The sequence below is a fragment of the Labedella endophytica genome, assembly GCF_003990045.1.
Lineage (GTDB): Bacteria > Actinomycetota > Actinomycetes > Actinomycetales > Microbacteriaceae > Labedella > Labedella endophytica.
In genome coordinates, this window is the sequence record NZ_RZGZ01000002.1 from 1,137,019 (window position 1) to 1,194,386 (window position 57,368).

The 57,368-nt window shown below is 70.6% G+C and carries 50 protein-coding genes (2 of these 50 only partly in view); 37 read left to right on the forward strand and 13 right to left on the reverse strand.

Translation table 11 applies throughout. The features are described 5' to 3' along the window. Together ELQ94_RS08850 and ELQ94_RS08855 are read right to left on the reverse strand one after the other, a co-directional pair. Positions 1 to 723, reverse strand: the 5' portion of a protein-coding gene (locus ELQ94_RS08850; RefSeq protein WP_127049260.1) for a hypothetical protein. It extends 36 nt beyond the left edge of the window; 723 of the gene's 759 nt are visible here — the first part of the coding sequence; it begins with the start codon at positions 721 to 723; its stop codon lies beyond the left edge, outside the window. Continuing rightward, on the reverse strand, positions 716 to 1,642 hold the full coding sequence (locus ELQ94_RS08855; RefSeq protein ID WP_127049262.1) for a hypothetical protein: 927 nt from the start codon (positions 1,640 to 1,642) through the stop codon (positions 716 to 718). The genes ELQ94_RS08850 and ELQ94_RS08855 overlap by 8 nt, the downstream gene beginning before the upstream one ends. Before the next feature lie 128 nt (positions 1,643 to 1,770). Here ELQ94_RS08855 and ELQ94_RS08860 point away from each other — a divergent pair, with 128 nt between their 5' ends. The 7 genes from ELQ94_RS08860 to ELQ94_RS08885 all read left to right on the forward strand — a co-directional run bounded on the left by ELQ94_RS08860 (position 1,771) and on the right by ELQ94_RS08885 (position 13,708). Further along, entirely contained in the window at positions 1,771 to 2,916 is a 1,146-nt protein-coding gene (locus ELQ94_RS08860; protein ID WP_127049264.1) for a hypothetical protein, read from the forward strand. 55 nt (positions 2,917 to 2,971) lie between these two features. Further along, positions 2,972 to 7,306 carry an FtsK/SpoIIIE domain-containing protein gene (locus ELQ94_RS08865; protein ID WP_127049266.1) on the forward strand — a complete coding sequence of 1,445 codons (4,335 nt, stop codon included), beginning with the start codon at positions 2,972 to 2,974 and terminating at the stop codon, positions 7,304 to 7,306. A gap of 97 nt (positions 7,307 to 7,403) precedes the next feature. Continuing rightward, positions 7,404 to 10,169 (forward strand): helix-turn-helix transcriptional regulator, encoded by a 2,766-nt coding sequence (locus ELQ94_RS08870; RefSeq protein ID WP_208007595.1) that lies wholly within the window; start codon positions 7,404 to 7,406, stop codon positions 10,167 to 10,169. A gap of 98 nt (positions 10,170 to 10,267) precedes the next feature. Next, positions 10,268 to 11,092 (forward strand): alpha/beta fold hydrolase, encoded by an 825-nt coding sequence (locus tag ELQ94_RS08875; protein ID WP_127049268.1) that lies wholly within the window; start codon positions 10,268 to 10,270, stop codon positions 11,090 to 11,092. 85 nt (positions 11,093 to 11,177) lie between these two features. Further along, entirely contained in the window at positions 11,178 to 11,654 is a 477-nt protein-coding gene (locus ELQ94_RS17560; protein WP_243696929.1) for an alpha/beta hydrolase, read from the forward strand. 165 nt (positions 11,655 to 11,819) lie between these two features. Then, complete coding sequence (locus tag ELQ94_RS17565; protein ID WP_243696930.1) at positions 11,820 to 12,005, forward strand: hypothetical protein; 186 nt, start codon at positions 11,820 to 11,822, stop codon at positions 12,003 to 12,005. 212 nt (positions 12,006 to 12,217) lie between these two features. Next, positions 12,218 to 13,708, forward strand: coding sequence for an MFS transporter (locus tag ELQ94_RS08885; protein WP_243696931.1), 1,491 nt, complete (start codon positions 12,218 to 12,220; stop codon positions 13,706 to 13,708). An 81-nt stretch (positions 13,709 to 13,789) separates the two neighbouring features. On the opposite strand, the gene ELQ94_RS08890 is transcribed toward ELQ94_RS08885, so the two are convergent. Continuing rightward, positions 13,790 to 15,031, reverse strand: coding sequence for an MFS transporter (locus ELQ94_RS08890; protein WP_127049270.1), 1,242 nt, complete (start codon positions 15,029 to 15,031; stop codon positions 13,790 to 13,792). A gap of 126 nt (positions 15,032 to 15,157) precedes the next feature. On the opposite strand from ELQ94_RS08890, the gene ELQ94_RS17275 reads away from it, so the two are divergent. The 7 genes from ELQ94_RS17275 to ELQ94_RS08930 all read left to right on the forward strand — a co-directional run bounded on the left by ELQ94_RS17275 (position 15,158) and on the right by ELQ94_RS08930 (position 22,156). Further along, positions 15,158 to 15,907, forward strand: coding sequence for an FHA domain-containing protein (locus ELQ94_RS17275; RefSeq protein WP_166404700.1), 750 nt, complete (start codon positions 15,158 to 15,160; stop codon positions 15,905 to 15,907). A gap of 172 nt (positions 15,908 to 16,079) precedes the next feature. Continuing rightward, positions 16,080 to 16,373: a WXG100 family type VII secretion target gene (locus ELQ94_RS08905; RefSeq protein ID WP_127049274.1), complete on the forward strand. Its 294-nt coding sequence runs from the start codon at positions 16,080 to 16,082 to the stop codon at positions 16,371 to 16,373. Between the two features lie 69 nt (positions 16,374 to 16,442). Further along, the gene (locus ELQ94_RS08910) at positions 16,443 to 16,985 is read left to right on the forward strand and encodes a WXG100 family type VII secretion target (RefSeq protein WP_127049276.1); all 543 of its coding nucleotides are present in this window, start codon (positions 16,443 to 16,445) and stop codon (positions 16,983 to 16,985) included. After that, the gene (locus ELQ94_RS08915) at positions 16,978 to 17,286 is read left to right on the forward strand and encodes a hypothetical protein (RefSeq protein WP_127049278.1); all 309 of its coding nucleotides are present in this window, start codon (positions 16,978 to 16,980) and stop codon (positions 17,284 to 17,286) included. Before ELQ94_RS08910 ends, ELQ94_RS08915 begins: the two co-directional genes overlap by 8 nt. 8 nt (positions 17,287 to 17,294) lie before the next feature. Further along, positions 17,295 to 21,062 (forward strand): toxin glutamine deamidase domain-containing protein, encoded by a 3,768-nt coding sequence (locus tag ELQ94_RS08920; RefSeq protein WP_127049280.1) that lies wholly within the window; start codon positions 17,295 to 17,297, stop codon positions 21,060 to 21,062. Positions 21,063 to 21,082: 20 nt separating this feature from the next. Further along, complete coding sequence (locus ELQ94_RS08925) at positions 21,083 to 21,856, forward strand: hypothetical protein (protein WP_127049282.1); 774 nt, start codon at positions 21,083 to 21,085, stop codon at positions 21,854 to 21,856. Positions 21,857 to 21,886: 30 nt separating this feature from the next. Beyond that, positions 21,887 to 22,156: a hypothetical protein gene (locus tag ELQ94_RS08930; protein WP_127049284.1), complete on the forward strand. Its 270-nt coding sequence runs from the start codon at positions 21,887 to 21,889 to the stop codon at positions 22,154 to 22,156. 75 nt (positions 22,157 to 22,231) lie between these two features. Here ELQ94_RS08930 and ELQ94_RS08935 read toward each other — a convergent pair whose 3' ends face one another. Both ELQ94_RS08935 and ELQ94_RS08940 read right to left on the reverse strand, forming a co-directional pair. Continuing rightward, on the reverse strand, positions 22,232 to 23,008 hold the full coding sequence (locus ELQ94_RS08935; RefSeq protein ID WP_127049286.1) for a hypothetical protein: 777 nt from the start codon (positions 23,006 to 23,008) through the stop codon (positions 22,232 to 22,234). After that, positions 23,005 to 23,661: a hypothetical protein gene (locus ELQ94_RS08940; protein ID WP_127049288.1), complete on the reverse strand. Its 657-nt coding sequence runs from the start codon at positions 23,659 to 23,661 to the stop codon at positions 23,005 to 23,007. Before ELQ94_RS08940 ends, ELQ94_RS08935 begins: the two co-directional genes overlap by 4 nt. A gap of 114 nt (positions 23,662 to 23,775) precedes the next feature. Here ELQ94_RS08940 and ELQ94_RS08945 point away from each other — a divergent pair, with 114 nt between their 5' ends. Further along, on the forward strand, positions 23,776 to 24,105 hold the full coding sequence (locus ELQ94_RS08945; protein WP_127049290.1) for a hypothetical protein: 330 nt from the start codon (positions 23,776 to 23,778) through the stop codon (positions 24,103 to 24,105). An 82-nt stretch (positions 24,106 to 24,187) separates the two neighbouring features. Beyond that, a complete protein-coding gene (locus ELQ94_RS08950; protein WP_127049292.1) occupies positions 24,188 to 24,988 on the forward strand; it encodes an HAD-IIA family hydrolase in 801 nt (266 codons plus the stop codon). Positions 24,989 to 25,072: 84 nt separating this feature from the next. Here ELQ94_RS08950 and ELQ94_RS08955 read toward each other — a convergent pair whose 3' ends face one another. Both ELQ94_RS08955 and pyrE read right to left on the reverse strand, forming a co-directional pair. After that, positions 25,073 to 27,484 carry a hypothetical protein gene (locus ELQ94_RS08955; RefSeq protein WP_166404701.1) on the reverse strand — a complete coding sequence of 804 codons (2,412 nt, stop codon included), beginning with the start codon at positions 27,482 to 27,484 and terminating at the stop codon, positions 25,073 to 25,075. Continuing rightward, positions 27,484 to 28,032, reverse strand: coding sequence for an orotate phosphoribosyltransferase (gene pyrE, locus ELQ94_RS08960; protein ID WP_127049296.1), 549 nt, complete (start codon positions 28,030 to 28,032; stop codon positions 27,484 to 27,486). Before pyrE ends, ELQ94_RS08955 begins: the two co-directional genes overlap by 1 nt. 391 nt (positions 28,033 to 28,423) lie before the next feature. On the opposite strand from pyrE, the gene ELQ94_RS08965 reads away from it, so the two are divergent. The 4 genes from ELQ94_RS08965 (at position 28,424) to ELQ94_RS08980 (ending at position 30,936) form a co-directional block, all read left to right on the forward strand. Beyond that, positions 28,424 to 29,374: a LysR family transcriptional regulator gene (locus ELQ94_RS08965; RefSeq protein ID WP_127049298.1), complete on the forward strand. Its 951-nt coding sequence runs from the start codon at positions 28,424 to 28,426 to the stop codon at positions 29,372 to 29,374. Between the two features lie 76 nt (positions 29,375 to 29,450). After that, a complete protein-coding gene (locus ELQ94_RS08970) occupies positions 29,451 to 30,326 on the forward strand; it encodes an exodeoxyribonuclease III (protein WP_127049300.1) in 876 nt (291 codons plus the stop codon). Between the two features lie 39 nt (positions 30,327 to 30,365). Next, positions 30,366 to 30,593, forward strand: coding sequence for a hypothetical protein (locus tag ELQ94_RS08975; protein WP_127049302.1), 228 nt, complete (start codon positions 30,366 to 30,368; stop codon positions 30,591 to 30,593). Between the two features lie 88 nt (positions 30,594 to 30,681). Next, a complete protein-coding gene (locus ELQ94_RS08980) occupies positions 30,682 to 30,936 on the forward strand; it encodes a zinc ribbon domain-containing protein (RefSeq protein WP_166404702.1) in 255 nt (84 codons plus the stop codon). 16 nt (positions 30,937 to 30,952) lie between these two features. Here the strand turns inward: ELQ94_RS08980 and ELQ94_RS08985 are convergent, their stop codons facing one another. Then, positions 30,953 to 32,143 (reverse strand): glycosyltransferase, encoded by a 1,191-nt coding sequence (locus ELQ94_RS08985; protein ID WP_243696932.1) that lies wholly within the window; start codon positions 32,141 to 32,143, stop codon positions 30,953 to 30,955. Positions 32,144 to 32,209: 66 nt separating this feature from the next. Continuing rightward, positions 32,210 to 33,130: an AEC family transporter gene (locus ELQ94_RS08990; RefSeq protein ID WP_127049306.1), complete on the reverse strand. Its 921-nt coding sequence runs from the start codon at positions 33,128 to 33,130 to the stop codon at positions 32,210 to 32,212. A gap of 139 nt (positions 33,131 to 33,269) precedes the next feature. On the opposite strand from ELQ94_RS08990, the gene ELQ94_RS08995 reads away from it, so the two are divergent. The 8 genes from ELQ94_RS08995 to ELQ94_RS09030 all read left to right on the forward strand — a co-directional run bounded on the left by ELQ94_RS08995 (position 33,270) and on the right by ELQ94_RS09030 (position 42,521). Then, positions 33,270 to 34,397 (forward strand): Glu/Leu/Phe/Val dehydrogenase family protein, encoded by a 1,128-nt coding sequence (locus ELQ94_RS08995; protein ID WP_127049308.1) that lies wholly within the window; start codon positions 33,270 to 33,272, stop codon positions 34,395 to 34,397. A gap of 194 nt (positions 34,398 to 34,591) precedes the next feature. After that, the gene (locus tag ELQ94_RS09000; RefSeq protein WP_208007596.1) at positions 34,592 to 35,464 is read left to right on the forward strand and encodes an ABC transporter ATP-binding protein; all 873 of its coding nucleotides are present in this window, start codon (positions 34,592 to 34,594) and stop codon (positions 35,462 to 35,464) included. A gap of 49 nt (positions 35,465 to 35,513) precedes the next feature. Further along, positions 35,514 to 36,560: an aliphatic sulfonate ABC transporter substrate-binding protein gene (locus tag ELQ94_RS09005; RefSeq protein WP_127049310.1), complete on the forward strand. Its 1,047-nt coding sequence runs from the start codon at positions 35,514 to 35,516 to the stop codon at positions 36,558 to 36,560. A gap of 92 nt (positions 36,561 to 36,652) precedes the next feature. Next, positions 36,653 to 37,525, forward strand: a complete 873-nt coding sequence (locus ELQ94_RS09010) for an ABC transporter permease (RefSeq protein ID WP_243696933.1) — start codon at positions 36,653 to 36,655, stop codon at positions 37,523 to 37,525. 227 nt (positions 37,526 to 37,752) lie between these two features. After that, positions 37,753 to 39,183 carry a DUF6421 family protein gene (locus ELQ94_RS09015; protein WP_127049312.1) on the forward strand — a complete coding sequence of 477 codons (1,431 nt, stop codon included), beginning with the start codon at positions 37,753 to 37,755 and terminating at the stop codon, positions 39,181 to 39,183. A gap of 98 nt (positions 39,184 to 39,281) precedes the next feature. Then, a complete protein-coding gene (locus tag ELQ94_RS09020) occupies positions 39,282 to 40,328 on the forward strand; it encodes a Gfo/Idh/MocA family protein (protein WP_341807727.1) in 1,047 nt (348 codons plus the stop codon). A gap of 112 nt (positions 40,329 to 40,440) precedes the next feature. Then, positions 40,441 to 41,847, forward strand: coding sequence for a sensor histidine kinase (locus ELQ94_RS09025; protein WP_127049314.1), 1,407 nt, complete (start codon positions 40,441 to 40,443; stop codon positions 41,845 to 41,847). Further along, entirely contained in the window at positions 41,844 to 42,521 is a 678-nt protein-coding gene (locus ELQ94_RS09030; protein ID WP_127049316.1) for a response regulator, read from the forward strand. Before ELQ94_RS09025 ends, ELQ94_RS09030 begins: the two co-directional genes overlap by 4 nt. 103 nt (positions 42,522 to 42,624) lie before the next feature. Here the strand turns inward: ELQ94_RS09030 and ELQ94_RS09035 are convergent, their stop codons facing one another. Continuing rightward, on the reverse strand, positions 42,625 to 42,966 hold the full coding sequence (locus tag ELQ94_RS09035; RefSeq protein ID WP_243696934.1) for a hypothetical protein: 342 nt from the start codon (positions 42,964 to 42,966) through the stop codon (positions 42,625 to 42,627). A gap of 161 nt (positions 42,967 to 43,127) precedes the next feature. Between ELQ94_RS09035 and ELQ94_RS09040 the strand changes: the two genes are divergently transcribed. From ELQ94_RS09040 to ELQ94_RS09050, 3 genes are all read left to right on the forward strand, one after another. Beyond that, entirely contained in the window at positions 43,128 to 44,012 is an 885-nt protein-coding gene (locus ELQ94_RS09040) for an ABC transporter ATP-binding protein (RefSeq protein WP_127049318.1), read from the forward strand. Next, complete coding sequence (locus ELQ94_RS09045; RefSeq protein WP_127049320.1) at positions 44,009 to 45,154, forward strand: ABC transporter permease; 1,146 nt, start codon at positions 44,009 to 44,011, stop codon at positions 45,152 to 45,154. Before ELQ94_RS09040 ends, ELQ94_RS09045 begins: the two co-directional genes overlap by 4 nt. 83 nt (positions 45,155 to 45,237) lie before the next feature. Further along, positions 45,238 to 46,323: a threonine aldolase family protein gene (locus tag ELQ94_RS09050; protein ID WP_127049322.1), complete on the forward strand. Its 1,086-nt coding sequence runs from the start codon at positions 45,238 to 45,240 to the stop codon at positions 46,321 to 46,323. Here the strand turns inward: ELQ94_RS09050 and ELQ94_RS09055 are convergent. From ELQ94_RS09055 to ELQ94_RS09065, 3 genes are all read right to left on the reverse strand, one after another. Further along, entirely contained in the window at positions 46,307 to 46,909 is a 603-nt protein-coding gene (locus tag ELQ94_RS09055) for a hypothetical protein (protein WP_127049324.1), read from the reverse strand. The genes ELQ94_RS09050 and ELQ94_RS09055 overlap by 17 nt on opposite strands. A 362-nt stretch (positions 46,910 to 47,271) precedes the next feature. Then, positions 47,272 to 49,881, reverse strand: a complete 2,610-nt coding sequence (locus ELQ94_RS09060) for a helix-turn-helix transcriptional regulator (protein ID WP_127049326.1) — start codon at positions 49,879 to 49,881, stop codon at positions 47,272 to 47,274. 77 nt (positions 49,882 to 49,958) lie between these two features. Then, entirely contained in the window at positions 49,959 to 51,008 is a 1,050-nt protein-coding gene (locus ELQ94_RS09065; RefSeq protein ID WP_127049328.1) for a zinc-dependent alcohol dehydrogenase family protein, read from the reverse strand. Positions 51,009 to 51,152: 144 nt separating this feature from the next. On the opposite strand from ELQ94_RS09065, the gene ELQ94_RS09070 reads away from it, so the two are divergent. The 6 genes from ELQ94_RS09070 to ELQ94_RS09095 form a co-directional block, all read left to right on the forward strand. Beyond that, positions 51,153 to 51,404 carry a hypothetical protein gene (locus ELQ94_RS09070; RefSeq protein WP_127049330.1) on the forward strand — a complete coding sequence of 84 codons (252 nt, stop codon included), beginning with the start codon at positions 51,153 to 51,155 and terminating at the stop codon, positions 51,402 to 51,404. Between the two features lie 102 nt (positions 51,405 to 51,506). Next, positions 51,507 to 51,953: a hypothetical protein gene (locus ELQ94_RS09075; RefSeq protein WP_127049332.1), complete on the forward strand. Its 447-nt coding sequence runs from the start codon at positions 51,507 to 51,509 to the stop codon at positions 51,951 to 51,953. A gap of 114 nt (positions 51,954 to 52,067) precedes the next feature. Further along, positions 52,068 to 54,107 carry an acetate--CoA ligase gene (gene acs, locus ELQ94_RS09080; RefSeq protein ID WP_127049334.1) on the forward strand — a complete coding sequence of 680 codons (2,040 nt, stop codon included), beginning with the start codon at positions 52,068 to 52,070 and terminating at the stop codon, positions 54,105 to 54,107. A 77-nt stretch (positions 54,108 to 54,184) separates the two neighbouring features. Next, positions 54,185 to 54,778, forward strand: coding sequence for a nitroreductase family protein (locus ELQ94_RS09085; protein ID WP_127049336.1), 594 nt, complete (start codon positions 54,185 to 54,187; stop codon positions 54,776 to 54,778). A gap of 269 nt (positions 54,779 to 55,047) precedes the next feature. Then, the gene (locus ELQ94_RS09090; RefSeq protein ID WP_127049338.1) at positions 55,048 to 56,529 is read left to right on the forward strand and encodes an MDR family MFS transporter; all 1,482 of its coding nucleotides are present in this window, start codon (positions 55,048 to 55,050) and stop codon (positions 56,527 to 56,529) included. Between the two features lie 111 nt (positions 56,530 to 56,640). Next, positions 56,641 to 57,368, forward strand: the 5' portion of a protein-coding gene (locus tag ELQ94_RS09095) for a hypothetical protein (RefSeq protein WP_127049341.1). 91 nt of this gene lie beyond the right edge of the window; the window shows 728 of its 819 coding nt (coding positions 1-728); it begins with the start codon at positions 56,641 to 56,643; the stop codon falls past the right edge of the window.

Below are 57,368 nucleotides of genomic sequence, written 5' to 3' on the forward strand. Positions count from 1 at the left end.
GATCTGCGGTTCGACGTCCCACGCGAAGGACACGTCGACGTCGCCACGGGGATCCGCCGCGACGAGGCGGAGCGGCACGGCCGGGCCGGTCGTCGCGACCTCGAGGGAGCCGATGGGCGAGCCCCCAGAGCCGATCACGAACTCCATCGACGCGGTTTCGAGGTCGGCACCCGCGGCCGCGTCGAGCGAGACCCCGTCGGAGGGCCGGAGGATCGACGCGACGAGCGCGGACGGGGAGAACGCCGGGGCCCACGCGACGATGCGGCGGTCGTCGGAGGCGAGGCACACGGTGCCGCCGTCGGCCTCGGGAACGCCGAGCAGCGCGGCGAAGCCCGCGTCGCCCGTGACGTAGGCGCGACCATCGACGACGATCGCCTGGGCCGTCACACCCGCCGCCGTGACCTCGGCCCGGAAGCGTGTTTCCGTGCCCTCGAAGGTGATCTCGAGGCGCCGCGTGGGACCGCCACCGTCCTCGTCCGCGCGCTCCTGGAACGTGCCCGACATCGTGACGGGGCCGGCGTCGTCCATCGCGGCGAGGACCGCGTCGATCGCGCTCTCGCCGGACAGGTACTCGATGCCGTTGCGCTCGACGTCGGTGACGTCGACCTGCGAGAGGTCGACGTTCGACGGCGTCTCCGTAGGGACCGGTTCGGCCGCGGTCGTGCAGCCCGACAGGGCGAGCGCCGCGACGAGCGCCGCCCCGGCGACGAGGCGGCTACGCACCGTCGTCCGCGTCGGCCACACACGTGCTCGCGGCCCCCTGCTCCTCGAGCGCGTCGGCCGAAAGCGACACGTCGCCCGTGACACTCTCGGCCCGCACCACGAAGCACGAGTCGTCGTCGAAGTACGCGAACGTGCGCGGGATCCACGCGTCCCTCCCGCGGACGATCTGCGAGATGTCGGTGATCGTTCCGTCGCTGCCGACGACGTAGAGGTCGTAGGCCGTGTTCGGACCGCTCCACGCGAGCGCGACGCCGCCGCTCCCCTCCGTGATATCGAGGCCCGTGACGCGCGGCGGCCCCCCGGAGACGGCAGCGAGGACGAGGAGGGTGACGGCGACGCCGAGCGCGAGGACCGTCGTGATCGAGGACACGATGAACGCGGGATGCTTCCAGAGCTTCCGCGGCGCGGGAGGGGCTTCTGTGATCTCGGGGAGCACCGTCGCGCCGGAGACGAGCCCGCGCTTCACGGGAGCGACCGCCGGGGCCTCACCGGAGTAGAGGGCGGGCTGCCCGACATCCCAACCGAGGCGGACGCTCTCGCCGCCGCGGGACGGATCCGCCGGCGGGAGCGGGGCGGCGGCCGGAGCCGGTGCGGGCGCTGCGGCCTGCCCCGGGGCAGCGGCGGGAGTGAACGGGACATCCGGGGCACCTGACGGCGGCACCGACGCGGGGATGACCGCGGCGGACGGGGCGGCTGGCTGCTGCGCATCGGACGCGGGTGCCCACGTGGCCGCGGCGGCTGTGGGGATCGCGGACGCGGACACGACGACCTCGCGCTCGGGATCCCAGCCGATCGTCTCGCCGCTCACCGCTGCGGAGGAGGCGTCGGCCGCGGCGTCGCGCGCCTGCTGATTCTGCGCGCTCTCGGCGTTCTGGGCGTTCCGGCGATCCCGGCGGAACTGCGAAGCGGCGCTGTCCATGCATCCCCTCGGCCCACCGGGCGGAAACCGATGTGGTCACCCCTGACTGTCCCGGCCGGACGGCACGACCTAGCATAGTGGCGACGGACCACACTCCCCCGGGGAGGTCCGGAGGGGACGATCGACGCATGAGCGACCACGCGAGGACGCTGTCGCGGCTGCGCCGTGCGCTCGCCGCCCGCCCGGTCGCCCTCGGCGCGATCGTCGCCGCCGTCCTCCTCGGAGCCGCCGCGATCGCCGGACCTGCCGCGGCGACGGTCTGGGACGCATCGACCGAGGACGCGGCGGTCGAACCCACCTCGATCACGGTCGTCGACGTGCCGTACCGCTCCGAGATCGGCGTCTCGCCCGCCGAGGGCTGGACGATCGCCGATTGCGCAGGCGTCGTCGCCCCCGCCGGCATCGGTGTCACGTGCGAACCGACCACGCTCACTTTCTCGGCACCCGACTTCGATCCCGAGCTCGAGCGGCAGGACGTGCCGGTGACGCTCACGACAGGGGCCACGACGCTCACCGTCGTGTACCGCGTCGGCCTCGCGCCGCCAGAATCTCCCGTGATCGAGTCGCGGACGGCCCCGACACCGTTCGCGCAGGGCTCGCGCGTGCTGATCCCGCTCTCCGACCTCGAGGTCCTCTGCACGCTGTGCGGCGCGGAGGGTGGTCCCCGGATCCTGGCGGGAAGCGTCTCACCGGCGAGCGCGGGCACCCTCGGCGTCACGTCGACCCACGTCGTCTTCGCCGCAGCCCCCGACTTCACCGGCGACGTCGAACTCTCCGTGCGCGCGGTCGACGACCTCGGCCAGGAGTCGCAGGACGCGGCGCTCACCGTCTCGCTCTACCCGACCGGACCGTCGACACTCACAGCGCTCCACACCGTCGTGACTTCCGAGAGGGACGGCACGACGGAGATCGACCTCGCGGCCCTCGCCGCCTCGAGCGGCGAGGACGCCCCCGTGATCGCCGGCTGCGGCACCGCGGTGCTCGGAACCGTCGTGTGCCGCGCGGACGGCACGGCCGAGTTCCGGTCCACCGACGCACCGGTCGACCAGTTCTCCTTCTCCGTCGTCACGGCGGACGGCGAGCAGACCTCCGGCAGCGTCACCCTCGTGAGCGGAGCCCTCGCGACCGCGCCGCTCCCGGGCCCCGTCGCGTCCCGCGGACTCCCGGAGGCGCAGACGGTCGTGCCCACTCGCGTGCCCGTGGAAGACACGCCGGACACCGACGCGAGCGTCTTCGACGGGCTCATCGGCCTCCTCGATCGGGCCTCCGGATGATCCGCGACCCCTCTTCCTCTCCCCTCACCGCCCCCTTGGATGGAGCACTCTCCCGATGACTTTGCGACTGAGCGTCCAGAACCCGCACTCGGGCACCGACGGTTCCTGGCTCCTGAAGGTGGACGAGTCCACGACGGTCGCCGAGATCGCGGAGTCGTTGAAGGTCGCGCCCGGCGAGCTCGTGCCGGCCGCCCCGGACACGGCGATCGCTCAGTCGGGCGTCCTCAATGGCGCCCTTCTCACGGGGGCGGCGCTGCCCCGCACCGATGCCGCGGACCTGCCCGCCGGTTGGCCGCGCCTCGAGGTCGTCGGGGGGCCGTTCTCGGGTGAGACGATCGCGCTGCGGCCGGGCGGGACGCTCTCCCTCGGCAGCGGCTCGACGGCGGACATCCGCATCGCCGACCCGTGGCTCGCCGATCAGCACGCCACGATCACCCTCGACGCCGGGGACGGCGAGCGCCGAGGCGCCCTCACGGCCTCCCTCTCGGCCGCGAACCCCGTCTGGATCAACGGCGAGGAGCGTTCGGGTGCCATCACCCTCGTTCCCGCCGACCTCGTCCAGATCGGTAGCGGACTGTTCCGCATCGGAGTCGCCCCCGCCTCGGACGCCGACATCGCCCCCGACGGGCGCGGCATGCGCGCATTCAACCGGCCGTCGCGCATCCAGCCGCAGCGACCTCAGCCCGCCGTGCAGCTGCCCGGCGACAAGCCCGAGGAATCCGACGCGTCTCCCCTGCCGTGGTTGTCCGCCGTGATCCCCGTGATCCTCGGCGTCACGATGGCGTTCCTGTTCCAGCGCCCGGTCATGCTCCTCATGGCCGCCGCGTCGCCCGTCATGGTCATCGGCTCGTTCCTCACCAACAAGCGGCTGCAGAAGCGCAAGGGCGAACGCACCGAGGCCCAGTGGGTGCAGGACGTGAAGGACACGAAGGCGCGCATCGACCTGCTCGTGAAGGAGCAGCGGCTCGACTCCTGGTACCGCCGTCCAGATCCCGTGATCGTGCGGGACATCGCCAACCGCCCGCTCTCGCGGCTCTGGGAGCGACGGATCGGCGATCCGGATGCGCTCGAGGTGCGGCTGGGGGTCACCGAGGTGGACCTCGACGTGCGATTCGAGGGCGGGTCACAGAAGGACAAGATGACCGAACGCCGGGTCGGGGTCTCCCCCGCGCCCGTGTCCGCGGACCTCAAAGCCGGCGTCGTCGGCATCGCCGGACCGGAGGACGTCACACGCAGCACGCTTCGCGCGATGCTCACGTCGCTCGCCACGCTCCGCTCGCCGCGCGACCTCCAGCTCGTGGTGCTGTGCGACACCGACGGGTCCTCCGATTGGGGCTGGGCGCAGTGGCTCCCGCACCTCCAGCTCGGCGAGAGCGTCGTCTCGCTCATCGGCAACACGGACGACACCCGCCGGGAGCGCCTGCGCGAGGTGACCGCGATGCTCGACGCGCGCATGCGCGCCGGCACGCGCACGGCGTTCGAGTCGCACGTCGTCGTCGTGATCGACGGCGCGCGGCGCTACCGCATGCTGCCCGGGATGGTGCAGCTGCTCGCCTCGGGGGCCACCTACGGCATCCATGTGATCGCGATCGACTCCGACCGCTCCCGCCTCCCCGAGGAGTGCGCCACGGTGGTCGCCGTCGACCCGAGCGACCACAGCCTCGCCCGCTTCGAGACGGACGACAACTACTACCCGAGCGTGCTCCTCGACGGCGTCTCGCTCGGTTCGGCGGAGACGATCGCGCGCAACCTGTGCTCGATCGTGCACGTGAGCGGAGCGGGCGACGAGGGCCTCCTCCCTACGAGCGTGCGCTACGCCGAGCTACTCGGCGTCGACCTCGACGACCCGAGCGTGCTCGTGAACCGATGGACCGTCGCTCCCCGGCAGACGTACGTCGTCGTGGGCGCGGGAGCCGAGGGCGAGTTCGCCCTCGACATCGTGACAGACGGACCCCACGCCCTCGTCGCCGGCACGACCGGCTCCGGAAAGTCGGAGTTCCTGCAGGCGCTCGTCGTGTCGCTCGCGATGGCGAACCGCCCCGACGCGCTCAACTTCGTGCTCGTCGACTACAAGGGCGGATCGGCGTTCGCGGACTGCGAGCGCCTGCCGCACACCGTCGGCATGGTGACGAACCTCGACGCCCGCGAGACCGAACGCGCGCTCGCGTCCCTCGACGCCGAGCTCAAGCGCCGCGAGCGCGTGCTCCGGGACCTCGGCGCGAAGGACATCGACTCCGCGTGGTCGAAGGACGCCGACGCTGCCGCCCGCAACGGCCTCGCCCGACTCATGATCGTGATCGACGAGTTCGCCGAGCTCAAGACGGAGCTGCCGGACTTCATCAACGGCCTCGTGCGCATCGCGCGCGTCGGCCGTTCCCTCGGCGTGAACCTCGTTCTCGCGACCCAGCGCCCCTCCGGTGTGATCACGCCGGAGATGCAGTCGAACATCAACCTCCGCGTCGCCCTCCGGGTGACGGACCGCGGCGACTCGAGCGACGTGCTCGGCAGCGGTGAGGCTGCGCTCATCAGCGCCTCCACGCCCGGCCGCGGCTTCGTGCGCACGGGCGCCGGCACCGTTCCCATGCCGTTCCAGACGGCCCGGGTCGCCGGCATCCGGCCGGGCGTGCAGCGCAGCCGCAAGGTGCTCCCGCCGCATGCCCCCCTCGACTGGTCGACCCTCGGCTTCCCGCCGCGCTTCGCCTCAGGTGAAGCCTCCGCTCCCCAGGCGATCCTCGACCAGGACGACACGGACCTGCGCGCGCTCGTCAACCTCATCGGCGAGGCGAGCGCCCGGATGGGTGTCAAGAAGAATCCGTCCCCGTGGCTCGTCCCGCTGCCCACACTGCTCACGCTCGACCGGTTCGCGTCCGACGCGCGAGCCGAGGGCGACATCGTGCTCGGCACGGAGGACGTTCCCGCGCAGCAGACCCAGCGCACGCTCACGTGGAACGTGGCGACGGATTCGCACCTGTTGTTCTTCGGCGGCGCACTGTCCGGCCGCACGAGCGCGCTGCGCACACTGCTCGCGCAAGCGATCCAGAACTTCACCCCCGCCGACCTCCACCTGTACGTCGCCGACTACGGCAACGGCGCACTCCTGCCCTTCACCGAGGCACCCCACACCGGTGCCGTCGTCACGGCGCTCGAGCAGGGCCGGCTGCCGCGCCTCATGGCGCGACTCGTCGAGGAGCTCGGCATCCGCCAGAACACGCTGTCCCGGGCGGGCGTCGGCAACATCGTCGAGCAGCGTCGCATCGTGGACCCGGCCGAGGCACTGCCCTTCGCCCTCGTCGTCGTGGACGGCTGGGAGAGGCTGTCGTCGACCCTCTCCGCCGACGAGATCATCTCGTTCCGCGAGCAGTTCATGCGGGTCCTCCGCGAGGGGCCGGCCGTCGGCATCCGTGTGATCGTCTCGGCCGACCGCAGCGTCACGGGAGACAAGATCTCGAGCTTCATCGACACGCAGTACGTGCTGCCGATGCGCGATGTGAACGACTACCGCTCCGCGGGCATCATGATCCGCGAGGTGCCGCCGAACATGCCACCGGGGCGTGCGCTCTACGGTCCCGCCGGCACGGAGGCGCAGCTCGCGCTCCTCAGCCGCGACTCCACCGGCGAGGGCCAGACCGCGACGCTCCGTGCGATCGTTGCGCACGTGACCGAGCACTTCGCGTCGTTCCCCGAGCTCGCCGAGCTGCCGCAGCCGTTCCACGTCGACCCGCTCCCGTCGTACGTGGCCCTCTCGGCGGCGTATGCGCTGCCGCGTTCGGCGAACAGCCGTGCGGAGCTGCCCGTCGTGGGTGTCGGCGGCGACACCCTCTCGCGCTTCACGCTCGACTGGCCGGAGGAGGGCGGCTTCGTCGTGGTCGGCGACCGTGGTACCGGACGCTCCTCGGCGCTCGCCGCGATCGTGCATCAGTTGGCGTGGTCGAGCGCGCCCGTGGCCGTCGTGGCGACGAAGGCCTCGACGCTCACCGAGGTCGCGGCGGGCCACTCCGTCGCGGTGATCTCCGACACGTCGACCGGTCCGGAGGCGATCGCCGAGCTCGTCGAGTCGGTGAGCGGGCGTCCGCTCACGATCGTCGTCGACGACGTCGAGACGCTGCGGGACTCCCCCCTCGAGCACGCGCTCATCGGAGCGAAGCGCGACCTCGTCTTCATCGTCGCCCTCACGACGGAGGCCGTGTCGAGCATCTTCGGAGGGCCCTACGTGGAGGCGAAGAAGGCGCGACGCGGCATCGTCCTGTCGCCGGCGAACTCGATGACGGGCACGCAGGCGTTCGCGTCGCAGATCCCGAAGTTCATGCTCGGCAAGACCCCGGCCGGCGGCGGCGTGCTCTTCCGCGACGGCGAGTACACCCCGATCCAGGTGCCCGACATCCGCGCCTGACTCCTCCCCGCCCCGTCGAAGAACTCATTCGGTGATCGATCTCTCAACGACACAGAGGAACGTCAGCGGGGAGAAGAACGAGTGACAGGACGGCGGTGTGCGCTGTAGCCTGTGGCGCATCGGAGACGCACAGGTTCCACTCGTCGGCCGCGCCGAGGAACGTCGGGTCCTCGCCGCGCTCGTGTCAGCCGCCCGCGACGGCTCGGGAGGCAGTCTCGTCGTGCGCGGCGATCCCGGGATCGGGAAGACGAGCCTCGTCCGAGCCGCGACGGCTCAGCTGACGGACGTCCTCCTCCTCTCCGTCGACGGCTTCGAAGCCGAGTCGACCCTCCCCTTCGCGGGTGTGCAACGCATCGGCATGCCCCTCGCAGACCACATCGACGCCCTCCCTCCCCGTTTCGCGACGGCGCTGCGGGTCGCCACCGGGTACGCGGCCGGTCCGCCTCCCGAGCCGTTCCTCGTCGGACTCGCGCTCCTCGCCCTCATCGCCGAGAGCACGACGGGCGGACCCGTGGTCGTGGTCGTCGACGACGCCCACCTGCTCGATCCCGAGTCGCTCGGAGCGCTCGCATTCGTCGCGCGACGACTCGACGCGGAGTCGATCCTCCTGCTCATCGCCCTCCGCGACGGCGCCCCGGCGGACGCCCTGCTCGCCGGACTCCCGGAGCTGCGACTCACCGGACTCGACGTACCTGCAGCGGTCGCCCTCGTCAGCCGGTCCTCCGAGCAGCCGATCGACCCGGTCGTCGCCGTCCGGGTCGCGGAGGAGACGGGCGGGAACCCGCTCGCTCTCGTCGACCTCGCGCGTGACCTCACGCCGGGACGCCTGTCCGAGTTGAGCCTCTCGGAGGGCCCCGTCCCGATCGGGCATCGCCTCGAGGGACACTATCTCGCCACGGTTCGGGCGCACGACCCCGACGTGCAGTCCTGGCTGCTCGTCGCGGCCGCGGCGTCCGGCGGCGACCCGCTCCTCATCGAGAGGGCCGTCGACCGGTTGGGGATCCCGGCCCGCGCCGCCACCGCCGCCGAGGCTGCCGGGCTCGTCTCGGTCGGCACGACGATCCGCTTCCGGCACCCGCTCGTCCGCTCGGCCGTCTACGGCGGAGCCGCGGCGCAGGATCGACGTCACGCTCACACGGCCCTCGGGGCGGAGGCGCTCGCCCGCGGTCTCGTCGAACTCGCCGCCTGGCACCGCGCCGAGGCAGCGTTCGGTGTCGACGACGACGCAGCCGATCGGCTGCAGGAGGTCGCCGACCGCGCCGGGCGACGCGGCGGGTTCGCCTCGCGCGCCCGACTCCTCGCCCGCGCCGCTGACCTCACCTCCATGGGCCCCCGGCGAGCCGCCCGCCTGCTCGACGCCGCTGAGGCCGCCGGCCTGGCGGGAGCGGCGCGGCTCGCCCTGGATCTCGTCGACCGCATCCCCGGCGAGCAGCTCGACGACGTGCAGCGGGGGCGGACCATCGCCGTCCGCGCGTCACTCGCGGCCTTCCTCGCCGATCCCGTCCACGTGGCTCGAGCGTCGGCGGAGATGCTCGACGCGGCTGACGCCTTCGCACCGACGGCGCCGGAGCGTGAGCGACGTGCGCTCCTCTTCGCATTCCAGTACGCGCTACCCGCCGAACGGAGCCTCGCCGGAACGACGGTGGACGCGATCGGTCGGCGCATCCGGTCGGCGGTCGGCGAGCGCGCCGACGACCCCCTCGGCATCATCCTCTCGGCGCTCGCCTCCCTCATCCTCGATGCGCCCGCCGAGGCGGCGCCGCGACTCCGAACCGCCGTCGCCACCCTGCACGCACGTCCCGACGACGACATCCTCGACTACGGCGCCCTCGGTGCGGTGCTCTGCACGGCGCTCTGGGACGGGGAGACGGGTGACGACCTCTTGAACCGGCTCGTCCGAGTGGCGCGCGAACGCGGGTCGCTCCGCATCCTCGACGCCGCTCTCTGGACGCAGAGCCTCCTCCGCCTCGGCCGCGGCGACCCCGCCGCGGCCGGTCGGTCGCTCGAGCACGTCCGCGAGGTTCGTCGGGCGATGGGCTTCCCGGCCGAACACGTCGTGAACGCGGCGCAGCTCGCCTGGAGCGGGGCGCCTCCGGCGACCGTGCTCGGTATCGCGGAGGCCGTCCTCGCCCTCGGGTTCGGGGGCGTGCACTCGTCCGGTGTGCGGGCCGTGGCGATCCAGGACATCGCGGCCGGGCACTATCGCGACGCCTTCGAGCGGTTGAAACCCTTCGTCGAGGAACCGTTCCTCCACATCACCCCGCACGAGCTCACCGATTTCGTCGAGGCCGCGGAGCGCAGCGGCAACGGCACGGCGGCTCTCGCGGCGATGGAGCGCCTCGAGCCTGTCTCCGCCGCGATCGACTCGCCGTGGCTCACCGGGGTCGTCACACGCTGCCGGGCCCTCCTGCTCGGCGATGCACTCGAGGCGGAACCTCTGCATCGGGGCGCCGTCGACCTGCTCTCGGAAGCGGGGACGCCCGCCGACCTCGGTCGGGCACATCTCCTCTACGGCGAGTGGTTGCGTCGGCAGCGCCGTCGACGGGACGCGCGCACGGAACTACGACTCGCGCTCGACGTCTTCGAACGCGTCGAGGCCCCGGTCTTCGCGGCGCGTGCCCGCGCGGAGCTCGAGAAGACGGGAGACCGTCAGGCCGAGGTCCGAGCGGACCCGTCGAGTCTCACGCCGCAGGAGTCCGCCGTCGCGCGGCTGGCCGCTCGCGGGCGGACGAACGCGGAGATCGCGTCGGCCCTCTTCATCAGCACCAGTACCGTCGACTACCACCTCCGGAAGGTCTTCCAGAAGCTCGGCATCTCCTCCCGTCGACTCCTCGCCGAACGGCTCGGCCTCCTCGACCCCTGACGGCTCGTGAGCCGTGGGTGAGGACTACGCACCACACGTGGTCCGCTTCGCGCCGCTTCCGGTCATCCTCGAAGCACGACGAGACGAAGGAGGCCACGATGCCTGTCATCACGGCACCGGACGGTGCGGAGATCTTCTACAAAGACTGGGGCGGTGACGGTTCGCCCGTCCTCCTCAGTCACGGCTGGCCGCTCAACGCCGACGCGTGGGACGCGGCTGCGCTCTTCCTCGCCACGAACGGCCACCGCGTCATCGCGCACGACCGCCGCGGTCACGGGCGCTCGAGCCAGACGTGGGACGGCAACGAGATGGACACGTATGCCGACGACCTCGCCGCGCTCCTCGACGAGCTCGACCTCACGGGTGTCACCCTCGTCGGTCACTCGACGGGCGGCGGGGAGATCGTCCATTACGTCGGACGCCACGGAAGCGCCCGGGTGGCGCGCCTGGTGCTCATCTCCGCCGTTCCGCCGCTCATGCTCCGCGGCGAGGACAATCCCGACGGGCTCCCGATCGAGGTCTTCGACGGGATCCGGGCGGGCGAACTCGCCGACCGCTCGCAGCTCTACCGCGACCTCGCCGACGGTCCATTCTTCGGCCACAACCGCAACGCCGACGTGTCCGCCGGCGTCCGCGACGCCTTCTGGCTGCAGTCGATGGCGAGCGGGCACCGCGGCGCCTTCGAGTGCATCGCGGCCTTCTCGGCCACGGACTTCCGGCCGGATCTCGCCGCGGTCGACGTCCCCACCCTCATCATCCACGGCGACGACGACCAGATCGTCCCGTTCGAGGTGGGTGGGAAGCGCAGCGCCGCCGCCATCGATGGCGCACAGCTCCTCGTATACGAGGGCGGTGCGCACGGACTACCGGACACGGAGCGCGACCGCCTGCACGCCGACCTGCTCGCGTTCATCGATTCCTGATCGCACGTTCCCCGAGCCTGTCGAAGGGCTCGGCCGCTCCGCACCGCCCACACCCCGCCCCATCCGACACGAAAGCGAGACCACCATGACCGCCGCCACCACCGATACCGTCGTGCTCGTCCACGGCCTCTGGATGACTCCCCGCAGCTGGGAGCACTGGGTCCCGTACTACGAGGCGAAGGGGTATCACGTCGTCACCCCCGCGTATCCCGGCTTCGAGATCGAGGTCGAGGAGCTGCGGAAGAACCCCGACATCATCGCGAACCTCTCCGTTCCCGCCGTGGTCGAACACCTCGCCGCAATCATCGCGGGTCTCGATACTCCGCCGATCATCATGGGTCACTCGTTCGGCGGCACTCTCACGCAACTGTTGCTCGCGCGCGGGCTGGGTTCGGCCGGCGTCGTGATCGATTCGGCGCCGACGGAGGGCGTGCGGATGACGCCCCTGTCGCAAGCGCGATCGCTCTTCCCCGCCCTCAAGAACCCGGCGAACATCCACAAGGCGGTCGCCTTCACGCAGGAGGAGTTCCACTACGCGTTCACCAACACACTGTCGCGCTAGGATTCCGACTCCGCCTGGGAGCGCTACGCGATCGCCGCGCCCGGCAACTGGATCTGGGCGTACGGTCTGCTCGCGAACTTCACGCCGGGCAAGCAGGAGACCTGGGTCGACTACGACGCCGACAGGGCCCCTCTCCTGTTCATCGGCGGGGAGAAGGACCACATCATGCCGCCGAGCGTGAACCGCTCGAACGCGAAGCACTACAAGAAGTCGCCGGCGCTCACCGAGTACGAGGAGTTCGAGGGTCGCGACCACTGGACGTGCGCCGCACCCGGGTGGGAAGCGGTCGCCGACCGCGCGCTCGAATGGGCCGAGGTCAACGCGACCACTCGACACCTGGCGAACGCGTGACGCGTACCCCCCACTGAATCCCTGTGGTGTTCGAGAACGCCGGCACCACAGGGATTCTCAGCGGGGGAGTGAGAGCGCCTTACGCGTGCGTCAGGGGGTCGGGTAGAATCGACGACGCCCGACCACGAGTCGGGGTGGTCGAGCCGGCGAAAACGCGGCGATCCGGGCTGGAAACCCCTCATCCCCCTCCAGTCCCGTCGAAAGGTTCCCTCGTGTCCGTCGCGCCCCCTCAACCCGCCCAGCCCGCCACCGGTTCGTCGCCCACCGTCGCGTCCGGCGCCGCCCGCCCCGTGCACCGCTGGTGGATCCTCGTCATCCTCTCCCTCACGCAGCTCATCGTCGTGCTCGACGGCACGATCGTGAACATCGCCCTCCCGCAGGCGCAGGTGAGCCTCGGCCTGAGCGACACCGAGCGCCAGTGGGTCATCACGGCCTACGCGCTCGCGTTCGGTGCGCTGCTCCTGCTCGGTGGCCGCATCGCCGACTACTGGGGACGCAAGCGCACGTACCTCGTCGGGATGGTGGGCTTCGGCCTCGCCTCCGTGTGGGGCGGATTCGCTCAGAGCGGCACCGACCTCATCGCTGCGCGCGGCGTGCAGGGCCTCTTCGCCGCACTCATGGCCCCCGCCGCCCTCGCCCTCCTCACCGTCACGTTCCCGAACGGCCGCGACCGCAACACGGCCTTCGCGGTGTTCGGATCGGTCGCCGGTGCCGGCGCGGCCGTCGGCCTCGTACTCGGTGGTCTCCTCACCGAGTTCGCCGATTGGCGCTGGTGCCTGTGGGTCAACGTTCCCGTCGTGATCGTCGGCCTCATCGCCGGCATCGCGCTGCTGCGCGAGAGCCGCGCGGAGGGCGACAACCGCTACGACGTGCTCGGCGCGATCACCGTCGTCGCCGGTCTCGGCAGCCTCGTCTACGGCTTCACGCTCGCCGAGAACGGCTGGGCGCGTGCCGACACGATCGGTTTCATCGCCGCGGGCGTCGGGCTCCTCGTGCTGTTCGTGTGGATCGAGTCCCGCGTGGCGCAGCCGCTCCTGCCCCTCCGCGTCGTCACGCATCGTGTGCGCGGCGGAGCGTTCCTCCTCCAGGCGATCGCCGGCAGCGTCATGATCGGCGCGCTGCTGTACCTCACGTTCCACCTGCAGATCGTGCTCGGTTTCGCGCCGCTGCTCGCCGGTGTCGCGACGCTGCCCCTCACCGTCGCGATCGCGATCGTCGCCCCGATCGCGACGCGACTCCTGTCCCGGTTCGGCCCGCGTCCGCTCATGATCGGCGGCCCGATCGTCGGCGCTGTCGGCCTGGCCCTGCTCAGCCGGATCACCCCGGGCGGGTCCTACCTCCTCGAAGTGCTTCCGGGGCTGGTCGTGCTCGGCATCGGCATGGGCATGCTGTTCGTCCCGCTGCAGAACGTGGCGCTCTCGGGTGTCGCCCCGCACGACCCGGGTGCGGCGAGCGCCACGGCGAACGCGTCGATGCAGATCGGCGGATCGGTGGGGCTGTCGATCTTCACGACCGTGTACGCGAGCGCATCCGGCCACGCGGCGGCGGCGTCACCCGCCGCTCTCGTGGACGGCTACTCCGCGGCGTTCGTCGCGGCCGCGATCGGGATGGCCCTCGCCGCCGTGATCGCGTTCGCCCTCATCCGAGGCCCGAAGGAAGACCTCCTCCCGACCGGCGACCGCGCTCCCATCCACGCCGCCTGACCCCACCTCTCCCCACTGAAAACTTCCTATGTGCTCGAAAATTCGAGCACATAGGAAGTTTTTAGGAGGGTAAGAGGGGGGTCAGGGGCGGCGGGACCAGTCGTCCTCGAGGTAGCGCGGGCGGGACACGACCGCGCCGGTGAGGGCGATCGTGCAGACCGTCACGACGAGGAAGACGAGCGGTACCGTCCAACCGTCCGTCGCCTCGTGGAGCAGACCGAAGACGAGCGGACCCACCGCCCCCACGATGTACCCGACACCCTGCGTGAAGCCGCTGAGGGCCACTGCCCCGCCGGCCGTCCGCGTCCGCAGGTTGATGAGCACGAGGGTCAGCGGGAACAGGAGCGGGCCGGCCCCGGCGAGCGCCACCCACAGCCACGTGCCGGTCGCCGGAGACAGGATGAGCCCCGCATATCCGGCCAGGTAGAAGCCGAGTCCCGCGGCGATGAGCGGCCCCACGCTCCGCAGTTTCACCGCGAGGATCGGAATGACGATGGACGCGGGGAAGCCCATCGCCGCATAGAGCGCGAGCAGCGTTCCCGCCTCGGCCGTCGACACGCCGGCATCCTCGACGAGCAGCTGCGGGAGCCAGGCGAAGAGCGCGTACACGTTGAGCGACGTCGTCCCGAACATCACGGCCATGCCCCACGCGAGCGGCGACCGCGAGGTGCGGCCCGCAGCGGCCGAGGGCACCGTGGCGATGGCCGCGGTGTCGTCGGTCGGCGCCTCGGCTGCGCGGCCGGCGCGCTCGCGCAGCAGCAACCCGATCCACGGAATGACGGCGGCGATCGCGAAGACGCCCCAGAATCCGAGCGACACGCGCCAGCCCGCGGCGTCCGCCACGGGCACCGCTACGAGTGGCGGCACGAGGGTCATGAGCGACATCATCGTGGCGTACACGCTCGTCATGAGCCCGATGCGATCGGGGAAGTACTTCTTGACGATCGGCGGGAGTGCGACGTTCGCGACGCCCATGCCGGCGAAGGCGAGCGCGCTGCCGATCGCGAGCAGCGGGTACGACGGGGCGACGGCCCGTATCAGATGCCCGAGCAGGATCGCGATGAGCGGCACCACGAGGAGCACCTCGAGCCGCACCCGCCGCTGCAGCGCGGGCGCGAGGAGCCCGAACACCGCGAAGCACAGGGGCGGAAGGGTGCCGAGGAGGCCGAGTCCCACCGAGTCGATCGGGATGTCATCGCTCACCTCGCCGACGATGGGCGAGAGGGCCGCGACCGCGGTGCGCAGGTTCGCCGCGGCGATGACGATGCCGAGGAGCGCGAGCGTCCGACCGGCCCAGAGCGGGGCGGGAGTGGTCGACGTCACCCGTCGATTCTACGAGTGCCCGTGCGGCCATGTCGCCGTCCCCCCGCGAGCCGTCCGGGCGGGCGCAGGCGTCTAGACTCGGATTCGCCGAGCCTGCTCGCACACCGACCGGGGGTACTTCCAGACATGTCCGCGCGCTGCCAGTTCTGCGACGAGGAGTTGCGTCCCAACAGCATGTTCTGCGCGAACTGCGGGCAACTCGTCGCTTCCGTCCCGCCCCCCTTCGGCGCTCCCGCTGCCGCCCCGCACGCTCCTACCGATGCGCCGCCGGCCGCGGCCGCCCCCGCGAAGAAGAAGCGCCGGATCGGTCGCGTCCCCCTGCCCGGCGCCTTCGGGGCCCGCTCCGATGACGCAGCCGACGCCACGGCGGGGCAGAGCCCGGCCGCCCCGCCCGCTCCCCGCGCGACGCCCTCCCCGGCCCCCGGCCCGCAGCCGACACCGCCGAGCCCACAGTCGGCCGCTCCCCCGGCCACAGCGCCGCAAGCCGCCCGCGAGCCGGCCGCCCCGCCGCCCGCCACCGCGCCACCGGTCGCCGCGAACGCGCCGACGACCGTGCACGTGAAGCTCAGCACGGGGCGCACCCTCGCGATCGGCGCTCCCGCGATCGTGGGGCGCAACCCCGGAACGGCCGCTGCGGACGCCCGCATCGCCGCCGTGCAGATCGACGACCCGTCGCGTTCGGTCTCCCGCGCGCACGTGCGGATCGAACAGGCCGCGACGACGCTCGCCGTCGTCGACCTCGGCTCCGCGAACGGCACCGAGGTGGAGCGCGGCGACCGCACGACCCCGCTCGTCACCGGCCGCGCCGTGCCGCTCGCGGTGGGCGATCGCGTGTGGATGGGCGCGGACTTCTACTTCGACGTCATCGGGTTCTGACCGCCGGCACCCCCAGTGAGAGGCCTATGGGTACCTCTCCACCTTGTTGGCCTCGTGGGGTCACCATAGGCTCGACCCAGTTGGAGAAGCCGGATCGACGGCGAGGGGCCCGACCTCTCGCATTTCGTCGCCTTTGGCGCTCCGTCATCATTCGAAAACGTGGAGGATCGCCATGGCCGACATCAAGGTCACATCAGAATCGCTCGCCGGCGTCGCGGGCCAGCTGTCGTCCGGCTCGCAGTCGATCGAGTCGCAGCTGCAGAACCTCAAGGGACTCGTCGACGGCCTCGTCGGCGGCGACTGGTCGGGTACGGCGTCGCAGAGCTTCAACGAGCTGTACAGCCAGTGGGACCAGTCGGCCCTGCAGCTGAAGGAGTCCCTCCAGGGCATCAGCGACCTGCTCAACCAGGCCTCGCTCACCTACGAGGACTCCGAGACCTCGATCTCCGGCCTCTTCCGGGCCTGATCCCGTGGGGTGCGGGCCGATCGGTCCGCACCCCTCTTCCTTCCCGTCACCTGAGTTGAGGACTGAGCCATGGTGCAGTACCGCGTCCGAGCGAATTCGCTCGGCGAAGTGTCCACGCTGCTGGACACCGTCGTCGCCACGTTCGACAGCAACCTCGCGGAAGCGAGCGCGACCGTCTCGAGTGTCGCGGGAAGCACGTGGCAGGGCGCGGATGCCGACAAGTTCGTCGAGCTCTGGGGCCAGTACGAGGAAGGCGCACTCCTCGTGCGCGCCGCACTGACGGGCCTCGCCGGTCAGTTGCGCATGGCGGAGTCCGGCTATGTCACTGCCGAGGTCGGCTTGTCCGGCGGCTTCGCCAACCGGCGCCAGTCCACCTCGGCCACCGCCGCGGGCCCGTCGATCTCCGCATCGCGCACCGCGTCGAACACGGTGTCGTCCGATCCGCGTGTCGAGGCCGAGGCCGACGGCGAATTGCAGTCCGAGGGCTACGGCGCCTTCGTCACCGGCGGTTCGGTCGCGGCCAAGGGCAGCAGCGCGAAGGGCCAGCAGAACGAGCAGGGTGAGCAGGCGACGACCGTCGCCGACGACAGCGGGGAGTCGAGCAATGCCTGAACAGCAGGTCGATCTGGCCTCCCTCGAACAGCTCGTCACCCAGATGGAGACGCTCGTCACCTATTGCGACGCCCTGCGCCAGGGCGCGGGTGGCTTCGCGTACATGCTCCCCGCCGACTGGCAGGGTCCCGCCATGATGTCGTTCCTCGGAAGCTTCGAGGCCTGGTCGGTGGGCGCCCAGGGCCTCAGTGACAGCGCACAAGGCCTGCACGAGCTCGCCAAAGCCGTCCACACCGCGTACTCGACCACGGTCGAGAACCTCGACACCGCGTGGTCCGAGACCGCCGCAAGCCTGGCCTAGGAGTCACCGTGTCCGTGTTCGTCCGCGTCACCCCGTCGCGCCTCGCCCTCGACGGCGACGACCTCTACCGGGTCGCTACCTCGCTCGACTCCGCCGCGCGCTCCGCGCAGTCCGCTCTCTCGAACACCGGCGGAATGGCCGGGAACGAGGACTCCGCTCAGGAGTTCATCGACGCCTACGGCGAGGGCGCCGTCAACACGCTCGACGCCGCCGGGTCGTATGCACAGGCCCTGCGCGCCCTCGATACCCTCCTCGGCGACACCGCCAACGCCTACACGGACGCCGGCACGGTCGGCACCCTCGAGACCGTGGCCACACGCTCTCCCTCGAGCACACCCGGTTCGGCCGCAACGTTCTCCGTGCCGAGCGCGAAGGCACCGGGTGCGGTGGGTCCGCTCGGCGAGTTCCAGGAATTCGTCATGGACGCCCTCGCGCAGCTCGGCGTGGTCCTGCCCGACGCCGACAGTGGGAAGCTCGGCGAAGCCGCCTCGGCCTGGTCGGCTTTCAGCACCGCGATCTCGGACGCCGCGAGCGAACTCGACGGCACGCTCACGAACCTCGCCTCGATGGACATCCCGCAGGCGACCGACATCCGAGCCGCCCGCGACTCCATCTCCGAGAAGCTCGGCGAGATCGCCACGGGCGCGACCGGTCTCAGCGATCTCTGCGCTGAGCAGAAGAAGAACGTCGACGCGATGTGGGAGGAGATCGGCTGGTTCCTCGGCCAGATGGCGGCCGAGATCGCCCTCGATCTGGGTCTCGGCGCCCTCCTCACGGTGGCCACGGCTGGAGCAGGCGCTCCGCTCGTCGCCGGCAAGATCGCCCTCACCGTCCTGAACTGGGCGCGCAAGATCGCCAACCTGGTGCAGAAGCTCGTCGCCCTCACTCGGATGAACGCCCTCGCCGCGAAGGTGCTCCTCAAGGCTCTCCGCGAGGGGACGCAGAGCGCGATCGCCACCGTGACCGTGCAGGCCGCTGTGAACGTCGTCGCTCCGGATCGCGCTCAGAACCTCCTCACCGTGGGTCTCGGCTCCTTCGCGGGCGGCGCCATCGGTGGCCGTGTGGGGGACGGTGGGTCCCACGTCCTCCGTATCGGTTCGCGCTCCGGCGCCACGCGCGTGGCGATGAACACGGCGGTCGGTGCCGGAGAAGGCGCCGTCGACGGTCTCACGGATGGTCTCGTCCAGTCGGGCGTCGGCGGGGTCCCGTTCGACCCGATCTCCTCGGCCGGCCTCGGCGCCCTCATCGGCGGCGGTGCCCGGACGATCGGTGGAGGAACGCGCCCCAACGCCCCCTCGACGGGCGGCGGCAGCGGAAGCAGCTCCCCGAGTCCCGATGGTGTCGACGTACCGTCGTCGAGCACCCCCGACTCCCCCCTCGGCCCGACAGGCGTCGACGCACCGAGCGCCCCGAACACGAACACTCCCGCGGCACCGCAGGGCAGCGGCGGAGCACCGTCGAGCTCCGCCCCCGCGGCGGCCGGCGGCCCGAACCCCGATGCTCCCGACGCCCCCATCGTGGACGGCGCTGGAGACGCGACGACACCCGTCGACTCGTCCGGCTCCGTCGACATCCCCTCGGGCGACGCCCCGACGGGAGCCGGAGGGGACACGTCGACCTCCACCAATGGCCCCGGCGTGCCCGACGTCTCGGCCCCGTCGAGCGACGGCGGAACGCCGTCACTGCCCGACTCGTCGCCGTCGACGCCGGACTCGTCGTCACCCTCGATGCCGGACTCGAACACTCCGTCGACCCCGGACGCCCCCACTCCGTCGACCCCGGATTCGAGTGCGCCGTCTACCCCGGACACGACCCCGTCGACGCCGGACTCCTCGGCACCGTCCACCCCGGACGCGAGCACTCCGTCGACCCCGGATGCGACTCCGTCGACGCCGGATTCGTCCGCACCGTCCACCCCGGACTCGAACGCTCCGTCGACCCCCGACTCGAGCACCCCGTCGACCCCCGACTCGAACGCTCCGTCGACCCCCGACTCGAGCACCCCGTCGACCCCCGACTCGAGCACCCCGTCGACCCCCGACTCGAGCACACCGAGCACCCCGGACACGACGCCGTCGACCCCGGATCCGACGGCACCCTCCACGCCGGACAGCAACGCTCCATCCACTCCGGACACGACGCCGTCGACCCCGGATGCCACACCGGCCAACGGATCCCCGTCGACCGCCCCGGTCGCCGGAGCCAGCGCCTCACCGTCCTCACCGTCGACGAGCACCCCGGACGCGAACACGTCCGTCGACTCGAGCTCCTTCGAAGCAGCCGTCGCAGCTGACGCGGCCGACGCGTCGACACCCGACGGAACGACGCCGGACGGCACGGCGCCGGATGGCACGACGCCCGACGGGACCACTCCTGAGTCCGACACCACCGGACCCGACGACACCGTCGACCCCAACGCACTCGACGCGGGTGACGCCGCCGCCGCGGGAGCCGTCACGGCCGGAGCAGCGGGAGTCGTCGGTCTGCACGCTGGAGCGAGCGGAGGCAAGGCCCCGAGCACGCCGGCCTCGCCGGCGAGCCCCGCCGCGCCGTCATCCCCGTCGTCGAACGCGCCCACGTCCAACGCGCCGTCGTCCCCGACCCCCGACGCGAACACGCCGGCCGCTCCCGGGACGCCCGACGCCGGTACCCCCGACGCGAACACGCCGGAGACACCGGAGGGCAGCAACTCGACGGAGCGGACCGCGGCGGATATCGATGAGGCCCTCCCCGAGATCAACCCGAACTTCGACCCTCACGACCCGGCCAACGGGTACGCGACCAACTGCGGCAACACCTCGGCGCTCCTCAACGACTTCCTCAACGGGAGCCCGGCACGGGAGGCTCCGACAGGCACCCTCACCACGCCGGAAATAGAGGCGCGCACGGGCAACCCCCAGACGCCCATGACACCCGACCAGATCGCGGACACCCTGCGGGCCATGGGGCCAGGATCTCACTGCGTGGTCGGCATCGATCGCTCCACGGGCTTCGGGCACTGGTTCAATGCCTACTACGACGGCACAACCGTCTGGTCGATCGACGCCCAGAACGCGACTCGCTCCCCCTGGCCTCCGCACGAACCTCACGCCACCACCTGGGACGCCTCCATCCGTCCGGAAGACGTCGTGACTCCGGAGACCACTGCGGAACCCGATGCATCAGCGGAAGGCCCCGGCGCAGCAGAACACGGTCCGGCATCGAGCGAGGCCGACGGTTCGCGTACCGGATCGAGCGAAACGCCTGAGGCGAAGCCCGCGGCTCCCGAGGATGTGACGCCGGACCATCGAGCCGACGTCGCCAGGCCCGCGGACCAGCAACCGGTCATTGGCGATACGGACGGCGGCCCGGGAACGTGGACCGAAATGAACCGCGGTGATCGTGGCCTCGAAGATCAGGAGTGGGGCACCGGTGTCGATCGTCTTCCCAATGGGCACCCGGTCGAGTATGTCGTGTCATCCGACAGCGGGGTCATCGAGTTCGATGGCCACCAGTTCCGAGGCGACCCGCCCGCCGAGGTCTTCCAGGAGGTGAAGGGCAACTACGACCACATCTACAAGCCCTTCCCGCCCGGGAGCACCGTTTCGGATAAGACCAGGACTCTCATCGAGAAGTGGGTCCGGCAGGCCGCGAGACAGAATACGGCGGTCGACAGCGCCGGCGGGCAGCTCGAATGGATCCTCACCCGGAATCCCGAGCTCGTCTCTCAGCTCGAAGACGCGTTCATCGAGGCTGGCCTCGACATCGATGTCCGCTACGTACCGAGGGTGTCGTAGACATGTGGAATGGTGGAATCATGACGGATCTCCTGGGCCTCTCGCCGATTGATTGGCACCGCGACAAGCCCGTGATCTCAGCGCACTGGGGTGCCCGGTCGGAGGCAGCAGACACGGTGGCGGCGAGACTCGAGGGAACGCTGGGCTTCATCGAGGCGTCGGGTGGGCCCGTCCGCGATCACTGGTGGTTCGCTGAGGACGTCATGGAACCTCGTCAACCGCTCCCGACGGCCGAGAACGACCTCGAGAACGTCATCCGGAGCTTCGCCGTCACAGACGATGCCGGTCAGCCGTCCGGGCCGAGCGGATACGGCGTTCTCGTCGATTCGAGGGCACCCGATGAGGACTCAGCCACGATCATCAGTGGGCACGTCGGAAACAGCTTGAAGGACATGAGCCGGCTGACGAATCAGATTCAGATCCGGTGGAGCACGAGCGACGACACGGTGACCGAAGCGGTCGGCCCCCTCGTCGCGGACGTCACCGCGAGTGTCCTGCACCTGGCCCTCGGGTGGGACGCCGTCAATAGTGCGATCAGCAGTACGGCGATCGCGAAGGCCACCCGTAAGCTCGTCCCGTTCTCCTGGCCGCGGCTTGGTGCGGTCACCTGGATCCGCGACGGCACCCACTCCATCCCCGACGAGGTGACAGGCGCCTCGATCGAGCGAGTGAACGGCGGTACTCTCATCACGGTCCACGGATCCCACGGTCCCTCGCTCCGCGTCGAGGACGTGTTGGCGGTGTACGAGACGCTGCTCAACGGCGATCACATCGGCCCGCTGACCGGCGGCTGAGCGACGATAGACGACGAAGGGGAACACAGCATGGACAAGGAAGACGAAGCACGGTTGACAGCGGTGGGCTACCGCTACTTCGAGCAGCTCTCGCCCGGGGCCGACCTGCAAACGGTCGTCCTCGACGACGGTGCCGGCGTCTGCGTCATGCATGCTATCCGCGGCGGCGGGAAGATCTACGTCGCGCCCGACGAGAGTGCGCTCTTCGTCGCCTCGGTGATGGACTTCGAAACCGGTCTGGCAGCGTTCCTTGCCGGCACACGCACGCCGCCGGAGAAATTCGTCCTTCCCAGGAGATGACACCGCCTGTGTCGCGCCACCGCGTGGGAGACCGAGTGGTGCTGAGCGATGCACAGACGGTCACGCCATGCCCGGCTACGCCGCTGGGAACTTCGGGTCGACGAGACGACCGAGCGTCTGGATGTAGTCGGCGGCCGACCGCGGGTGGTGCACGGGAACACCGTTCATGAGCCCTCCTACGACGATGGCCTCGAGGAGCTGACGGACACCGGCATCGTCGAGGAACGAATCGAGGATGATCGCGATGTCACCGGGGCGGGCCGGCGACGACTTCGGCCCCCACAGCCGAACGAAACCGCGCTCGTTCTCGTCTCGGATTCGCGCCTGCACGGCCGAACCGTCGCGGAGCGCGATGGTGAGACCGCGCGAGCCGTTACCCGCCTTCTGCGAGAATCGCGCACCCCAGCCGATGATCGGAATTCGCGCGCTGGCCTGCGCGCGAGCAGTGGAGTCGTACTCGATGACCCCCGCCACCTCGCTCCAGGCGATCGGACCCACGAGGCCGAAGGACACACCCTCGCCCGACACGCGCGCGAGCGTGCCGTTGCCGACGGCCAACCGGCGCATCCCCCGCCCCACGTTCAGGATCGTCGGCAGTGTCGCGAACATCACGACGAGCCCGAAGACGCCGAGGACGATGAGGAGCCGGGTGAACGCACCTCCGAAGATCACGAGAACGAGACAGAGGAGGAGGCTGACTCCTCCGACGGCTGCGAGCACGATGACCATGGTGCGGTTGCGCGCCAGGACGGCGTCGGCCGCGGCCCGGTCGTAGACCGCGTCGTAGTGGTTACCGCCCTCGAAAGCCCGAGCCCAGTGCTGGAGCTCCGCGGGGACAGCTGCGGCGTTCACGACGCGGGAGGCGTCGACGGAACGGAAGCGCCCGGGACGGCGGGCGGGGCGGCACGCTCGTCGAGGCCCTTTGCGAGCGCCGCCTTCAGCGCATCGTACGACGCCCCTTCGAAGGGGATCGGCTCCGAGTAGGTGAGTTCCTTGCCGTTCTTCCCCTCGTGAAGAACGAGCGTGGCGAAGCCCACCCGGTCGGCGTCCGCCGTCCAGAACTCGATGTCGACGTCCGCGTGCGACGGCGGCTTGGGGAGGGGCGTGAAGGCCGACGGGTCGCCCGTGCGGAACCGCGCGTCGAGATCGGTGAAGAGCTGACGTCCGCCGGAGAGACCGCGCCAGTGACGCTTCCGCAGAGGTGTCCCCGTGGGGGCGAGGCTCCACACCTTCCCCCAGCGGACCGCGGCGAGCACGCACGCCGCAGCGACGAGCACCAGGAGGATCGGCGAGACGAGCAGCCCGATGCGCTGGCCCGCGACGAAGCGGACGGAGCCGGTCGCGTCGGCGGCCTGATCCTGCAGCTCGCCGAAGTTCAGTGCCCGGTAGACGAGGGCGACGAGTGCAGCCACCGCGAGCAGAAGGAAGATGATCGTGCGCGGCCACGAGCGTCCGCGCTGGAATCGTTCCGGGTGACGGGCGAACCCCTTGTCGAATGCGGCCATGACCCTGTTCCCCTCAGCGACGATGCGGGACCGGCGTCCCGACGGTCGATTCTACGGGAGGAGCGGGAATGGGCCGATAGGCTCTGAGCACGCCGACAGATCCGTGGAGGGGCCATGACCGACGTACTCGCCGACCGATGCGAACAGCTGCGCCAGACCGTGCTCGAGCTCACGCAAGCCGTGATCGAGTCGCTCGGGGCGCCGGCCAAGCTCAGTCGCGTCATCCCGATGCTCTCCCAGCTGCGCTCCGTCGTGTACCTCGGCACGGACGGCATCGACGACCCCGCCTACATCGCCTGGGTGCGGGGAGCCGCGGCGAACCTCGACCGCATGGAGGAGGCCGCTCTCGCTGGGGACGCGAAAGCCACGCATGCGGCCTTCGCCGACCAGCAGTCGGGTGTCGCTCTGCTCGGCACGGCCTGCGCGGGCAAGCCCGGCTGGTAGACGCACAGCGAGCGCCGATCGCGCTCGTAGCCGCCGGTCCTACACTGGGAATCGACACGTTCGATCGACCCCAGGAGGATCCATGTCCGACCGCAGCGAGATCGAATGCTGGCTCACCGACATGGACGGCGTCCTCGTCCATGAGAACCACGCTTTGCCCGGGGCCGCGGCCCTCCTGCAGCAGTGGAAGGACCTCGATGCACCCTTCCTGGTGCTCACGAACAACTCGATCTTCACGCCCCGCGACCTGAGCGCACGACTGCGCTCATCCGGCCTCATCGTGCCGGAGGAGTCCCTCTGGACCTCGGCGCTCGCGACGGCCGACTTCTGCGCGAGCCAGGTGCCCGGCGGCTCGGCGTTCGTCATCGGCGAGGCCGGACTCACCACCGCGCTCCACGAGGTGGGCTTCGTGATGACGGAGACGGCCCCCGACTACGTGGTCGTCGGAGAGACGCGCAACTACTCCTTCGACGCGATCACGAAGGCGATCCGCCTCATCCTCGACGGCTCGCGCTTCATCGTGACGAACCCCGACGCGACGGGGCCGAGCGCGCAGGGCGTGCTGCCGGCGACGGGCGCGATCGCGGCCCTCATCTCCAAGGCGACGGGCCGCGAGCCATACGTGGTGGGCAAGCCCAACCCGATGATGTTCCGCTCGGCGCTCAACCGCATCGGTGCGCACTCGGAGAACACCGCGATGATCGGCGACCGCATGGACACCGACATCGTCGCGGGCATCGAGGCGGGACTCCACACGATCCTCGTGATGACGGGCATCAGCGACGAGGCGGAGATCCGCAAGTACCCGTTCCGCCCCGACGAGATCCTCTCGGGTGTGCACGAGCTCCTCGTCGACTCCCCCATCGAGACCGACGCCCTCTAACCCCTCCCCCTTACCCCCCTGAAAACTTCGTATGTGCTCGAATTTTCAAGCACATACGAAGTTTTCAGGGGGTAGAGGTGGGGGCTAAGGGGTGGTGGCGACCGAGGCGGTGAGGGGTTCGCCGGAGGAGCGGGACGCGAAGCAGAAGTAGTCGCGATCGCCCGCGGCCCACTGCTCGCCCGAGACCGGGTAGGCGCCCTGGACCTGCAGGTCGGTGAACGGAGCGGCCGCCCCGAAGTCGACGACGCCGGGGGCGCTGCAGAGGAGACCGATCTCGGCGGCGATCACATCTTCGCCGGGGAAGGGCGTGGCCGGGTCGTCCGCATACGGGGCGACGAACACCAGCTGAGCCGCATGGGGTTCGGCGCAATCCACCACGGTGAAGTCCTCGGCCCATGGCGACGAGTACGGGTCGAGGCATTCACCGCCCTGCAGTTCGTCCCACGCATAGGTGCCGGCCGCGAGCGGACCGGCGGCGGGCTGCTCGGCCGTGGGCTCGGGCGTCGCGGACGGGGTCGGGGTGGCCGACTCGGCCGTCTCCGTCGACCCGGCGAAGATCAGGGGGAGCCGCGTGCCCAGGTAGAAGAGGCCCACGAGTGCGAGCACGGCGACGACACCCGCCGCGATCAGAGTGAGCAGGGAACGGTTCGTTCCCGTCGTGCGGCGAGCCGCCCGCGTTCCACCACCCGCGGCGTGACCGTCCGGCGTGCGAGCCGATCGACGATCGGACGGTGTCGTCGAGCCCTCGGCGACGAGTCCGTCCGGGAACACCGACTCGGACGCGTCGGCGCGCGAGGCGGCCGACGGGGTCGGGGCGTGGTCCGCCCCACCCTGGGCAGCGCTCGCGGCCGAGAGCGGCATGGCCGCCGTGCCGAGAGCCGAGAACCGGTCGGCCGCGTCGAGTTCGTCGTCGGGGTCGTCCGGGTCGTCGTCGGCGGGGAGCACATCCATCGCCGCGGTGGCGGGGAAGGCATCATCGAGATCGGGGCGGGACCAGGTGGGGGCCTCGGAACGGTCCTGACCGACGACCGGCCCGTCGCCCGTCGAACGTGCGGAGACCGGGGCGGGAGCGGCGTCACCGGCACTGTCGTCGGTGTCCTCGTCGTCCACGCCGAGGTCGTCTGCGTGGACGTCATACGGAGATGACTCGCCGGGCCCCTGGGCACCAGAGGGGGTGGGGACCGCCGGGACGGCGGCCGCGGCCGAAGCCGTCGCGGCGGAGGCGACGCCCGCGCGTTCAGCGGCTTCGCGATCGGCGGTCTCGCGAGCCGAGGTCTCGCGAGCGGCGGTCTCCCGCCCGGCCGCTTCGCGTTCCCGCGTCTCACGCTCAGCGGCCGCGCGTTCCTCCGCCTCCTGGCGTTCGCGCACGACGAGCGGGTCGTCCTCACGGTTCGGCACGAGCGACCAGACGAAGGAACCGAAGTCGATCTCGCCGGTCTCCTCGGGCATGGCCGGACGGGGAGCAGCCACGGTGTTGCTGTCGCCGGGCACGTCCGAATCGACCGCGGCGCTGCGCGCTGTCGAGGGGGACGTGGCGTGACGCTCGCCCGAGTCGGACTCGCGTGCGGTGCTCTCGTCGTCAACCGGTTCGCGTTCGGGCTCCGACTCTGGAGCCGAGCGCTTGGGCAGACCAGGAATCACGATCGCGTTCGGGTGCGCCGCGCTGACCGGGGATGGCGTGACGGGTGCCGCGTCTCCGACCTCCGAAAGCTGCGGCTCGTCCGTCGTCGTGCGTTCCGATTCCGACGAGGCGACGGAGGCGGGCTCGGGAGCCGACTCGAGTTCCGGAGCCGTCTCGGGCGTGGAAACGGGCTCGACAGCGGCCTCCGTAACGGTGGCGCGCTCCGAACCCTGTGCGACAACGGACGGATCGGTGCCGTTCGCGACGGAATCGTCCGTTCCGTCCGAGCCGGACGGCGCGTCCTCGCCCGGGGCGCTCGCGGCCGGAACCGGCAGCGGCGGACGGGGCGGGGTGGGCGCGAACCAACCGGCCATGGGCTCCGGCGCCCGGGGTCGCGTCAGCGGCGGCTCGGTACTCTCCTCGGCCGGGAGAGCGGCGGGCGTCGATGGCGCGGGAGCGTTCTCCGGTACGACGGGCAACCGTCGCGTCGCGGCCGCATCATCGGCAGCCGTCTTGTCCTCGGCGCTGTCACCGTCGTGATCCGTCGATGCGGCCTCGGGCGCGTCATCGACCGAATCGCCATCCGATCCGTCACCGGTCTCGGCTGCGACGATCGGGATGTCCGTGGTGTCCGCCGGAAGGGCGGCGAGTTGCGTCGCGAGCCAGTCGGCACCGTCGTCGAGGATCTCGATGCCCTCGGTGTTCGCGTGCGTCGTGACGTCCGGCCCGAAGCCCGAGTCGTCCGCGTCGTCACCGGATCCGGCCGACGGGTCGTCGCGCGACTCGTCGTCGTGGCCGCCGCCGAGAGCGCGGTCATCGCCCTCGACCGGTTCGTCACCGTCCGACGGGAAGCCGCCACCCGTGCCGTTCGTCATCACGCGAGACCGAGATCGTTCAGGTCGAGCGCCGCGAAGTAGGGGTACCCGGCATCCTCGATGATCTCGCGCGCGCCGGTGTTGCGGTCGACGACCACCGCGACGCCGGCGATCTCGGCGCCGACCTTCTTCAGAGCCTCGATCGCGGCGAGGGGCGAACCACCCGTCGTCGACGTGTCCTCGACGACGATGACGCGCTTGCCCTCGAGATCCGGTCCCTCGACCTGCCGGCCGCGCCCGTGGTCTTTTGGCTCCTTACGCACGACGAAGGCGTCGTAGGACCGACCGGCGACGACACCCTGGTGCAGGATCGCGGAGGCGATCGGGTCGGCACCCATCGTGAGACCGCCCACGGCGACCACGTCGGGCACGTCGGCGATGAGGTCGAGCATGACCTGGCCGATGAGGGGCGCGACGCGGTGGTCGAGGCTCACGCGGCGCATGTCGACGTAGTACGTCGCCTTCTTGCCGCTCGTGAGGGTGAAGTCGCCATGGAAGACGGCGTCCTTCTTGACGAAGTCGATCAGTCTCTCGCGTGCATCGGTCACGGAAATCGATTCTAGCGGGGCCTCACTTCCGCGGATTCACGGCTCGCGCGGCCAGCCGGCTTGCGCTAGGGACCGACACGCGCCGCTCGACACCCATTGCCGCGAACGGAAGAGGCCGCATCACCCGTGGGTGATGCGGCCTCTTAAGCCTCGGTGCGACCGACCTCAGACGAGGTTGTAGGTGCGCGTCGGCTGGCGACGGTAGCCGTCGCGGAAGACGGTGACGATGGTTCCCGCGATGGCGGAAACGGCCACGAGACCAAGGGTGGTGAGGAAGACGGTCATGAGAGGGTCCTTTCCTGATCGGGGAACTTGGGTACCTCTCTATTACAGGTCACTCGACCATCAACGACAAGCGAATAAAACTTGGCCCACTGTGTAGCATCGCTACATGGATGTTCGCCGGCTGGACCTACTGCGTGAACTCGCCGAGCGCGGCTCGGTGCACGCGGTCGCGACCGCCACACACCGCACCCCGTCGGCGGTCTCGCAGCAGATCAAACTCCTCGAACGTGAGGCCGGACTCCCGCTCACCGAGCGCAGCGGACGGGGCATCATCCTGACCGACGCCGGCCGAGCCCTCGCGGCGAGCGCCATCGACGTAGCGGCCGCGATCGCCCGCGCGGAGGCCACGTGGGACGAGTACATCGGCGACCCCACGGGCCATGTGCGCGTCGCCACCTTCCCCACGGCGGGTCAGACCTTCGTGCCGCCCGCCGTTGCAGCGCTCTCCCGCCTGCCGGGCCTCACCGTCGAACTCACCAACCGCGACGCGGACATGACCGACTTCCCGAGCCTCACCGCCGACTGGGACATCGTGATCGCCTACTCCCTGCCCGGGCAGCGGTCCTGGAGCGGTCGCGGGTTGCGCAACATCTACCTGCTGAGCGAGCCGCTCGACGTCGTCCTCCCCCTCGGCCACCGACTCGCCGGCAAGAGCGAACTCACGCCGGAAGACCTCGTCGGCGAACCGTGGATCGGTGTGCCCGAGGAATTCGCGTTCGACCGCCTGCTCCACGAGCTCGAGGCCGTGACCCACAGCGAGATCGAGGTGGTGCAGCGCATCTCCGACAACCTCATCACGGAGGCGCTCGTGGCACAGGGCATCGGGGTCGCCTTCGCGCCGCGGTTCACCGCCTCGGGCCCGGAGAAGGGCATCGTGACGAGACCGCTGACGGGCGTCGAGGCCTTCCGCCACGTGCTCATGCTGATGCGTCCGGACAAGGCCGAGCGACTCGCCGTGCGCACCGTCGCCGACGAGATCCGTCGGCAGGCCGTGGCGCTCGAGGCGAGCCACACGCCGGCAGAGGAGCCGCCGCTCGTCGGTCCGCGCTGGGTCTGACCGACGTGCCGTCGCGCCGGCACCGCGTTCGGCTCCGACGATCGGACGTGTCGGCGGCAGCCGGTAGCGTTGGGGCATGCGCATCGCCACGTGGAACGTCAACTCGATCAGGGCACGATCGGGCCGCGTCGTCGACTGGCTCGTGAACAACGACGTGGACGTGCTCGCGATGCAGGAGATCAAGTGCCGCCCGCACCAGTTCCCGCTCGAGGCCTTCGAGGAGGCCGGGTACGAGGTGCACCTCCACGGCCTCAACCAGTGGAACGGTGTCGCGTTCGCCTCACGCCTGCCGATGACGGACGTCGTGACGAGCTTCGAGGGCATGCCCGGCTTCGGCAAGCCCGCGACCCCCGGCCCTGATGGAGTGGGCCCGGAGTTCGACGCGGCCGGCCTGCCGCTCGAGGCGCGCGTGATCGGCGCGACCGTCGACGGCATCCGCCTCTTCAGCCTCTATGTACCCAATGGTCGCGCCGTCGGCGACCCGCACTTCGTCTACAAGCTCGAGTGGTACGCCCGGCTCGAGGCCGACGTGCGCGCGTGGCTCGCCGCCGAGCCCGACCTGCCGCTGGCCCTCATGGGCGATTTCAACGTCGCCCCGTTCGACGAGGACATGGGCGACCCGAGCCACATCCCCGGCGTCTCGACGCACATCTCCCCCGAGGAGCGCGCCGCGTTCGCCTCCCTCGAGAGCGCCGGTGTGACCGACGTCGTGCGCCCGCTCGTCCCCACCGGCTACACGTTCTGGGACTACAAGCAGCTGCGCTTCCCGCGCAACGAGGGCATGCGGATCGACTTCGTGCTCGGCTCGCCCGCCTTCGCGGAGCTCGTCGCGGGAGCGTCGATCGACCGCGAGCAGCGCAAGGGTGACGCCCCGAGCGACCACGTGCCCGTCGTCGTCGACCTCGACGTCGAGCCGGCGGACGACGACGACCGCCCGATGATCTTCGGCTGACACGTCCCACCACCAGGTCGACCAGGACGAGTCCGAATCATGCAGAAGGCGTTTCCGAAGGTCGTGCTGGCGGTCCTCGTCGTCATCGTGCTCGGCGTGATGCTCATCGCCGGACTCGTCGGTGACGGCCCGGCGAACGACAGGGCGCTCTCCACGGTCCTCATCGCGGTAGGAGTCGGAGTGGTCGTCCTCGTCCGACACCTCTGGAAGCAGCGCGGCGGTCGCGCGAGGACCCACGGGTCAGACAACGGCGACTCCAACCCGTAGATCATCCGGGCCGAACCACGCCTACCCCATCCGGCGGCGTCGGGGTAGCCACAGCCGACCGCACGGTCGCGGACGTAGCATCGCGAGGGTGATCCTCCTCTTCGGTACTCGACTCCACACCGTCCTCGTCGCGGTCGTCTCATTCGTGTGCCCGTTCTGCTCGAAGGACGTCCCCCAGCGCGTGCTGAAGCTCGTCAATCGGTTCACGCTCTTCTTCGTCCCGCTCTTCCCCGTCTCGACGCGCTTCGTCAACGAGTGCACGAATTGCGGCGGCATCACGGACGTCTCGCGCGACCAGGCCGACAACGCCGTCGCGTGGGCGAACACCCACCGCGCGGGCTGACACCGACGGGTTCCGATCACACGAGGCTGACGATCACCGACAATGCCTCTCGCGTCCCCTGTTCCTGATTCATGGTCCGCGCGGCCGAGTCGACGCCGCCCTGGTGACTCGCGGCATCGGCGAGCGCGGCGGTCAGTCGCTTCGACGTGAGTGCCCTGCGAGGGATGGGAGCCGGCGCGAGCCCCTGCGCGTGGAGACGCGCGCCCCAGAAGGGTTGATCGGCGATGAAGGGAACGAGTACGGAGACGGTTCCCGCGCGCGTCGCCGCCTGGACCGTCCCGATCCCGCCGTGATGCACGGCCGCGACCGCGCGCGGGAGGACCCGGCCGTGATCGGTCGATCGGACGACGAGCAGATCCGGTCCGAGGAGGTCCCTCGGCACGTCCAGTCCGCCGAGGCCGGTGGCGAGGATCGCTCGGGTTCCGTGGTCCCGGACCGCTTGGACCACCGAACGCGCTCGCTCGATCGGGTCGCCGCCCGCCATCGATCCGAATCCCACGTAGACGTATGGTCCGCCCTCGAGGAACTCCGCGACGACCGGATCGACCACGCCCGGTGCGCGGTCGTCGAGCCAGGGGCCCGTGAGGTGCACCGTGTCCGGCCAATCCCCGGGTCGGGCGAGGATGGCGGGACTGATCGGCATGAGCGTCGCGACCGGGGACGCGACCGTCCTCCGTGAGACAGCGACGAGTCGGGCGGCCTCGTCGATCTCGGATCGGAACATCGCCGCGGCCATGCCGGCTGCGCGGTACGTGAGACGGTTCGCCCGACCGAGGTTCCGCGTCACGGTGCCGGCGGCGGGGAACGCCGAGGTCGGGGTCATCGCCGGTACGGTCTCGACGAGCACATGGGGGATGTTCAGCGCCTCGGCGATGAGCGGGGCGGAGAGGATCTTGGGGTGGGCGACCACCACGTCCGGCCGGTAGTCGAGAGCTACCTTCGCCGTCTCGACGATGACGGCACGCATGAGGGGCCGCACCACGGACCGGAACGATCGCATGGCACCGAGCGCCGACACGCCCTGATCCGTGATCATCCGGTTGAAGTCGACGCCCAGGGAGGCGACATCGAGACCGTCGAGATCGACACCGGATCGGTCCGGCACGACGAGGAGCACGTCGTGTCCCTCGGCGACGGCCCGGCGGGCGAGGTTGGCGAACGGCTCGACGTCTCCCCTCGAACCCGCCGTCGCGATCAGGATGCGCATGCGCGTTCCTCCTCCCTCGGTCGGCTCCGACCATGCGTCGAGGCTAGGCCACGCGCGGAGGTGGTGTCAGGCGAGGAGCGCCGCGATCACGACGATGACCGGCACCGATGCGAGCGTCGTGGCGAGCACCGTGTCTCGCGCGAGCACGACGCCCGTGTCGTAGCGGCTCGCGTAGTTGAAGATGTTCTGCGCCGTCGGTAGTGCCGCGAGCGTGACGACGGCGAAGAGCTCCGGCCCTGAGAGACCGAAACCGAGCGAGGCGATGAGCCAGGCGACCGCCGGCATCGCCACGGTCTTGAGCGTCGACGCGACGACGATACGTGAGCGACCGTCGTTCGCCGCGAAGGGCTTCTGCCCGGAGAGCGACATGCCGAAGGCCATGAGGATGAGCGGCACCGCCGCGCCACCGAGGAGCTCGAACGGCGCAAGCACGGCGTCGGGCAACTCGATGCCGAGCACGGCGATCACGAGGCCCGTGAGCGACGCGATGATGAGCGGGTTCCGGATCGGCTGCGAGAGGATCGCCCCGAACGACACGGAACCGCGGGCGGAGATGTCGAGGATCGCGAGCCCGATCGGCGCGAAGATCACGAGCTGGATGACGATGAGCGGCGCGACGTAGTGCGCGTCGCCGAGCACGTACACCGCGACCGGCAGGCCGATGTTGTTCGCGTTGACGTAGCCGGACGCCATCGAACCGATCGTCGACCGGCCGAGCGGATCCCGCCAGAACACGAGGTTGATCACGAGGTAGATGGCAGCCATCGACACGGCACTGATCAGGGCCACGAGGAGCGGCACCGAGAACACGTCGCCGATGTCGGCCTGGGCCAAGACGGTGAAGAGCAGCGCCGGGCCCGTGATGAAGAAGGCGATGCGATTGAGGACGAAGCCCGCCTCCGGGCCACCGATGCGCAGCCGCGCCGCGATGTAGCCCACGAGGATCACGAAACCGATGATCCCGAATCCGAGCAGCACTCCCCCCATGCCTCCCAGCCTAGGGGCGGCATCCCTTCTGTCCGGACGGGCTGCGTGGGATGATGGGCGGCGGCGATGGAGCCACCCGCTCCTCGGCACGCGCCCGCACCCGGGCGCCGTAGGAACACCCCCACGAGGAGAGACGACGATGACGCTGACCGCACCCACCACGGACGACCGAGCAGGCGAGCAGCCGCGGGATCACCGCACGGCCGAGCACACGACCCCGCTCGGCTTCGAGCACGAGCGCGTGGTCGTCGCCACCGGCTCCCGGTCCCGCCTCACGATCATCGTCGCCGTGCACTCCACCCGCCTCGGTGCGGCGCTCGGCGGGGCGCGGCTCTGGACGTACCCGACGTGGACCGACGCGCTCGACGACGCACTCCGACTCTCCGAGGGCATGACCCTGAAGAACGCGTGCGCCGGGCTCGAGCACGGCGGCGGCAAGGCCGTCATCCACATCCCCCTCGGCATGACCCTCGACGCGGAGACGCGCCGGAACGCGCTGCTCGACCTCGGCGACGTCGTCGAGTCCGTCGGCGGCCGCTACGTCACGGCGGAGGACGTCGGAACGTCCTCCGCGGACATGGCCGTGGTGCGCGAGCGCACCACCCACGTGACGGGGCTACCGCTCGAGAGCGGCGGAGTGGGCGAGCCGAGCGAGGCGACCGCCGCGGGCGTCGTCACGTCCATCCGGGCCACCATGGAGTGCCGGTTCGGCTCGAGCGACCTCGGCGAGCGCCGGGCGACCATCTCCGGACTCGGACACGTGGGCTCGCTCGTCGCGCGCACTCTCCGTTCAGAGGGTGTCGACCTCACCGTCACCGACGTGAACCCGGCGCGCCGCGCCCTCGCCGAGGAGCTCGGCGCGATGTGGGTGTCGCCCGGATCCGAGCACCTCGTGGAGACCGACGTGTTCGTCCCGTGCGGCGTCGGCGGCGCGCTCACCGAGACCGTCGTGGCCGAACTCGCGTGCGTCGCCGTCGTGGGAGCGGCCAACAACCAGCTCGCATCGCGCTCCGTCGCCGATCTGCTCGCCGCCCGCGGGATCCTCTGGGCCCCCGACTTCATCGTCAACGCCGGTGGCGTCATCCACCTCGCGTTCGCGGCGGGGGCCGACGGCCGCGCGGTCATCGCCGAGCGGGTCGCCGCGATCGGCGACACGGTGCGGGCGGTGTTCGACACGGCGTCGAGCGAGGGCACGACCACGCTCGCTGCGGCGGAACGTCTCGCGGCGCGTCGGTTGGGCGCCGTCGAGGCACCGACCGCCGGCTGAGCGGTCGCCCACGCAGGTCGGAGCGCCCCGTCTCACCGAGACGGGGCGCTCGGTTCGTCGTACGGGCGTGTACGCGGCGCGGCGAGGATCCGGAATGTTACGCATTCTTTCGCTCGGATGACGGGCCTCGGGGGCGACGGCCTAGCGTTGACACACCGCTAGACCACCCGTCCTCGAGCGACCCGAGAGCCCCCGTGTCCACGACCGTCCCGCAAGCCCTCGCACGCGACGTCAGCCGCGCCGTCTCGATCGACTTCGCCGGGGTCGGTCGCGCATTCGCTCCCGAGCGCGGATCCGGTCCGGCGCGACCGGTGCTGCGCGACATCGAGCTCGCGGTGGAACCGGGCGAGGTCGTCGCGATCCTCGGCACGAGCGGGTGCGGCAAGTCCACGCTGCTGCGCATCACGGGCGGCCTCGATTCCGCGACGAGCGGCAGCGTGCGCATCGACGGCTCACCGGTCTCCGGCATCGACCCCCGCACGGCCATCGGCTTCCAGGAGCCCCGCCTCCTTCCGTGGCGCACCGTGCACGACAACGTCGCGCTCGGCCTCCCGCGCGGAACCCCGAAGGCGGAAGGCGCGGAGCGCGTCTCGACCCTCATCGACCTCGTGGGGCTCAGCGAGTTCGCGGGCCACCGCCCACGTGAGATCTCGGGCGGCATGGCGCAGCGCACGTCCCTCGCCCGCGCACTCGCCCGCAACCCCGGCGTTCTACTCCTCGACGAGCCGTTCGGCGCCCTCGATGCACTCACCCGCCTGAAGATGCAGGACCTGCTCCTCGACATCCTCTCCGCCGAGCCCACGACCGTCCTCCTCGTGACGCACGACGTGGACGAGGCGCTGCAGCTCGCCGATCGCATCGTGCTCCTCGCGAAGCCCGAGGACGAGAGCGCGCCGGGAGCGACGATCGCGCAGCTCCTCACCGTTCCGGGCACCCGTCCGCGAGACCGGGGATCGGCCGAGCTCGCGGAGCTGCGGGGGCGCCTCCTCGACGGGCTCGGCATCGATCGCCACGGCAGCGCCCGCGGCGTCGAGACCGGCACCTCGATCCCCCACTACCCGTACTGACCGCGACGCGCGAGCGCCGCCACCTTCGACCACCAGCACAGGAGCACTCATGACCACCACCCGATTCCGGCCGGCCACCGCCGTCGCCGCCCTCGCCGCCGCCACGGCCCTCGTCCTGAGCGGCTGCGCGGCCGGCGAGAACGCGTCGAGCGATGGCGCCACGACCGGCGAGGGCGGCGAGACGATGGGCGGCACGCTCAACATCGACTTCGCCACCTACAACCCGCTGTCCCTCGTGATCAAGGAGAACGGCTGGCTCGAGGATGCTCTCGCCGACCAGGACATCGACGTCAACTGGGTGCAGTCCGCCGGTTCTAACAAGGCGAACGAGAACCTGCGCGCCGGGGCGATCGACGTGGGCTCCACGGCCGGAAGCGCGGCGCTCCTCGCCCGCTCCAACGGTTCCCCCATCAAGACGATCGACATCTACTCCCAGCCGGAGTGGTCGGCGCTCGTCGTGGGCCCCGATTCCGACATCACCTCCGTGGCCGACCTCGAGGGCAAGAAGGTCGCAGCCACGAAGGGCACGGACCCCTACTTCTTCCTGCTGCAGTCGCTCGAGGAGGCCGGCGTCGACCCGGCCGACGTGACGATCGAGAACCTCCAGCACGCCGACGGCTCCACCGCGCTCTTCAACGGCTCGGTCGATGCGTGGGCGGGGCTCGACCCGATCATGGCGGGGGCCGAGGAGGACGGCGCGCAGCTCGTCTACCGCAACGTCGACTTCAACAGCTACGGCTTCCTGAACGCCACGGAGGACTTCCTCACGGAGAAGCCCGACGTCGCGCAGACCGTCGTGGACGCCTACGAGAAGGCCCGCGAATGGGCGCAGGAGAACCCCGAGGAGACGGCGCAGATCCTCGCCGACGTCGCGGGACTCGACCTCGCCGTCGCCACGACCGTGATCGAGGAGCGCTCGAACCTCGACGTCGACAACGTGCCCGGTCAGGCGCAGCTCGACGTGCTCGAGATCATCGGCCCGATCTTCGTGGAGTCCGGAGACGTCTCCTCGCAGGACCAGGTGGACGAGGCTCTCGACACCCTCCTCGAGCCCAGCTACGCGGAGGACGCCGACCCGTCCTCCATCGCCGACTGACTCGCCTGAGATGTCGCATTCTGTTGCCTGAACAGTCGGAAAGGCAACAGAATGCGACACCTCACGGGAGATGACCGAGAGAGGAGGAGAGCGTGACGTATCAGAGCGAACCGGATGAGCGGGTTCCGGGCGTCGTGACGACCCAGGGATCGTCGTACGACACGACGGAGGCCCGGCCCGGGCGCGCGTTCCTCGCCCGCGGCACCGGCCGACTCACGTCGCGCACGTGGTTCGTCCTGCTCGCGGGCGCCCTCCTCCCCGCGATCGTGCTCGCGGTGTGGCTGATCGCGAGCGCGGGCGGCACGACGGCGACCCTGCCGTCACCCGGCGACGTGTGGCTCGCGGGCGTCGACCTCGCCCAGCGCGGCCTGCTCGCCTCGGACGTCGCGATCTCCGTGCAGCGCGTGCTGCTCGGCTTCGGGATCGGTGCAGGGCTCGGCCTCTCGATCGGCGCCGTCGTGGGCCTGTCGAAGCTCGGGGACATCCTCCTCTCCCCCACCCTCGCCGCGTTGCGAGCCGTCCCCTCGCTCGCGTGGGTGCCGCTGCTCATCCTGTGGTTCAAGATCGGCGAGGACTCCAAGGTCATCCTGATCGCGATCGGCGCATTCTTCCCCGTCTACACGACCGTCTCAGCGGCCCTCCGGCACGTCGACCGGCAGCTCGTGGAGGCCGGCCGGGCGTTCGGGCTCAACGGCCCGCGACTCTTCGTGACCGTGCAGCTGCCCGCGGTGATCCCGTCGGTGATCTCGGGCCTGCGGCTCGCGCTCGCCCAGGCGTGGTTGTTCCTCGTGGCGGCCGAGCTCATCGCGTCGTCGATGGGACTCGGATTCCGACTGGTCGACTCGCAGAACAACGGCCGCATCGACCGCATCTTCTTCGTCATCATCCTGCTCGCCGTGCTCGGCAAGCTCACCGACTCCCTCGTCGGGCTCTTCGAACGCTGGGTCAAGCGCCGCTGGTCCTGACCCCACCACCTACACCCCCTGACAATCCCCTCCGTGCACGAGTTCTCGAGCACGGAGGGGATTCTTATGGGTGAGAGCGAGGGAGGGGAGGGGGAAACGTGCGCGGGCGGAGCGGTACGCGCAGCGGGCGTGCGCGGGAGGCAAAGAAACGCCTCGGCCCCCACGGATACGCTCAGCGAGAGGGCGATCGTCCTCGACCACCCACGCGTGCACCCGAGGAGGGAACCATGACCATCGAACGCACTTCACAGGCGATCATCGGCGAGCCCGAGGTCGTGGAGGACACCCGCCTCTCGGGCGAGGAGATCGCGGCGATGCCCGCGTGGCAGCGTCTCAAGACCGTCGCCACCTCGCTCCGTGCGCACCAGGTGAAGGACGGATCGATCCCCGTCGCCGACGCCCACGGCGCTGCCCGCCAGCACGTCTCCGACATCGTCGCTTCCGTCCGCGAGCTCGCCCCTCTGTTCCCGAGCGACTCCGCGTACCTCGCTGCAATCGCCACGGACTTCGAGCGCTGGGCCGACGGCGGCTTCGGGGTGCCCGACTTCTTCGACTCGCTCATCGAGTTCCAGCCGCAGCTGTCCCGCCGCGACGGCGAGCTGCACCTCGTGGTCTTCCCGATGTACACGCAGAACGGGTCGACGGATCGGCTCGTCGAGGCCGTCATCGTGGAGGTCGTGTGGCCCGAGTTCGTCGGCGCACTGGAGGCCGGCGAGTACTCGAACGCCCTGTTCGTCCCGATCCGCTTCGTGGACTTCACGCCCGGGTACGACACGAACTCGGCCGTGCTCTTCCCCGAGACGGTCGCGATGCGCCAGATCCCGACGTTCACGTGGGGCGCGATCTTCGCCGACCGCGAGGCCGCGCGCTTCCGTCGCGTCGTGAGGAAGGCGGCCGAGATCACGAAGCTCGACCTGCCGGAGGACGCCCTCGAGCTCCTCGAGGATCAGCAGCTCGCGGAGGAGACCTTCGTGATGTGGGACCTCATCCACGACCGCACCCACATGCGCGGCGACCTCCCGTTCGACCCGTTCATGATCAAGCAGCGCATGCCGTTCTTCCTCTATTCGCTCGAGGAGCTGCGCTGCGACCTCACCGCGTTCCGAGAGTCGGTGCGGCTCGAGAAGGAGCTCGGCGCGCGCGAGGCCGGCGACCTGAGCGAGGCGGAGGCGGAGACGCTGCGTCACGCGAAGCTCGTGCAGTACGCGGTGATCTTCGACCGCATCTTCCGCTTCACCCTCACCGGTTCGCGCGTGCGCAACTACGACGGGCTCGGCGGCCAGCTGCTCTTCGCGTGGCTGCACCAGCACCGCGTCCTGCACTGGACGGACACCTCGCTCGCGATCGACTGGGACGAGGTTCCCGGCGTGGTCGTGCAGCTCGGTGACGCGATCGACGAGCTCTACTGGCGCTCCATCGACCGACCGAAGGTGGCGCACTGGCTCGCCGCCTACGAGCTCGTCTCCTCCGTGGTCGAGCCGCACCCGGCCTCCGCGTGGAAGCGCGGTCTGCCGGACGAGGTCCTGCTCGGCGCCCCGAAGGGGATGACGGACGCCGTTCTCGACGACGAGTTCCCGCTCTCCATGTTCTACGAGGCGCTCTCGAAGAAGATGGGCGACGTCATCGCGTCGACCTCGGGCATCACGGGCCGCGGCTGACGCGTTCGTGAGCGCCTGGGGAGGCCGGCACTCCCGCCTCCCCAGGTGCGGTCGCACCCGTGTGTCAGGATGAAGGCGACCCCGACCTGGAAGTGACGATGATGTCGACAGCGCTGCCCTCCCCCCGCTTCACCGATCCCCGCGACGCGCCCGTCCTCCGCTGGGGGATCCTCGCCCCCGGAGCGATCGCGAACGATTTCGTCGACTCGCTCGTGCGCCACACGGATCAGCGGGTCGTGGCCGCGGGCTCGCGCACGCTCGAGCGCGCCCAGGAGTTCGCGCGGAAGCACGGCATCGACCGCGCGTACGGTTCGTACGGCGAGCTCGTCGCCGATCCCGAGGTCGACGTCGTCTACATCGCCTCGCCCCACAGCCTCCACGAGGAGCACGCGATGCTCGCGATCGCGGCCGGCAAGCACGTCCTGATCGAGAAGCCGATCGCTCCGACCGCTGCGGCAGCGCGGCGCATCGTCGAGGCCGCCCGTGCGGCCGGCGTCTTCGCCATGGAGGCGATGTGGACGCGGTACCGCCCGCAGAGCGACGTCATCCGTCAGACCGTCGAGAACGGCCTCCTCGGCGAGCTCCGGATCGTGACGGCGGACTTCGGCGGTGCCGCCGCGTTCGATCCCGCCTCGCGCATCTTCGACCCGCGGCTCGCCGGCGGCGCGCTCCTCGACCTCGGCGTGTACGTCGCGGCGTGGGCCACGTTCATCCTCGGCACGGAGCTCGAGGTCACCGCTCGTGGGCGCCTCGCACCCACCGGGGTCGACGCACACGCCGCCCTCATCCTCTCGTCGGCGGGCGGAGCGCACGCGCTGCTCTCGGCGGGAGTCGACGCGGCGACGCCCGTGCGCTCCGTCATCGCCGGCGAGCGCGGCCGGCTCGAGGTGTCCTCCCCCTTCTGGGACGCCGACACCATCACGTTCTACGACGCCGACGGCACCCTCGTGGACGAGTGGGCCGACACCTTCGACCGACCCGCCCGCCAGTCCCTCTGCTACCAGGCCGCCGCCCTCGCGCGGTACGTCGACGCCGGGCTCACCGAGTCCCCGCTGCACGGCCTCGACGAGACGATCCGTGTGCTCGAGATGCTCGACGACGCGCGCCGCCAGATCGGCGGAGCCGAACCGGGCGACCCGGCCTGACCGGCCACGGGCGACGAATCCGTCGCCCGGCGGAGGCGGACGTCACGGCGGATGCATAGGCTCGGGGCATGGCTGATCGAGGCGACACCAACGAGATGACGGACCGGACTCCATGACCGCCGCCACAGCTCCCCTCGACACCGACGACGTCGCGCCCGAGGACCTCGACCCCGACGACCCGCGCTGGCGCCGACCCGCTCCGTCGCAGCGCGCCCTCCGCACGGACATCGTCCTGGCGGTCGCGTTCTTCGTCGGCACCCTCTTCAGCCTCATGCTCTATCGCACGGCCGGTTACTACGAGGAACCCGCGTCGATGGGCGTGAGCATCGTGTGGGCCCTCGTCATCTCGCTGCCCCTCGCGTTCCGGCGTCGTTTCCCGTGCACGGTCGCGCTCGTCCTCTCCGTCGCGTTCATCGGTGGGCAGTTCCTGCAGGTCCCCGAGCTCCTCATGTCCAACATCACGCTCTTCCTCGGCATCTACAGCGTGGGCGCCTGGGTCGTGGACCGCCGCCGAGCGCACCTCATCCGAGGCCTCATCGTCGTCTCGATGTTCGTGTGGTTGCTCACCGCGATGTTCCAGCAGGCCACGGATCCCGACTCGCTCGCCGGGTTCTCGCGCGCTGGAGCATTCTCACCGCTCGTCGCCTTCCTCCTCATCAACGTTCTGACGAACCTCCTCTATTTCGGCGGCGCCTGGTTCTTCGGCGATCGGGCGCTCGCGAGCGCCCGCGAGCGCGCCCTGCTCGAGCACCGCACCCGAGAGCTCGAACTCGAGCGCTCCCGCACCGCCGCGCAGGCGGTGAGCCTCGAACGCGTGCGGATCGCGCGCGAGCTGCACGATGTCGTCGCACACCACGTGTCCGTCATGGGCGTGCAGGCGGGCGCCGCGCGCATGGTGATGCAGAGCGATCCAGTGGCTGCTCGCGATGCGCTCAGCAACGTGGAGATCAATGCCCGCAGCGCGATCGACGAGCTCCACGGACTGCTGAAGACCCTGCGCGAGGAGGACGGCCGCGACGCGGATCCCGCCGCGACGAGCGCGTCGACCCTCGGACTCGAATCCCTACCCACCCTCGTGGACGATTCGACGGCCGCGGGACTTCCGACCACCCTCGACGTCGTCGGGGAGCCCCGCCGCGTTCCCGCCGGAGTCGCCCTCAACCTGTATCGGATCGCACAGGAGTCCCTCACGAACGCACGGAAATACGGGGGCAGCGCGGCCGTCGCCGACGTCCGCGTGCGGTACCTCGACGATGCCGTCGAGGTCGAAGTCAGCAACACGGGTCGAGCCACGAGCGGGACCCCGAATCCCGGAGGCCTCGGCCATGTGGGCATGCGCGAACGCGCGTCCGCCTCGGGCGGCACGATCGACATCGGCCGTGCGGGCGACGGCCGCTATGTCGTGCGCGCCCGCGTCCCCGCCCCCATGGCACCGCGACCCGCGTCCGAACTGCCCTCGACAGAGGCGCCCCACAGCATCGATTCCCCCGTGGGATCGGGAAGCGGAGACCGATCATGACCACACGTGTATTGCTCGTCGACGACCACGAGATGGTGCGCGCAGGTTTCCGCATCATCCTCGGCGCCCAGTCCGACATCGAGATCGTCGGGGAGGCCGCCTCGGGTTCCGACGCGATCGCCCGCGCCGGCGAGCTCGATCCCGACGTGATCTGCATGGACGTGCAGATGGCAGGCATGGACGGCCTCGAGGCGACGCGTGTCATCGTCGCCGACCCGGCGCTCCACAGCGCCGTGCTCATCCTCACGACCTTCGACCGGGACGACTACCTCTTCTCCGCCCTGCAGGCGGGGGCGAGCGGCTTCCTCCTCAAGAACTCGACGCCCGAGCAACTCGTGGAGGCGGTGCGCGTCGTCGCGTCGGGCGACGCGCTGCTCGCCCCCGCCGTCACGCGCCGCGTCATCGAACGCTTCGGCGCCTCGGCCCCCGAGGCGACACAGTCGGGCTCGATCGTGGTCCCCGCGGCGGTGCAGGACCTCACGGAGCGCGAGTTCGAGGTGCTCGGCCTCGTCGCCGAGGGCCTTTCGAACGCGGAGATCGCCTCGCGCCTGTACGTCGGCGAGGCGACCGTGAAGAGCCACGTCTCGAAGGTGCTGCAGAAGCTCTCCCTCCGCGACCGCATCCAGGCCGTCGTCTACGCGTACGAGAACGGGATCGCCGTCCCGGGCGAGTGAGGCGTTGGCGTCATTCGGTTGCGTTCGCTGACGAAGAGGCGGTTCTGCCAGGAGAATCGTCCGTTCACCCACCGACTGCGCCGGCGTCTACCGCGGGGAGCGTCTAGCGGAGCTCCGCCGGGAGGTCGTCGCGCGCGACGGGCGGGGCGGCCACGAGGAGGGACGCGGGGATCTCGGCCGTCTCGTACGGACCCTTGCCGTCGGGACGGTACTGCGGCTCGTCGAAGGCGACCTTCCAGACCTGGCCCTTGAGCCGGGGGATGCCGACGACGCCACTCGGGCGCGAGTCGCCGAGCGACACGATCACGCCGGTGGGCTCACCTTCCCAATGGTCGTGCGTGCCCTCGGAGCCCTCGACGACGTGCACCTGCACGCCCACGCCGAGCAGGCCGCTCGCTGCGGCCGCCGCCTGATCGATCGGGTCGTTCTGATTCCGTCTCCACACGAGAAGCATCCTCCCACGCGCAGCCGATGAGAACGAGGGGACGACCGAGGTGGAACGCCCCGCTCCCCCGTGCGGCGGACGCGACATACCCGCCGTGCGGCGGATGACCGACATCCGCTTGCGACCGTACCGTTGGACCAACGATCAGGAAGGCGCACCAGATGCTCACACTCACGGAGGTGACCAAGACGTACGGCGAGCGCCGTGCGCTCGACGCGGTCTCGTTCGACGTCGCACCGGGGCGCATGACGGGCTTCGTCGGCGGCAACGGCGCCGGGAAGACCACCGCCATGCGTATCATCCTCGGCGTCCTCTCCTCGAACTCCGGCACGGTGACGCTCGACGGGAAGCCGCTCACGCCCGAGTCGCGCCGCCGCTTCGGGTACATGCCGGAGGAACGCGGCCTGTACCCGAAGATGAAGGTCGAGGAGCAGCTCGTCTACCTCGCCAGACTGCACGGCTTCACCACGGGGGCCGCGCAGAAGAACGCCGAGAAGCTGCTCGACCGGCTCGGACTCGGCGAGCGTCGAGGCGACCTCGTCGAGAGCCTCTCGCTCGGCAACCAGCAGCGCGCGCAGATCGCCGCGGCCCTCGTGCACGAGCCCGACGTGCTCGTGCTCGACGAGCCCTTCTCCGGCCTCGACCCGATGGCCGTCGACACCGTCGTCGGCGTGCTCGGCGACTACGCGGCGTCGGGCATCCCCGTCCTGTTCTCGAGCCACCAGCTCGACATCGTCGAGCGCCTCTGCGATGACCTCGTGATCATCGCCGGCGGCACGATCCGCGCGAACGGGCCGCGCGACGCGCTCCGCGATGCACATGCGGCCAAGCGGTACGAACTGCACCTGGGCGGGGACGCCGGTTGGGTTCGCGACGTGCCCGGCGTCACCGTCGTCGACTTCCACGGGGGCGACGCCGTCTTCGACGTCGACTCCGAGGACACCGCTCAGGTCGTCCTGCGGGAGGCCGTCGCGCGCGGCACCGTCACCTCGTACACGCGGCAGCGGCCCTCGCTCGCCCAGATCTTCAAGGAGGTCGTCGCATGAGCGCGACGAACAGCGCCGGCACCACCGGCCGCACGCCGGCCCCGCACACGAGCACAGCCCCCTCGACGCCGAGCTTCGCTCAGAGTTCCTGGCTCGTCGCGGAGCGGGAGGTGCGGATGAAGCTGCGCAGCAAGGCGTTCCTCATCTCCACCGGCATCCTCATGGTGGTCGTCCTCGGGTCGATCCTGCTCGGCGGGTTCCTCGGCGGGAACACCGAGTCGACGACGGTCGCTGTCACGAGCGACACCGCCGCGGCCGTCCAGGGGCAGACCGGCATCGAGGCGACCGAGGTCGCCACCGCTGAGGAGGCCGAGCAGCTCGTGCGCGATGGCGACGTCACCGCGGCGATCCTGCCGGACGATTCCACGCCGCTCGGCATCGTCGTCGTGGCCGATTCCGAGACGCCGTCCGGCCTCCTGCAGCAGTTGAGCATCACGCCGCCGGTCACCCTGCTCGACGGCGACGCGCAGAATCCGTTCCTCGCCTACCTCGTGGCGATTGCGTTCGGCGTCGTGTTCTTCGCCTCCGCGATGACCTTCGGCTCGACGATCGCTCAGTCCGTCGTGGAGGAGAAGCAGACCCGCGTCGTCGAGATCCTCATGTCGGCGGTGCCGGTGCAGGCGCTGCTCGCCGGGAAGGTCGTCGGGAACTCGATCCTCGCGTTCGGTCAGATCGCGATGATCGCGGCGCTCGCGATCATCGGCCTCACCATCACGGGACAGAGCGATCTCCTGTCGCTGCTCGGCGCCCCCGTGCTCTGGTTCGTCGTGTTCTTCGTGCTCGGATTCGTGTTGCTCGCCGCGCTCTTCGCGGCGACCGGCTCGATGGTGTCCCGCGTCGAGGACATCGGTTCGACGACGACACCCGTGACGATGCTCGTGATGATCCCGTACTTCCTCGTGATCTTCTTCTACGACAACCCGGTCGTGCTCGGCATCATGTCGTACGTGCCGTTCTCGGCTCCGGTCGGCATGCCCGTGCGCCTGTTCCTCGGCGACGCGCAGTGGTGGGAGCCGCTCCTGTCGCTCGTGATCCTCGCGATCACGGCGCTCGGCACGATCGTGCTCGGCTCGAAGATCTACGAGAACTCGCTGCTCAAGCTCGGCGGCACCGTGAAGTGGCGGGACGCCCTCTCCCGCTGACCCCCTCTCCCCCCTAAAAACTTCGTATGTGCTCGAATTTTCAAGCACATACGAAGTTTTCAGGGGGGAGAGAGGGTGGTTGGATGGAGGGTGTGACCTCCGTGCTGCACGACCCCCGCTTCCGCGCCTTCGCCTCCGACAACTACGCGGGCATCCACCCCGAGATCCTCGAGGCGATCGCCACGGCGAACGGCGGCCACCAGATCGCCTACGGCGAGGACGCGTACACGGAGCGGCTCCAGGCCGTCATCCGCGAACACCTCGGCGAGCAGGCGGAGGCCTTCCCCGTCTTCAACGGAACCGGCGCCAACGTGACGGGCCTCCAGTCGATGCTCCCCCGCTGGGGCGCCGTCGTCGCGGCATCGACCGCGCACATCAACACCGACGAGAACGGCGCACCGGAGCGCATCGGCGGCATCAAGATCCTCACCGTGGACACCCCGGACGGGAAGCTGACCCCCGCGCTCGTCGACCAGCAGGCGTGGGGCTGGGGCGACGAGCACCGCGCCCAGCCGCTCGTCGTCTCGATCACGCAGTCCACCGAGCTCGGCACGGTCTACACGCCGGACGAGATCCGCACCCTCGCCGATCACGCCCACGAGAGGGGCATGCGACTGCACATGGACGGCGCCCGGCTGTCGAACGCGGCAGCGGCCCTCGACGTGCCCCTCCGGGCGATCACGACGGATGCCGGAGTGGACGTCGTGTCCTTCGGCGGCACGAAGAACGGGCTCCTCCTCGGCGAACTCATCGTGGTGCTCGACCCGGCCGCGTCCGACGGGCTCGTCTACCTGCGCAAGGTCAACATGCAGCTCGCCTCGAAGATGCGGTTCCTCTCCGCCCAGTTCATCGAGCTGCTCAGCAACGACCTCTGGCGCCGCTCCGCCGCCCACGCCAACGCCATGGCGGCCCGGCTCCGTGCCGGTCTCGAGGCCTCGATCGCCGACGGCTCGGCCCCCGGCCTGGCCTTCACGCAGGCGACGAACGCGAACGCCGTCTTCGCAATCGTGCCGCCCGCCGCGGCCTCACGCCTTCACGAGGCGTTCCGCTTCTACGACTGGAACGTCGCGACGGGCGAGGTCCGCTGGATGTGCTCGTGGGACACGACGGAGGCCGATGTCGACGCGTTCATCGAGGGCATCCGCGCGGAGCTCACCGCGTCTGCGTAGACCGCTTCCCGCTGCCGGCGCCTGCACCGGGACCGCCCGACGGGCGCGGATCGGTGTCCACCGCCGGCCGCACCCCCGCGCGGACGAGTCCCGTGGAGACGCTCCGGGCGAGTCGCATCGCCCCCGCGTAGGCGCTCAGGCGCGCCACGAGCAGGGTCGCGACGAGGGCCGGATGCACCACGTCGGCGGGGATTACGACGAACGAGATCGCGAAGATCACGAGCCCCCCGGCGAGCGCGCCGGCGTAGAGCCCGAGCGCGCGGCCGCGCGGCCTGACGAGGAGGACGACGACGTCGATCGCCACGGCGGGCAGCACGAGAGCCGGAACGAGCAGGAAACCGAGCGCGGAGAACGGCATCGCGATGAGCGCTGCGAGGAACGCGGTGAGCGTCGCGGCCCAGGGCAGTCGCGTCCATCGCAGCGCGATCATCGGGCCGAGGATGTGGATCGAGGCGACGACCGCGTAGACCGGCGCGCTGAGAGCCGCGAGCCACGTCGTGACCGGGCCCGCCAGAACGAGGGCGATGGCCGACGCAGCCGCGATCGCGGCACACTGGAGGAGGCTCCTCGTGGAGTAGCTCGACATCCTGTCCCCTCGCTCGACCGGACGTATCACGTCGCGTCCGCTCGACAGCGTAGTCCTCGGGCCGCTAATGAGGCGGCGATGCCGACACGGAGCGACGCGACTGTCGCGATGCGCGTCCGAGCGAGGGCCTAGCCCGCTCGGACGGCATCGGACGATGAACAGCCGTCCATCGATTCGGGTTCTCCGGCGGCGTTCTGGTGGTGGCCGGGCGCCGTTCGGGTTCGGCGCGGCCACAACCCAGCCTAGGGAGCATCCGAACGGCGTCCGGTCTTGTCACCCGGCGACGTCATCCGCCCGAAGGAGGGTCGGAAGGTCGATCCGGGTGATGGCTCGGCGACGAGATGTCCCGCCGCTGACCCGAGTCAGAGCAGATCGTTCTCGAAAGCGACGCGAGCGGCGTCCGTCCGGTTGTCGACGCCGAGCTTGCGGTAGATGCGCGCCCGCTGCGTCTTCACCGTATTGGTCGACACCCCCGACGCCGCCGCGACCTGAGGGATCGTGGACCCGGCGACGAGCTCCGCGAGGACCTCGCGCTCCCGCCCGGTGAGCCGCTCCACAGGGGAACGGCCCGTGAAGACGATCGGCATCCGCTCAACACTCGTGCGGACGGATTCTGTCGCGACGACCGGCCCCACCAGGTCGAGGAGCACGGTGCGCTCCGTCGCGGTGAGGAGCATCCACGGCGTCGCGAGGCCCGCGGCGGACAGCTCCGAGATCGCTGCGCTCGTCGCGCGGCCGGCCGCCTCCTCTTGGGCGAGCGCGAGACAGGACGCGGCGCGCACGAGGAGGAGCGACCCTCGCACCCGGGGCCCGGCCGATCGCTCGAGCGCGGGACCGGTGCGGGAGACCGCCGACATCGGCTCACCGCCGCGCAACGCGATCACCGCCTCGGTGAGCGCTACCAGCGGCCCCCCTCGCGAGATGTGCTTCGCCACGCTCGCGGCCACCCCCGGCGGGCGCACCGCCACAGCCAGGAGGGCGCGGAGCACGACGACGACGTCCCGGGCCGCGGCCGCCTGCCGGGGTGGCGAGTCCGCATCGAGCACGGTCTCGAGGATCCGCAGGGCGGCATCCGTCCGCCCCTCGCCCACCTCCGCGATGGCGCGCACGGCGAGGTCCGCCGGCCAATACTCGCCAGCCCCCATCGGGTGATCGAGCGTCTCGAGGAGATCCCGTGCTCGCGCGAACTCTCCGGATTCGATCGCCGAGAGCGCCTCGGCGGTGCGCTCCCAGACCGCGTAGAAGGGGGCGTCGCGTCGAGCGTGGCTGACGGCCTCCTCGAGGGTCGCACGCGCGTCGATCATCGACGCGGCGGTGGCCTGCACCGCGGCGACGACGGCGAGAGCCGGACGGATGCCCCGATCCTCCGCCACGTCGTCGGGCACGGGCACCGCGAGCATGCGCTGGGCGGCCCCGATCGCGGCTTCGGTCTCCCCCGCGAAGAACAGTGTGTGCGCGACCTGCCACAGCAGATGGCGACTGAGGCTGCTCAACCGGTCCTGCTCCTCGAGCGTCAGCCGATCGAACCGATCGAGGAAGTCGCGGGCGAGGGGAACGGCCCGGTCGAACTTCCCCTGCATCCGCATCGTCGCGCTGCGGACTCCCACCATGATCGCCCGGTCGTCGGGCGACGCCGTCGTTTCGGTCGCGCGGGCGAGCTGCTCCGCGAGACCGAAGTGCACGATCGCCGCAGCGCGGCCCCGGGATGATTGGGAGTGGAGTATGGCGATGAAGAGCACGAGGAGCGGGTGACGCCGCAGGCGTGCGAGAGGGACGCGCCGGAGCCGCCGGAGCAGACCGGGGGTGTCGTCCCTCACCATCTGGAGGAACGACCGCTTGGCTATCGCCACGGCGAGGTCGAAATCGCCTGCATCGAGCGCGAGTCCGAACGCCGTGAGCGCATCACCGCGGACGGCGAAGACGTGTGCGAGGCCGGCCGCGAGGCGGCGTTGCGCGGGGGCACCGGCCGAGCGGACGGACACCGCCGCGGCGTCAGCGATGACCGGGGCGAACCGGAACACGGACGTCGGAGCCGCGCCCTCCCACCATCCGAGTCCGTGGTCCCCCGCCGCGTCGAGCACGGCCGCCGCTTCGGACGGTGACGCACCGAGCAGACGGGCGGCCTCGTCGCGGGTCGCGGACCGGAGCGTCGCGACGAGATACGGCTCGGCGCCATCCCTCGGTGGAATCGACGCAGCGGTCGCCGATGCGGAACGCGAACTCCCGACGACGCACTCCTCCGCATCGAGGGCCCACGGCGCGAGCAGATCGTCCGCGTGCTGCGACACGTCGGTCCCGTGCGCCACGAGCCGTCGCACGAGACCGGCTATGCCCCGGGTCCGTCTCAACACGTCATCGGGCTCGACCCGGAACCGCGTGGGCGTGACCGCGACGAGCGCCGCGACCTCGGCGGCATCGAGGAGGAGGTCGTCGCTCGTGATCCGTGTCTCGTCCACGTCGGACGCTATCCGGGTCGGTCTGAATCGTCGGCGACGGTCGGCGACGATCACGCGCGACCCGGTCGAGTACCGGGCGACGGCGACGAGGTCGGGCCCGATCGCGTCCAGATCGAGCAGGTGGGCGTCGTCGATGACGAAGACGACGGGGAAGGACAGGCTCCGCGCGAACCGGAGGACGGCCGCGTCGACGGTTCCCTCGTGGAGTTCGCCGTCCACCGTGAGAGCGGCGCCACGCAGGACTGCGCTCCGCGGATCGGCCACCGCCTCGGCGACCATGCGGAACACCGTGCGCCAGAACGCGACCCGGCCCCCGGCCGCGGTCGAGCCGTCGATCCACACGCCGGCGGCGTTCCTCGACGTCACCCACATCGACAGCAGAGCGGTCTTGCCGAATCCGGCACCCGCGCTGATCGTCGTGATCATGTTCGCGTCGTCGAGCCGCGCCTCGAGGGCCTCGCGGCGGATGAGGTGCGCGGCGCGCCGAGGTGCACCGAAGAACACCCCACCGCTCATGGCATCCTCTCCCGGTCCCGGACCGGTCACAGGCTACCGGGTCCGCGACTCACGGCAGCGGCCCGGATGCGCGCCGGTCACGGGCGCAGCAGCACCTTGATCGCACGACGCTCGTCCATGGCGGAATAGGCCTCGGCCACCTCCGAGAGCGGCAGCTCGAGGTCGAAGACGAGTCCGGGCTCGAGGGCGCCGGACAGCACCTCGGGGAGCAGCTCCTCGATGTAGTTGCGCACGGGCGCGACGCCGCCGCGCACACCGACGTTCGTACCGAACATCTGGCGCATGGGCAGCTCGGGTCCGCCGTTGGGGACGCCGACGAAGCCCACCTGACCGCCCGGCCGGGCGGAGCGCAGAGCCTGGTCCATCGACTCCTTCGTGCCGACGCACTCGAGCACGCAATCGGCGCCGACGCCGTCGAACATCGCGCGGATGGCCTCGACGCCCTCGTCGCCGCGCTCGGCCACGATGTCCGTGGCCCCGAAACGGCGGGCGAGGTTCTGCCGCGACTCGTGGCGCGACATCGCGACGATCCGCTCGGCGCCGAGGCGCTTGGCGGCGAGGACCGCGCAGAGGCCGACGGCCCCGTCGCCCACGACGACGACCGTCTTGCCCGGACCGACGCCGGCGGAGACGGCCGCATGGTGTCCCGTGCCCATCACGTCGGCGAGGGTCAGGAGGTGCGGGACGAGCTCGGCGGAGGGCTGCTCCGGCGTCGCGACGAGCGAACCGTCGGCGTGCGGCACGCGCACGAACTCACCCTGGCCGCCGTCCGCGAACGCACCGGAACGGTCGTCGGCCCCCCACCAACCGCCGTCGAGGCACGAGGTGCTGAATCCATTGCGGCAGTTCACGCACGTCATGTCGCAGTCGTAGAAGGGGGCGATCACGAAGTCGCCGACGGAGACGGTGCTCACGTCGGAGCCGATCTGCTCGACGATGCCGACGAACTCGTGGCCGATGCGCTTCGGCTTCTCGGTCTCGGTGACACCGCGGTACGGCCAGAGGTCCGACCCGCACACGCACGAGGCGACGACGCGCACGATGGCGTCCCCTCCCGTTACGAGGACCGGATCCGGGACGGATTCGAAGCGGACGTCGTGGGCTGCGTGGATGACGGCTGCATGCATACCCCGAGCCTACGACCATGCGCTCGCGTCGACTCCGCTGACACGACCCCCTCCGCGGCGTCAAGCGCTGGAGACGGCGGTGGCGGCGCGCCTAGCGTGGATGACCGATCGAGCGCAACCACGAGGCACACGAAGGAGAAGGACATGACGGACACGAACCCGAGCGGATCCCCACTCGATGACGACCGTGCGGACACGCAGGACGAGCTGACCCGCGACCACGCGACCCAGACGGGTACCACCCACGGGGTCGCCGGAGAGACGGTCCTGCCCGGCCGCGGCGACGGGAACGACGGTCCCACGGGCGGGGCTCCGCGGGAACCCGAGCCGGAGTACGGCGAGAACGACCTGGCCGGCGCGCAGATCGATCTGGAGGACACCGAGGATCCCTCGTAGGCATGCGGTGGGGGGCCCGTCAACGGGCTCGCTCGCCGAGTCGTGCCTGCCTAGGCTGGCCTCGGCCGGGGATGTGCCCGGCCCCGAAACGAGGAGGATCCGATGGCTTCGTCTCACGAAGAGACCCAGGACGCACCGATCATGGATGGTGCGAAAGAGGAGTGGGCGGCCAAGCGCGCTGAGGACGCCGAGAAGGGACCGGGCGAGCACCTCGGGGGTTCGGGCGGGATCGCCGAGCGTGACGAGGACGGGCACGGCGACGATGCCGATGCTCCGATCTACGACAGCCGCTCCACCGAGCACACGACGAACCACCGGGAGACGTCGGATGTGCGGGAGGCGTCCCAGGTGAGCGATCCCATCGAGGCCGCTCAGCTGGACCAGACCGCCCCGGGCACACAGGAGTCCGCTGACCACGAGCCGGCCCGCCCCGGCACGGGAGACGAGCACTCCGTGGACGGCGACGCCATCGGGAACCCCGACGTCGAGACCCACCAGGTGGAGAACGAGACGGATCCCGATATCGACCCGGAGCCGCGTCAGGCCTGAGCGCCTCTCCGATCCGCGCGGCACCCGTCGTCCACAGGGACGGCGGGTGCCGTTGTTTACGCCGGGTTGCGCTCGCTCCGTCGGCCAGGCGTCACGCCCCGTAGCGTTGACCACGTGACCGACGCGACCCCTCCCCTCTCCGCCACGATCGCGAACCTCCTCGACGAGACCCGCTCGTTCCCGCCGCCGGCCGCCATCGCGGCGAGCGCCAACGTCGACGCCTCGTGGACCGAGCGCGCCGCGGCCGATCCCGTGGCCTTCTGGGAGGAGCAGGCGCGTCGACTCGAGTGGCACACCCCCTGGCACACGGCCCACACGTGGGAGCCGGTCCGCCGTGGGGACGACGGCGACCTCACCGTGCCGCGAGCCGAGTGGTTCGCGGGTGGGCGCCTCAACGTCGCCGTCAACTGCGTCGACCGGCACGTCGCCGCCGGGCGGGGCGAGAAGGTCGCGCTCCACTTCGAGGGCGAGCCGGGCGACCGCCGCAGCATCACGTACGCCGAGCTCGAGCGCGAGGTGGCGAAAGCCGCCAACGCACTCACGGCCCTCGGCATCGGGGAGGGCGACCGCGTGGTCGTGTACCTTCCCGTGATCCCCGAGACGATCATCGCGACGCTCGCGATCGCGCGTATCGGCGCGATCCACTCGCTCGTCTTCGGGGGCTTCTCCGCCGAGGCGCTCGCGTTCCGCGTTCACGACACGGGCGCGAAGCTGCTCATCACGACCGATGGCCAGTTCCGGCGCGGGCAGGCCGTGGCTGTGAAGGAGAACGCGGATCGCGCGGTGGCCGACGCGGAGGCGATCGAGCACGTCCTCGTGGTACGGCGCACGGGCGAACAGACCCCCGACATCCCGTGGACGGACGGTCGCGACGTGTGGTGGCACGACGTGGTGGACAGCGCGCCCGACCGGCACGAGCCCGCGTTCTTCGACGCGGAGACGCCGCTCTTCATCATCTACACCTCGGGCACCACGGGGAAGCCCAAGGGCCTCGTCCATACCTCCGGCGGCTACCTCACGCAGGCCTCGTTCACGCACTGGGCGGTCTTCGACGCGAAACCGGACGACGTGCACTGGTGCACCGCCGACCTCGCGTGGGTCACCGCCCACACGTACGAGATCTACGGTCCGCTCTCCAACGGGCTCACCCAGGTGATCTACGAGGGCACTCCCGACGCACCGCGGCGCACCCGCCATCTCGAGATCATCGAGCGCTACGGCGTCACCACGTATTACACGGCACCGACCCTCGTCCGCACGCTGAGCTCGTGGTTCCCCGAGGGTGTCCCCACCGAGTTCGACCTGTCGAGCATCCGGCTCCTCGGCACCGTGGGTGAGGCGATCAACCCCGAGGCGTGGATGTGGTTCCGTGAGAACATCGGCGCCGGCTCCGCCCCCATCGTCGACACCTGGTGGCAGTCGGAGACGGGCGCGGCCGTGCTCGCGCCGCTCCCCGGAGCGAGCACCCTGAAGCCGGGTTCCGCCGCACGCGCCCTCCCGGGGCTCGGGGTGCGCATCGTCGACGAGGCCGGCGCGACGGTGCCGTACGGTTCCGGCGGCTACCTCGTGGTGGACCGCCCCGGGCCCGCCCTCGCGCGCACCGTCTGGGGCGACCCGGACCGCTACCGCGACGCGTACTGGACGCGCTTCTGGGAGCAGGGGTTCTTCTTCTCCGGCGACGGAGCGAAGTGGGACACGGACGGCGACATCTGGGTGCTCGGGCGCGTGGACGACGTGATGAACGTGTCCGGTCATCGCCTGTCGACGATCGAGATCGAGTCCGCTCTCGTCTCGCACCCCGACGTGGCCGAGGCCGGCGTCGTCGGGGTGGCCGATCCGGTCACCGGTCATGCGATAGCCGCCTTCGTCATCCCCTCCGTCCGCGACGAGGGCGCTCTCGACCCCGCCGTGTGGAGGCGTCGATCCGCCGAACTCACGGACACCCTGCGCTCGCACGTCGCCGAGGTGATCGGGCCGGTCGCGAAGCCGCGCTGCATCCTCGCCGTGCCGGATCTTCCCAAGACGCGATCGGGGAAGATCATGCGGCGACTCCTCGTGGACATCGCCGACGGCCGCCCGCTCGGCGACGTGACGAGCCTTCAGGACGACACGGTGCCCGCCCGTATCGAGGCGATCTTCCATACCGAGGAATAGATTGCGCCCCCGAGGGCGTTGTCCTGGTCCAGGACGACGGTGTCCGGTCACCTGGACGCTGAACGAAAGAGCAGACCATGAGCATCATCTCCTCCCCCGACCGTCTCGCCGACACGAGCGTGCCGATAAGCGACGTCATCGCCGGGCGCTGGAGCCCCCGCTCCTTCGACCCCGACGCGGTGTTCGAGGAGGAGGCCCTCGTCGCCGCTCTCGAGGCCGCCCGCTGGGCGCCGTCCGCGAGCAACACGCAGCCCTGGCGCTTCATCGTCGGCCGTCGCGGAAGCGACACGTTCCAGCGCATCGCCGACGCCCTCGTCCCGTTCAACGCCGCGTGGGCCGCGAGCGCGCACGCCCTCGTCGTGAACATCGCCGAGACGGAGACGGACGAAGGCACGCCCCTGCCCTGGGCCGTCTACGACCTCGGCCAGGCCGCCGCCACGTTCAACCTCCAGGCCCACAAGAGCGGCCTCCACACGCACCCGGTCGGCGGGTTCGACGTGGACGCGATCCGCGAGGCGTTCGCGCTCGAGCAGCGCTTCGTCCCCGTCACGGTGACGGCGGTCGGCGTGCTCGGTTCGCCGGACGCGCTCGAGAACGAGATGCTGCGCAGCCGCGAGACGGCTCCGCGCCAGCGCAAGGGCCTCTCGGAGATCGTCGTCATCGACGACTGACCTCCCTCGCCGATCCCCCGGTTTCGATCAGATGAAATCGGGGGATCGTCCGCGTCGCGAAGCGGTTCCCGCGGGATACTGAGAGAGCGACGTCGGCGGTTCCGGTCCGTTCGGGAATGATCGGACCATCCCGTCGGTTGCGGTTCGAGACGCGCTCGGTCACGACCGACGACGCGGCAACGCATCCGTGCGACGAGCCGGCTCTCCTGGGGCCGATGCACGCCGGATTGCACCCACACGGATCCCCCACCACGGACGCGAGGCGCCACATGACAGAACAGAACACCCTTCCGGAGCGCACGCCCGCGGCCACGACCACTGGCCTCTCGGCCCGCGACCGTTCCGTCATCACGCTGCTGCTCGTGTCGGCCTTCGTCGTCATCCTCAACGAGACGGTGATGGGCGTCGCCCTCCCGAACCTCATGGCGGACTTCGGCATCGAGGCGCACGTCGGCCAGTGGCTCACCACGGCGTTCCTCCTCACGATGGCCGTCGTCATCCCCATCACCGGCTTCCTCATCCAGCGCGTGACCACGCGCATGCTCTTCGGTGCGGCGATGACGCTCTTCAGCATCGGAACGCTCGCGGCGGCCCTCGCCCCGACGTTCGAGGTCCTCCTCGTCGGCCGCGTCATCCAGGCGAGCGGAACGGCCGTCATGATGCCTCTGCTCATGACCACGGTCATGACCCTCGTGCCGCCGGCCAGCCGCGGTCGCATGATGGGCAACATCTCGATCGTCATCTCGGTCGCGCCCGCGGTCGGCCCGACGGTCTCCGGACTCATCCTCGAGATCCTGAACTGGCGCTTCATCTTCTGGCTCGTCCTGCCCATCGCGATCGCGTCGCTCGTCCTCGGCCTCAGCCGCATGAAGAACGTCGGCGAGCACACGGACGCGCGCATCGACCCCGTGTCCGTCGTCCTCTCGGTCTTCGGTTTCGGCGGAATCGTCTATGGACTGAGCTCACTCGGCGAGGGCGCGAGTGGCACCCCCATCGTGCCGGTGTGGGTTCCGTTCGTGGTCGGCGTGCTCGGGCTCGCGCTGTTCATCACCCGTCAACTCCTGCTGCAGCGCACGGACCGCGCCCTGCTGGACCTGCGCACGTTCCGCTCGTCCACCTTCGCCGTGACGGTCGTTCTCATGGGGGCCATGATGATGGCGCTCTTCGGCACGATCATCCTCCTCCCCATCTACCTCCAGACCGTCCTGGGGCTCGCGCCCGTGGAAGCCGGTCTCCTGCTGCTGCCCGGAGGACTCCTGATGGGCCTCGGTGCGCCGTTCGTCGGCCGCGCCTACGACCGTTTCGGCGCGCGACCGCTCCTCGTGCCCGGGACGATCATCGTCGCGACCGCCCTCTGGGGCCTCGCGACCCTGGCGACGGAATCGACGCCCGCGTGGATGATCCTCGTCCTGCACGTGGTGCTGAGCATCGGGCTCTCCCTCACCTTCACCCCGCTCTTCACGGCCGGTCTCGGCGCCGTCCAGCCGCGCCTGTACTCCCACGGCAGCGCGATCATCGGGACGGTGCAGCAGCTCGCCGGGGCCGCCGGGACGACACTGTTCGTCTCCGTCATGACGGTCGGCACCGCCTCGCTCCTGGCGGGCGGCGCGAGTGAGATCGAGGCGACCGCCGGAGGAGTGCACTCGGCCTTCTTCTACGGAGCAGCGATCGCATCCCTCGCGATCATCGCCGCGTTCTTCGTGCGGCCGTCGCCGCAGAGCGCCGACGCGCCGGCGATCACGCACCACTGACGCAACCTCTTCGGGCGACACCGTTCAGCCCCGGCCAGCGCTCCCGTCTCGATGACAGGGTCCGCCCCGGGGCTGATTGCGTCGGCGGAGGTCCCCGGTAGCGTGGAGGTCATGATGGACACACGACGGAACATCACGCTCCTCGGCGGATCGGCTCTCGCACTCTCGCTCGCTCTCTCGGGCTGCACGACGGCCGAGCCTGCCGCCTCCACCACGACCGCGATCGAGACGCCCTCGTCGAGCCCGAGCGCGACCCCGGAAGAGAGCGCGTCCGTCGGTATCGTGCGTGAGTACCTCGCCGCGATCGTCGCCGAGGACAGCGCGTCAGCCTGGGCACTCCTGACCCCGGAGGCCCAGTCGTTCTACGGCGGCGACCCCGAGGTGTACGCCTCGTGGTTCGCGAACGACGGCGTCACCTCCCCCGAGGAGGCGAGCGCCTTCGCCGATGTGGACGTCACCGAGACGGAGGGGCCAGAGGGCGCCTTCACGCTCGTGAGCGCGCAGACGGAGACCGCGGCGGACGCCTGGATCGTGCGGGAGACGGACACCGGCCCGCTCATCGATGACGCGGGCATCCCGACGACCGGCGGTTCGCTCTACGAATGGCGGAACCCGTCGAGCGGGGCGGAGGACTCCTCGGAATCGGGCGCATTCGACCTGCAGCAACCTGCGTCGCTGTTCTTCGCGAGCCCGCAGAGCTTCGATTCCGACACCCCCTCGACGATCGGCTACCCCGACACGGTGTGGGCGTACGTCGACGGCGACGAGGTGCCGGCGGAGCTCGGACCGGCGTCCGACGCCGGGCGTGTGTTCGAGGTCACGTCCGACACCCTGCCGGC

Bases quoted from the DNA above. Each gene is read 5' to 3' on its own strand.
- ELQ94_RS08905 (WP_127049274.1), top strand. From the start codon at position 16,080: ATGGCCGACATCAAGGTCACATCAGAATCGCTCGCCGGCGTCGCGGGC.
- ELQ94_RS09025 (WP_127049314.1), top strand. From the start codon at position 40,441: ATGACCGCCGCCACAGCTCCCCTCGACACCGACGACGTCGCGCCCGAG.
- ELQ94_RS08965 (WP_127049298.1), top strand. From the start codon at position 28,424: ATGGATGTTCGCCGGCTGGACCTACTGCGTGAACTCGCCGAGCGCGGC.
- ELQ94_RS08985 (WP_243696932.1), bottom strand. From the start codon at position 32,143: ATGCGCATCCTGATCGCGACGGCGGGTTCGAGGGGAGACGTCGAGCCG.
- ELQ94_RS09050 (WP_127049322.1), top strand. From the start codon at position 45,238: ATGGAGGGTGTGACCTCCGTGCTGCACGACCCCCGCTTCCGCGCCTTC.
- ELQ94_RS09045 (WP_127049320.1), top strand. From the start codon at position 44,009: ATGAGCGCGACGAACAGCGCCGGCACCACCGGCCGCACGCCGGCCCCG.
- ELQ94_RS09065 (WP_127049328.1), bottom strand. From the start codon at position 51,008: ATGCATGCAGCCGTCATCCACGCAGCCCACGACGTCCGCTTCGAATCC.
- ELQ94_RS08945 (WP_127049290.1), top strand. From the start codon at position 23,776: ATGACCGACGTACTCGCCGACCGATGCGAACAGCTGCGCCAGACCGTG.
- ELQ94_RS09060 (WP_127049326.1), bottom strand. From the start codon at position 49,881: ATGAGCGGTGGGGTGTTCTTCGGTGCACCTCGGCGCGCCGCGCACCTC.
- ELQ94_RS17565 (WP_243696930.1), top strand. From the start codon at position 11,820: ATGCCGCCGAGCGTGAACCGCTCGAACGCGAAGCACTACAAGAAGTCG.
- ELQ94_RS09055 (WP_127049324.1), bottom strand. From the start codon at position 46,909: ATGTCGAGCTACTCCACGAGGAGCCTCCTCCAGTGTGCCGCGATCGCG.
- ELQ94_RS09085 (WP_127049336.1), top strand. From the start codon at position 54,185: ATGAGCATCATCTCCTCCCCCGACCGTCTCGCCGACACGAGCGTGCCG.
- ELQ94_RS08950 (WP_127049292.1), top strand. From the start codon at position 24,188: ATGTCCGACCGCAGCGAGATCGAATGCTGGCTCACCGACATGGACGGC.
- ELQ94_RS17560 (WP_243696929.1), top strand. From the start codon at position 11,178: ATGACCGCCGCCACCACCGATACCGTCGTGCTCGTCCACGGCCTCTGG.
- ELQ94_RS09075 (WP_127049332.1), top strand. From the start codon at position 51,507: ATGGCTTCGTCTCACGAAGAGACCCAGGACGCACCGATCATGGATGGT.
- ELQ94_RS08910 (WP_127049276.1), top strand. From the start codon at position 16,443: ATGGTGCAGTACCGCGTCCGAGCGAATTCGCTCGGCGAAGTGTCCACG.
- ELQ94_RS08940 (WP_127049288.1), bottom strand. From the start codon at position 23,661: ATGGCCGCATTCGACAAGGGGTTCGCCCGTCACCCGGAACGATTCCAG.
- ELQ94_RS17275 (WP_166404700.1), top strand. From the start codon at position 15,158: ATGTCCGCGCGCTGCCAGTTCTGCGACGAGGAGTTGCGTCCCAACAGC.
- ELQ94_RS09015 (WP_127049312.1), top strand. From the start codon at position 37,753: ATGACCATCGAACGCACTTCACAGGCGATCATCGGCGAGCCCGAGGTC.
- ELQ94_RS08915 (WP_127049278.1), top strand. From the start codon at position 16,978: ATGCCTGAACAGCAGGTCGATCTGGCCTCCCTCGAACAGCTCGTCACC.
- ELQ94_RS08970 (WP_127049300.1), top strand. From the start codon at position 29,451: ATGCGCATCGCCACGTGGAACGTCAACTCGATCAGGGCACGATCGGGC.
- ELQ94_RS08855 (WP_127049262.1), bottom strand. From the start codon at position 1,642: ATGGACAGCGCCGCTTCGCAGTTCCGCCGGGATCGCCGGAACGCCCAG.
- ELQ94_RS08955 (WP_166404701.1), bottom strand. From the start codon at position 27,484: ATGACGAACGGCACGGGTGGCGGCTTCCCGTCGGACGGTGACGAACCG.
- ELQ94_RS09070 (WP_127049330.1), top strand. From the start codon at position 51,153: ATGACGGACACGAACCCGAGCGGATCCCCACTCGATGACGACCGTGCG.
- ELQ94_RS09005 (WP_127049310.1), top strand. From the start codon at position 35,514: ATGACCACCACCCGATTCCGGCCGGCCACCGCCGTCGCCGCCCTCGCC.
- ELQ94_RS08860 (WP_127049264.1), top strand. From the start codon at position 1,771: ATGAGCGACCACGCGAGGACGCTGTCGCGGCTGCGCCGTGCGCTCGCC.
- ELQ94_RS08875 (WP_127049268.1), top strand. From the start codon at position 10,268: ATGCCTGTCATCACGGCACCGGACGGTGCGGAGATCTTCTACAAAGAC.
- ELQ94_RS09030 (WP_127049316.1), top strand. From the start codon at position 41,844: ATGACCACACGTGTATTGCTCGTCGACGACCACGAGATGGTGCGCGCA.
- ELQ94_RS08975 (WP_127049302.1), top strand. From the start codon at position 30,366: ATGCAGAAGGCGTTTCCGAAGGTCGTGCTGGCGGTCCTCGTCGTCATC.
- ELQ94_RS08925 (WP_127049282.1), top strand. From the start codon at position 21,083: ATGACGGATCTCCTGGGCCTCTCGCCGATTGATTGGCACCGCGACAAG.
- ELQ94_RS09040 (WP_127049318.1), top strand. From the start codon at position 43,128: ATGCTCACACTCACGGAGGTGACCAAGACGTACGGCGAGCGCCGTGCG.
- ELQ94_RS08995 (WP_127049308.1), top strand. From the start codon at position 33,270: ATGACGCTGACCGCACCCACCACGGACGACCGAGCAGGCGAGCAGCCG.
- ELQ94_RS09090 (WP_127049338.1), top strand. From the start codon at position 55,048: ATGACAGAACAGAACACCCTTCCGGAGCGCACGCCCGCGGCCACGACC.
- ELQ94_RS08865 (WP_127049266.1), top strand. From the start codon at position 2,972: ATGACTTTGCGACTGAGCGTCCAGAACCCGCACTCGGGCACCGACGGT.
- ELQ94_RS08990 (WP_127049306.1), bottom strand. From the start codon at position 33,130: ATGGGGGGAGTGCTGCTCGGATTCGGGATCATCGGTTTCGTGATCCTC.
- ELQ94_RS08930 (WP_127049284.1), top strand. From the start codon at position 21,887: ATGGACAAGGAAGACGAAGCACGGTTGACAGCGGTGGGCTACCGCTAC.
- ELQ94_RS09020 (WP_341807727.1), top strand. From the start codon at position 39,282: ATGATGTCGACAGCGCTGCCCTCCCCCCGCTTCACCGATCCCCGCGAC.